The following is a 57,204-nucleotide window of genomic DNA, read 5'->3' as shown; positions in this document are numbered from 1 at the left end:
CTGTTTGAAAAACTCTGCCTGGAAAGTTTTCAGTCCGGACTGAGCTGGCGCACTATTCTGGCCAAGCGGGATAACTTTCGCGCAGCCTTTGCCGGTTTCGATTTCAACAAAGTCGCGCTGTTTGATGAGTCTGACGTTAAGCGCTTATTAGCGGATGAAGGTATTGTCCGTCATCGTGGAAAAATCGAAGCTGTTATTAATAATGCTGCCAAAGCCCGTGACATCGTTGCTGAATACGGTTCACTTGCTGCGTATTTCTGGCGTTTCGAACCCGATAAAAACAGCCTGCCAGAACCTCAGACGGTCTCGGCTTCTGAGGCTTCTGCTGCGCTTTCCAAAGCACTGAAACAACAGGGTTGGAAGTTTGTAGGCCCGACAACGGTGTATGCATTTATGCAGGCCATGGGGCTTGTTAATGACCATTCCGGCGGCTGCATAATCCGGAAGAAAGTGGAGCAGGCACGCAAGGGCTTTAAACGTCCCTGACCTGCAGATATCAGACGGTGAGTCTGCCGCCATCCGCTCAGCAGACTCAGCCGGTTATTCAGACGCCGGCTTCTGCTTCGGCACGTTGTGCCGCCGGAGAGCGGGCGATATAAGCCAGTGCCTGGGCGGTATCGCCTTCGGTAATCGGGTGAAAACGCGGTGACAGCCAGCGTAGCGTGGCTTTCAGCAGAAAGCTGAAGCTCGGTACGTGGTCGGTGTTGCGGCCACAGCGCTCCATTTTCCGGGTCATTTTCAGCCAGCCCCAGCGGCCGATTTTCCGCACTTCTGCATCTTTATCCTGTGCTGCCAAAAAGCGCGTACCGGTAAAGACAAAATAAATAAACAACGGAAAGACAAAGGCCATCAGCAACTGACGGCTGAGGTAAAAACCGATGCGGGTTTTGCACAGATGACGGTGCAGGTCGTAGGCCACGGTGCGGTGTTCAACCTCTTCGGCCAGATGCCATTTAAACAGGTCGGCCATTACCGGGTCGGCTTTATTCCAGCTGGTGTTATCCATCGCCCACTGGCCAAGAATTCCGGTGAAGTGCTCTACCGCACCGATAATGCCCACGCGGGTTATCAGCCAGGAGCGCTCGAACATGTTCAGCTGCAGAAACTTCTGTCCCAGCGGCTCATCACCCAGCAGGGTTTTAAACAGAAAGCGCACCCGCTCAAGAAAAGGTTCGCAGTCTATCTCGTGCCGGTTCAGATATTTTTGCGCGGCGCTGTGTACGCGCGAATGCACCGCTTCCTGGCGAATAAAACCTTCAACATCGGCACGCAGTTCAGCGTCATTTACCAATGGCAGTGCCTTGTTATACACGCGGCAGAACCACAGCTCACCTTCCGGCAACAGCAGATGAATGGCGTTGGTCATATAGGAAGCCAGGGCGTCACCCGGAATCCAGTGCAGCGGGGTCTGTTCCAGATCAAAGCGCACCTTGCGCGCTTTCAGTTCGTGGCGCCCGGTTTGTTGTGTGGTTGCGGTGTTCATTGCAGGCTCCTTTTCTGATTCCTTGTTTTCTGTGCCCATTTTTTTTCTTCCGGAATATCAGGCCCGTTCCGGTTTATGAGCAGACGTCAGCGGCCTGGCCGAGGCTGGCGATACCCGCACGGCGCGCAGTGCGCTGTCTTCCTGATTGCTGTCGATGGTGTGGGCAAAATCAGCAATCCATTGCGCCACCTGTGGCGCATGGGTAAGCAGCACCCAATGGGTGGCGTCGATATCGCGGCGGTATAAATGTTCAACCCAGTCGGTTAATTCGCTGAACAACTGAGTACCGACGTAGTTATCACCGGTTGGCACAATCAGCTGCACTGGGCAGTGCGCAAAGCGCTGTTCGGGACGGAACATTTTGTTCATAAAGTTGGCGCGGTACAGGCGCACACCAATGGCACCATCGTCACGCTGGGTTGGATTGGCTTCCGGTTCGCTCACGCCTTCGCGCAGGCGCAGATACACCGGCCAGGCCTTGGCCAGTCCGGCCTTCCACATCAATGGCGCCAGCAGCGGCAGCTGGAAAAATACGATATACCAGCTGCTGAACAGCTGACGGACGGCCTTGCTGATGTTGCTGAATGACGTGGAGAACAGGTGCTTACGCATCCAGAACCCCATATGGTCGAGACAGGGCCCCGACACGCTGGAAAATGAAGCAATCCGCCCTTTTAAGGCATCGGTGGTTACCGATTCCCAGCTCTGAATCGAGCCCCAGTCGTGCGCCGCCAGATGAAACCTGCGGCCGGGAATCAGCGTATCCACCACCGCCTGAAGATCCTGTGCCAGCAACGGCATACGGTAATCGGCGGTTGTTGCCGGTTTATCTGACTGACCGGCGCCGCGCACGTCGTAGGCAATCACATAAAACTGCTGCGCCAGACGTTCAGCCACCGCATCCCATACGCTGTGGTTATCGGGGTAACCATGCACCAGCACCAGCGCCGGATTTTCCGCTTCGCCACGGGTCAGGGCGTGCAGGCGCACAGGGCCCGACTGAATAATGTGTGTGCTTGCTGTCATACCAGCTCCTGTATTTTTATTGTATCGGGGCGGCCCCGCTCAGCAGGCCGGTAAAAGTAGCAAAGAACCGGAACCCGGATGCAGGTTCGCCGGCGCCAACTTTGTCCGCCAGAATCAGGCACACTCCTCTCCGGATCTGATCGCGGTGCCAATCAGCAGCAATACGCTTTTGCATAAAAGCTTCACAATCGCCCGGCATACTGCGCAGCACTTTACGGAAGGCTGAAAATCTGCAGAAATCCGCTGTTTAGCGCTAAGGCATCAACGCTGTGTTTATGAGCCACCGCTCAATAAAGTTGCGTTATATCAGCACCGATTCAGCTACAATTGGCATACTTTTCAATTCCCTTCCCGATCAGGAGATTCCCCATGGCTTTCAGCGATGCTCAACGCTTTTTCCCGGAAACCCGTCTGCGCCGTAACCGTCGTGACAACTTTTCCCGCCGCCTGATGCGTGAAACTCAGCTGACTGTCGACAGCCTGATCTACCCGATGTTTGTGCTGGAAGGTCATCAGGAGCGCGAAGCCATTGCCTCAATGCCGGGGATTGATCGCCTGTCCATCGACCTGATGGTGGCCGAAGTTAAGCACCTGTATAAGCTCGGTATTCCGGCTGTTGCCCTGTTTCCGGTAACACCGGCCAGCGCCAAATCCGAATTTGCTGAAGAAGCCTTTAACCCTAACGGTCTGGCGCAGCGTGCGGTGCGTGCCATTAAAGATGCGGTACCGGAAATGGGCGTGATTACCGACGTTGCCCTCGACCCGTTCACCACCCATGGTCAGGACGGCATCATTGATCAGGACGGTTATGTGCTGAATGACCGCACGGTAGAAACCCTGGTACAGCAGGCCCTGTCGCATGCTGAAGCGGGTGCCGATATCGTTGCCCCGTCTGACATGATGGACGGCCGCATCGGTGATATCCGTCAGGCACTGGAAGAAGAAAGCTTTGTAAACACCCGCATCATGGCGTACTCGGCCAAATACGCATCCGCTTATTACGGCCCGTTCCGTGATGCCGTAGGCTCAGCCGCCAATCTTGGCAAAGCCGATAAAAAGACCTACCAGATGGACCCGGCCAACAGTAACGAAGCCCTGCACGAAGTGGCGATGGATCTGGCCGAAGGCGCCGACATGGTGATGATTAAACCGGGTATGCCGTATCTGGATATCGTACGCCGGGTAAAAGATGAATTTCAGGTACCAACCTTTGTTTATCAGGTGAGTGGTGAGTACGCCATGCACAAAGCTGCTGCACAGAATGGCTGGCTGGATGATAACGCCGTCATGGCCGAATCCCTGATGTGTATGAAGCGCGCCGGTGTCGACGGCATTCTCACCTATTTTGCCAAGCAATATGCAGAATGGATTAATAAATAAGGACCGAACATGAGTGACGCAGCCGCAGAAAAAAACATCGATTTAAGCAGCAGCGAATATTATATAAACCGCGAATTAAGCCATTTGCAGTTTAATATTCGCGTACTGGAACAGGCACTGGATGACAGCTATCCATTACTGGAACGACTGTTTTTTCTGTGTATTTTCAGCAAAAATCTCGATGAGTTTTATGAGGTTCGCGTCGCCAACCTGACCCAGCAATTAACCTTTGCGCGTGAGCAGACCGGTGCCGATGGTATGCACCCGCAACAGGTATTAAGCAGCATTCATGCATTATGCAGCGCGACCGTTGAGCGCCAGTATGAAATTCTGAATGACACTTTGCTGCCGGCACTGGAAAAAGAAAATATACATTTTCTGCGCCGTGCCGACTGGAGTGAAGACCAGCGCAGCTGGGTTCGGGCCTATTTTGAAGACAGCATTCAACCGTTAATCAGCCCGATTGGGCTTGATCCTTCACATCCGTTTCCACGACTGGTTAATAAAAGTCTGAATTTTATTGTCGCCCTCGAAGGCAAAGACGCCTTTGGCCGTGAAACCGGTCTGGCGCTGATTCCGGCACCGCGTTCACTGCCACGCATTATCCGCGTACCGGACGAGCTCACCAAAGGCGGTGACAATTTTATTTTCCTGTCGTCAATGATTCATGAATATGCCGACGAACTGTTCCCCGGCATGACGGTAAAAGGCTGTTACCAGTTCCGTGTAACCCGTAACGCCGACCTTGAAATTGATCATGATGACACCGCCGACCTGGCATCGGCACTGGAAGACGAATTGCATTCGCGTAACTTTGGCGAAGAAATGCGTCTGGAAGTCGCCGACAATTGCCCGGAAGAACTGGCGAACTTTCTGCTGAAACAATTCAACCTGGATACCACCGACCTGTACCGCGTAAACGGGCCGGTTAACCTGGGTCGTCTGATTGAAGTGATCGGCCAGATTTCACGACCAGATCTGCAATACACTCCGTTTACTCCGGGGCTGCCGAAAAATATTAACTTCAACAAAAGTATTTTCGAGAGTATCCGCGACAAGGATACGCTGTTGCTGCACCCGTTCGAGTCTTTTACGCCTGTGGTCGATCTGCTGCGTGAAGCAGCCAAAGACCCTAACGTACGTGCGATTAAACAAACCCTGTATCGTACCGGGGCAAAATCAGAAATTGTGAACGCTCTGGTGGATGCTGCCCGTAACGGCAAAGAAGTGACCGTGGTTATTGAACTGCGTGCGCGCTTTGACGAAGAAGAAAACCTCTACCTGGCTAACCGCTTGCAGGAAGCCGGTGCGGTGGTGGTCTATGGTGTGGTGGGCTATAAAACCCACGCCAAGATGATGCTGATTGTGCGCAAAGAAGGCGATAAATATAAACGCTATGTGCATCTGGGTACCGGTAATTATCATGCCGGTAACGCCCGTGCTTATACCGATTACAGCTTCCTGACCGGCGATGATTCCATCGGTGAAGACGTACACAAGGTTTTCCAGCAGTTAACCGGTATGGGCGAAGCACTGCGCATTAAAAAATTATTCCATGCGCCTTTTACCCTGCACAAAAAACTGATTGAACTGGTTGACCGTGAGCGTTCCCATGCCGAAGCCGGCAAACCCGCGCTGATCCGCATGAAGGCCAACGGTCTGACCGAGCCAAAATTAATTCGCGCACTGTATAAAGCTTCACAGGCCGGGGTAAAAATCGATCTGATTATCCGTGGTATGTGCTGTTTACGTCCGGGCGTGGAAGGGGTATCGGAGAATATCCGTGTACGCTCTATTATTGGCCGTTTCCTTGAGCATTCGCGTGTTTACTATTTTCTGAATAACGGCAAAGATGAAATCTACGCCGCCAGTGCCGATCTGATGGAACGTAACCTGTTACGCCGGGTAGAAACCGCTTTCCCGATTGAAACCAGCAAACTGAAAGAACGTATGAAAAGCGAACTGGAAGTGTACATGCTGGATAACTGTCAGGCCTGGGACTTACAGTCCGATGGCAGTTATATTCGCGCGCAGCCTGCTGAAGGTGAAGACATGGTGAAAGCGCAGGCGATTCTGCTGGAAACACTGGCGGCAAGTTCGTCGTAAATAATTCCGCTTGGCATTGATAAAAAAAGAGCTTCAACAGAAGCTCTTTTTTTATGCCCTGGTTTACAGAAGAAGCTACAGAGGAGGTTACAGCGCAAAATCCCGCCTTAAAGTCAGCATCAAACGATCCTGATTATCAAACTGACCAAACTGCGTATCGTCTTTACCATCAAAGGCAACAGCCGCGAAGCCGACTTTCCACTGCGGTAAAAATTCATAGTTTACGGTTGCGCGCCATAACTGGCTGCTGTCGTCGACCCAGTTAACCAGCCATAACAGTCCGGTGGTTAAGCGGTATCGGCTCCAGTTTTTTTCCACCGACACTGACGATTCCCAAACATCATCATGATTGCTTTCTTCGTCGTACCAGTGGGTAGTCGCCAGCTGCAGATTCCAGGTCCATTCATTTTCCACCCGGTCAAATCCGAGCAGTGCCAAGGTACGGCTGCTGTCTTCAATACCTGCCGCGGTCTGCCGTCCTTCACGCAGGTAATGCGCAATATCGCTGCGCAATACCCAGTCACCCATGGGGCGTGCCAGCGATGTGCCAACCATGTCGCGCTCTGGCTGTTCGCGTACCAGCTGCGCATTTTCAAAGGTCAGCATTTCATCGGCATGATAGCCATGAAAGGCGTACAGTTCGATATCGTTGCCACCCCAGAATATTTTTCCGCGCCAGCCGATATCCACCCCACTGCCTTCTTCGTTGACTGCGGGTAAAGTCGCGGGCATACCGTTGGCCGCAAAGTCACTGCCAGCCGGTGCCAGGCGGGTCGTTTTACGCTGCACAGCAATAATTAATTGCTGCTCCCAGGTGTCACCGAAGTAATCGGTAATCAACATTCCCCGCGGTTGCCGGCCGAGTGAATAATTATCGAAATAAGGTAAAAGAAATTCGCGCAGGTCGAGCGGATTCCACACATCAACGATGCGGAAGTAATCCGCGCGGCCCCATGCCTGCTGTTGTTTCCCTGCGCGAATTTCAAAACGGTCGGCCGACCAGGTAAGGTAGAGCTCGCGCAACTCAGCATCGCTGCGCATTTCATCCCTTACCTCACCTTCGGCGTCGTCATACTGGCTGCGGTAACGGCCCAGTAAAATAGCGTTGGTTTTAAGCCGGCCGGTATTCATTTGCCCTTCCAGCAAACCTTCATAACGCTGACCGGGATCTTCACCAGAGTTTTTTCCTGCCCTTTCCTGCTGGCGTATTTCTGCATGCCCTTTGCCACTGAACGAAGGTGCGGCAAGCGCCACACCAGTCGCCAGTAACAGCGTAAATACAAGTGCAATCCGGATCATTACTGAATCCCGCTGCGCAGCGTACGCTCATTAAACAGACGGTCGGCAATGCCAACGTTGTAGGTTGTTTCTTTGCGCAGTAAGCGGGTAAAACCACCTTCGACATGGTTGGTCATTACCGCTTCGGTTACTGTCCAGTAGCCGTCAATTTCTTTCAGGCCGGTAACCTCAAAGGTTTTGATATGGCGGCCTTCGCGGTAAAACTCATCACGCATAATCAGCTGACGTTCGGCATCAACATAAATTACGCGCTGGCTGTAACCGGTGCGTGGATTTTCCAGACCATTGGCGGTATGTGCGGCAATTTTCTGCAGCGTGCGGCCGTTTATTTCTGCCGTACCCTGATCTTCGTAGAGGTAATCATTGACGCGCAGACGTTCGATATCGGCGAAGGAAAAATCGGTCCCCAGAAATGGGCCTTCTTTCGAGTTTGTAGCAATACGGCGCGACTGACGCAGTGCCGGTAAATACAGCCACTGGTCATCATCTTTGCCGCTGGCTTCTTCGTAGCTGAACATCAGAATACCGGTGCCGGCGGTATCGGCCGGGGCGGTGAAATACAGCACGGCTTTACGCTCGGCGCCGAACTTTTTTTCCAGCATTAACAGCTCACGTTCACGCACAAAACCATCACTCATGGTCTGTTCCAGAATCATGCGCGAACGGCGGTCATCACCATCGTCACGGTCACGCACCTGTTCCAGCAGGGCTTCCGGTTTAATGCTTTTTTCGCTGACCGCAAAAGCAGGCAGCATGGTCAGACCCAGCAGCGTAAGTGCGGCACTTTTCAGCAGTAATTTCATTATTCAGTCTCCGACGTCACCAATGCCCGGGCGCGGCAATCCAGCACGCGGTAATCACGTGCAGACGCCTGCCAGATACTGGTATGGGTAAGTTGATATTGAGCAAGAGGAGGGGCGCTCAGTGGTGCTTTATGGCCCAGTACCACCAGCTGTAACTGGCGGAAATCCGGGCGAGCCAGTGCCTGCAGGTCACGGCTGCGCAGGCTCTCGGCCATCATGTACATCTGCGCCAGAGCAGCATTGCTTTGCGGCAGGCCATTGGCATCGAGCAGTTCGCCACCCAAAATGCCGCCCAGATACGACAACAGATTCAGCGCCGAATAATTACGTCCGTGCTGGCTGTCCGGCGCACCCGGTGCGTTTTGCAATTGCTGCTGTGCCGTTGCCAGAGCCTGCAACGCGGCCACACCATCAGCACGCTGAGGCGTATCGTATTGCCACTGGGTCATATATAAACCGGCCAGCGGCCCCTGGTTTTCCGGCACGCTGACACATTGCGTACCGGCAGCGTTCAGGCTGGCGGCCAGATGCTCACTCAGTTGCTGCAAGCCTTCTGCGGTGGCCGGTTTTTTCAGCCGCAGCCACAGATGCGTGGCCTGAGCATCAGCCGATACCAGCCGCCGCTGCACCAGCGGATGCTCTTCCACCAGCGCCTGCAGACGCTGCATACCGGCGGCGTTCAGTTCGCCTTTTTCGATAATACGGCGGAAGCGCACTTCATCCTGCTGGGCGACGATCACATTCATGCTGGCCAGGCTGTCGATAGTGCGCAGCAAGGGCTCACCGGCGCTGTCCTGCACCTGCCACAGCCCTTCAACAGCAGCCACCAGTTGCGGCAACAGCTCCGCCTGATACACGCCGTGCGGCGGGTACAGGCTGATCACCTGCCATTCGTTATCCTGTATGGCCGGCTCTGCCTGCGCCGCCTGCACCGCTGCAAAAGGCAGCGAGCAGGCAAACGAACAAGCCAGCAACAGACGCTGCAGCTTAGGCATTGGCAGGCTCCGCCAGACCATCGTCGGCACGTTCAGCAACACTGGCCTGTGGTGCATCCGGACGATGGAAGGCCGGTAGCACCAGCAACGCAAACAGCGCGCTGAACAGCATGGTGAGCGAGATAAAGTAGCCCAGATTCACCAGTGCCTGATAACCCGACAGCGTCAGCACCAGGAAGCCAAAACCCAGCGCCAGGGTGTTGATCAGAATCGGCTTACCGCAGTATTGCAGCGCATTGGCCACCAGCTCGGCCTGATCCTGACCTTTGCTGAGACGCAGCGCGGCGATGGTGTGAATGGCGTAGTCGATGCCGATACCGAACGAAATTGCCGCAATAATGGATGTGCCGATATCCAGCGCAGTGCCGGTTAGTGCCATCAGGGTGAATACACCCACCAGCGTGAACAGCAGTGGCAGCAGCGCCAGCAGACCCAGACGCAGCGAACGCAGAATAGCGACCACCAGCAGCGCAATCAGCACCACCGCCAGCAGCAGACTCTGGATCTGACCACCGACCACAGCATCGGTGGTGGACACCAGAATTTCACCATAACCGGCGGCGCGGATACTGACCCCGGCCGGCAGCACAGTGCGGGCTTCGTTCATCACGCGTTCAATCACGGCACCCACTTCGGATGAGCGGTCACTGTGCAGTACGGTAAGAATGCGTCCATTGGAGAAGCGGCGGTCAACCACATCAAACAGATCCTGACCGTTGGCGTTTTCGTACAGCAGGTAGTACTGCGCCAGCATCGGCTGGGTCAGGTCTGACGGCAGACGGTAATCTGCAGCACTGCCGCTGGTCTCACCTTCACCAGCACTCAGCACCTGATGCATGCGCTCGATAAAGTTCACCGGCGAAATGGTAAAGCCCACCAGCGGATCGTTATTCAGCTGCTGCTGCAGTTTTTCCACCGCCAGCATCACCTGCGGCTGCTTGAAGGCATCCACTTCTTTGCTTTCCAGCAGGAAGCTGACCACGGTGGAGCCACCGAAGTTGGCGTTGATCGCGGCGTCATCCTGACGGATACGGCTGTCCGGCTCGAAGTAACCAATCACCTGGTTGTCCACCGTCAGGTTCTGCTGGGTGTACACCAGCCCCACCACCATCAGTGCCAGCACCGCCAGCACCACGGTTTTACCATGGCCAGCGACGCGACCGAGCAGGCCCATAAAGCGGCTGATCAGATCGCTGACCAGTAAGCCAAAACGTGGCCGCGGGGCTTTCCACAGGATCACCAGCGCCGGTAAGAACAGCATGGTGACGATCCAGGCGAACATAACACCCAGACCGACGAAGATGCCGAACTCACGGATAAAGATCACCTCGGTCCAGCTCAGGGCGAAGAAACCGGCCATGGTCGTCACGCTGGTTACCAGCATCGGCCAGAACAGCTTGCGCAAAGCATCCGAGGCCGCCTGAGTACGGGCCGCACGGTCCGGGTTATCCGGCAGCAGACGGTAATAGGTGGAGAGGAAGTGGATCGCGTCGCAGACGGCGATGGCGATGATAAACACCGGCAGCATAGAGGTAACGATGTTCTGTTTTACGCCGAAAGCCGCCATGGCGCCCAGCGTCCAGAACAGCGAAATCACGGCAATCAGCAGCGGCGCAACCACACCTTGCAGACGGCCAAAGCTGAGCAGCAGCACGATAATAATCACCAGCAACACACCCGGCAGCAGGGTCTGATTATCCTGCTCCATACTGGTGGCGGTCTGCGCGGCGATCATTGGCGGGCCACTCAGGTACACGCGGTCGCTGAAGCCTTCACGCGCGGAGATATCGCTAATAATGCGGCTGATTTCACCGTAGGCCAGCAGCATCGCCGGAGAGTCGTCTTCGGCGATATTGAACTCCACCTGAATAGTGGTGGCGTTACCTTTGGGCGATATCAGGCCGTTAATAAACATCGGGTTGGCCAGTACGGCTTCACGCAGCGCCTGACGCTCGGCATCGGTCTGCGGCAGGGTTTTCATCAGCGGACGGACATCCAGACCGCCGGTAAAGGCTTCGATATGTTCCATGCGCGCCAGGCTGCGCACACGTTTAACCGGACGCAGACGCACCGCCAGATTTTCCAGCCAGGCCTTATCCGGCACGCTCAGACCTTCCTGCTGCGCCAGACGCTGCAGTACAGGAATATCCTGCGGCGTAAGGCCATCCTGCAGCAGGGCATTGACCTGCGGCATGGTCAGCACCTCTGCCGCCGCCAGTGCATTCAGGCGCTGGCTATCGGCATCGCTGATCAGCAACATACGCTCAAAGGCACGGCTCAGTTCCAGCACGGTCGCCAGACTCTGGGCGTTGAAGACATTGCCTTCAGGGTTATCGATAGCGACAAAGGCCTGCTCACCGGAGTTGGAGAACAGACGCTTGGTGTCGTGGTCGGCCACCCGGCTGGGGTGGCTGTTATCGATCATGTAGGGCGTGCTGTTAATCTGCAGCTGGCCGGCAGCGCCGAGGGCGACAACGGTTACCAGCAACAGACCCAGCATCATCAGCCAGGGATGACGCTGCACCCCGGTAAACAATTGCATTACGGCGTTCATGCGATGGCCTCCTCAGCCGGTTTGCTGAAGGCGGTGGTGCCCTGATTCTGGTACACGCCAAGGTTCAGACCTTCGCGGGCCTGCTCACCACGGCGGAAACCTTCGACCAGATTGGTCCAGATCACATGGCGGTGAATTTCGATGGTGCCACCGGCAAAGAACACGCCGATGGAGTCACGCAGCAGACGCTCAAAATACTTGTCGCGGCGGTAGCCGGAATTACCGTGAATACGGATGGCGTTGATACAGGCTTCGTGCAGGCTTTCGGTAGCGATCATCTTCACCAGCGATGCCAGACTGGAACAGTCGATACCCTGCTCCATGCTGTCCATAGCCCGCAGCAGTACACTGCGCAGCACTTCAATCTGGCAGTACATTTCGACGATCTGGCCCTGAATATACTGGTTTTCACCAATCGGACGACCAAAGGCCAGACGCTCCTGGCTGTAGCGCAGGCAGTCTTCCATCAGCGGTTCCATACAGCCGGTAATCACCAGACCGGTCAGCACACGCTCGACCAGGAAAGCGAAATACAGCACGTTCAGGCCACCGCCAACGCCGCCAACTACGGCCGATTCCGGCAGCAGGACGTTATTAAAGTTAAAGGCACCGATCGGCGTGCCACGGTTGCCCAGCAGTTCAAAGGGTTCGCTGCGCTCCAGCCCCGGCACATCGGTGCCGGTAATAAAACAGGTAACGGATTTATCACCGGCACCTTCAACATGGGCAAAGGTCATCACCACATCGGCCTGCGGCGCGTTGGTGATGTTCCACTTCTGACCGTTAATGCGGAAACCATCCAGCTCCTGAGAAGCGGCCAGCTTCATCGCCCGTACATCCGAGCCACAGCCCTGTTCGGTGATGGCAAAGGAGCCCAGCAGCTCGCCACGGATCAGCCCCGGCAGCCAGCGCTGTTTCTGTTCTTCAGTGCCGTAGCTGAGCAGACCGGCCTGCACCAGACCGACCTGAGCAACAAAGGACACCAGCACGCCCATGTCCTGACAGCCACGGGCAAAACCTTCAAGCGCGGCGGCGAATTCGCGCAGGCCCAGACCACGGCCACCGAATTCTTCCGGCATATGCAGACCAAACAGACCGCTGGCGCCGAGGTCACGCCAGATCTGACGATCAAACGTCAGGGTCACATCACGCGAGGCGGCACTCGGGCGTACGCGCTTAAGGGCAACCTGTTCGTAAAAATCACGGATTTCCTGCTGTTGTTCATTCCATACCGATTTCATAACTGAGCCTCCAATTCCTTAGCTGCGTTACTGCGGCTTGCACTTAAGGCAGCCAGCAGTGCGTTGTCATCCAGATCGAGCAGAGCTTCTACTTCATCGGCACGCGCCTGATTAATGTCCGCCAGCAACAGCCAGAACGGACGCACATCGCGGCCAACATAACGGTGGTGATAGAGATGATCCGCCGGCAAACAGGATTCGCGCGCCGGCAGCAGTTGCGGGTTAAAACCGAAGAAAGTGAGGTTGCGCAGGGTGACGTTTTTCTCGCCGTCACCAACAAAGGCGCTGATGCCATAACGGCTATCAGAGACCACCCGACGATAAGCGGTCAGCAGCATGATACCGACACGGGCATTGCGTACCGGATCATCCAGCTCGGCTTTGGTTACCCGGCCAATTTCACGCACGGCTGCGGTTGGCAGGCCCTGCAGTTCACTGACAGCGGCATACAGATCGCGGCCAAACGCCTGCTCAACACCAAAGTGCGGACGCTCTGCGCTGGAAAACGGCAGGCTGTCAGACAACGGCGCTTTCAGCGTGGAATAACCCAGCAGCTGGCCATTGTCGGTATCGATCAGCACCAGATGCACATCCTGCGGATGCAGGTTGCTCAGCGGCTCGTGATGCAGCAGACGGCGCGCGGCCTGATCAGGGTTGATAAAACCAACACGGGCGTAATGCACAAAGGCAAAACGCAACAGTTGGCGTGCCAGCGGCCCGGCCAGTTGCTCATGGGGAATAGCAAAGGCCGAGATGCCGGCACGTTCGGTCAGCAGCTGATCGCGGTAGTTATGCAACTCCGGCATCAGCGGCAATTGGTAGTGACGCAGTGAGCGCTCAAGAAAGAACGGATCACTGTCGCCGCCCGGGCCGTTAGCCCAGGCACGCAGACCCGTGCGCAGTTCATTCAGCGCGGCTTCGTCGCGGGCCTGATCATCACTGACCCGGGGCTTGCGCATCAGGCTCCACAGGTCGACGTAGTTTTCGGTTTCAACCGCACGGTCGTTAATAATATCGAGCACCAGCGTCGAACCCAGCACACCAAATAAATTCGCCGCCAGACACAGCTGCGAGGTGTAATCTTTACCCTGCTGATGACGCGCCAGTTCGTCGAACATTTCCACCGGAATAAATTCATCCGGAATAAGACGTGCACAGGCCTGTAACGGGTCCAGCGTTGCCACTTCTTCGGCGTTCAGCAGTCCGGCCATTAATGGCAGTGTGCCATCGCGGTAATCAAACACCGGTACGTACTGCGCGGCAGCCATGTCGTAACCACAGATCACGGCTTTTTTATTGCGGTGCGCCACTTCGTGCAGCAGGAATTTCATTTCCAGCCCCGAGCGGCCGGTAACATCCACCGCATCAACAATGACATCCGCCCACTCAACCAGCGCATCGACGTTGTCGGGGGTAATGCCATTGCCGTAACCGTCGATTTGTACAAACGGATTTATCTGGCTCATGCGCTCGTGGAAAACATCCACTTTGGAGCGGCCGACATCGGTCAGTACCATATTCTGACGGTTAGCATTATTCAGTTCATAACTGCCGTTATCGGCCAGCACCAGATGCTCTGCACCGCTGCGCACCAGCACCTCAATAACACTGCCACCGGTCGAACCACAGCCGGCAATCAGGATGTGTGCATTGCGCAAACGCTGTTGTTCTTCATCGCTGATAAAACCCGCATTGCGCAGCGTAAATTCGTGATAAAAACTTTGGGCGTCTCCCGACCAGCCCGGATTTTGCTCTGCCATAATCCCCTCCTGACAAGCTGCCATTCCATCCTGAAAATTAATTCCACAGATCTGCCGGTATTGATGCGGACACGGAAAAACAAGGGTTTTTCGTTGCGTATGCCACACGACCGTTCTGCTCAGGTCTGCGGAGCCCGGATGCTAGGGAGGGCATTCATGACAGCACAACCACCGATTCCGGATTGCTGTCATGAAAAAAACTGCTGAGTTTTCTGATAATAAAAATTGTGTAAAAACTGCAATAAAAGTGACACGACCGTACAGTCAAAATAGGCGGCGGACAACGCAATAAGGTCGGTGAAATACAATACGGAAGTGGTTGATTTTTAAGCGCTGGTAAAATGAAGTTAAAAAAAACAGCGCTCATGGCGCTGTTTTTTTATGCTGTATTTTTTTCAGGCCGAAGCCGGTAATAAACGATGCAGATCGGGCGGCACCTGTGCCAGATCCCAAAGGAAACTGTCCAGTTTGAACGTTGCATTACGGATCTGATGATCAATCTGTGCCAGCTCCTGCTGTACCTGTAAAAAACGCTGCTGGCGACGCATAGCCGACAAAGCCAGTTTTACTTTTTCCGGATCGGAACCCACATACTGGCGTTTGCGCTTACCATTTTTCTGCGGCTCAATCAGATACAGATAACGCCCCTGATGCCAGAACGGAGTGGCATCAACCCTTGGCAATTGCCGCATATCATCCAGTTCGCTGAGTAAATGCGTGCGCAATACTTTCAGGCGTTCCAGCTGATCGTGAATACGTTCAACTTTATCGCCCAGTAATTGCTGATCTCCCATTCCCTGTAAATGAATCTGCTGCCGCGATAAATCGGTTACGGTCATCATGCAGCCACGGAAACTGCCATCACTGCTGGGAATTGCGGTAGCGGAAATCTGCACCCAGTGCATATCGCGGCTGCGGCTGATCAGACGGACGGTAAAACGGCTGCTGCCCTGCATGCTGAATAAACGCTGGCGTAATAATTCGGCGTCGTCGCGCGGCATCAGTTCAGTTAAGGGCCGCCCGGCCAGTTCTGCCGGAGCATAACCACAGAGACGAACCAGATACGGATTCATATAGGTGATATGTCCGCCGGCATTCACCACCAGCATGCCGTCTTCGGCAAGCTCTACCAGTGTTTCATAGCAGCGGCTGCGCTCATTGCTGGTACAGGTAGTGATTTTTGGCAGTGGCGTTTCATCCACTGCGCTGTGCGAAAAAGACACCGGTACTTCCATATCAGGATCGTACTGGCTCAGCAGGTGAATCAGATCTGCGGCACGCATTGGCCAATCCTCCGTGATACTGCGCCAAAAGACTCTGCGGCGGGAGTCACGATGCTGAATCATTTCACGCATCGTAATCCTGTCGCCAAAAGACAATAGTCACGATGCTGAATCAGCTCATGCATCGTAATCCTGTCGCCAAAAGACATTGCCCGCGATGATGAATGAGCCGGACAGGCGACGCAAGCTTCAGGCGATTTCGAGGCTGAAACCTGCACCTTTCTGCTGACTGACTTCCGCCGCCAGATCGCGGGCGGTCAGCGGATGCTCTGCCAGCCAGCCTTCCGGCAATACCAGTTGCAGACGATCGCCCTCGCTGCGCAACAGCGGACAGGGAACCGGATGCGCGCCACGACTGTGATTGAGCACCACCGCCAGACGCAGTAAGCGCGTGATCTGAATCATCGCCGTGCGGCTGGCCGGAGCGATTTCGGAAAAACACTCAGGCAGAAATTTACGCCGGTGGCTGCGAACCATGGCCGCCAGTTTGGCTTGCCCCTGACGGGTAAAACCGAGTAAATCCGCATGTTGCACTAAATAAGCGCCGTGTTTATGGAAGCCACTGTGCGCAATGCTCAGACCGATTTCATGTAACTGTGACGCCCAATCGAGCCAGTAACCCCAGCCGTTATCGAGCTTCCAGTCTTTCTGTACCTGAGCAAACAGGGCGCGCGCCATTTCTTTCACCCGCTGCGCCTGAGCAGTATCGACATAAAAGCGCTCGGCCATGGCCTGTACCGTACGTTCGCGGACATTCTCATGGGTAGAACGCCCGACCAGGTCCCACAATGCGCCTTCGCGCAGCGCTCCATCGGAATAAATCATGCGTTCCAGACCGAAGGTATCGAACACCGCCTGCAGAATCGCCAGTCCGCCGATAAATACCTGACGCCGTTCCGGTTTCACTCCCGGCAGACTGACATCATCTGTAGTGGCGTATTGCAGCATCTGTTTGCGCAGTTTTTTCAGCCCGGCAGGCGTGATGCCTTCCGCTTCCCAGCCGTTTTCCACCAGTGCCTGTTCCGCCGCACGGATAGTACCGGAGGAACCCACCGCGCTGTGCCAGCCCAGCTGTTTGTAATGGGTTTCGATGTTCAGCAGTTCCTGACGCGCCGCATCAACGGCGTCATCAAAACGCGCTTCGGTTATCACGCCATCCGGGAAAAACTGTTTCGTATAGGAAACGCAGCCCATATGCAGGCTTTCCAGCGCCTTGGGTTCAAAGCGTTCGCCAATAATAAATTCGGTACTGCCACCGCCGATATCCACCACCAGACGGCGACCGGCATCGTCAGCCAGCGTGTGCGCCACACCGAGATAAATAAGGCGTGCTTCTTCGCGCCCGGCAATGACTTCAATCGGGTAACCCAGAATCTCTTCAGCGCGTTCAATAAACTGCTGACGGTTGCGCGCCGCGCGCAGTGCATTGGTGGCCAGCACACTCACCCGGCGTGGTTCCATGCCCTGCATAAACTGCGCAAACTCGCGCAGGCACTCGAGTCCGCGCTGTTGCGCTTCTTCCGACAGAATGCCACGTTCATCCAGACCGGCAGCCAGCTGAACCTTCTGACCACGACGTTCAAGGGTACGTATTTCGCCCTGAAACTCCTGTGCGATGACCATATGAAAACTGTTGGAACCCAGGTCCACCGCTGCGATCAGATCGTTCATCGCGCCAGTGTTATCTGTCATAACTACTTTCCTGAATACTGGTAACCCTGCACCGCGAATACACCGGATGCGGGTTTATGCTCTGCCGGAACAGACTTTAAAAGTGCTGCCGCCGACCCCATTTAGCGAATAAGACTGAATATGCAGCCAGCGACATCCTACGTCCAGCGGAGAATCGGTAATTGATTCCAGACAAAGCCGGCGTACAATGCGGGGCTGCGAAACTTAAATTCCACAGGGGAAACACATGAGCGACAACATCCTGACCGTAACCGACGACTCCTTCGATGCCGATGTACTGGGCTCTGACGTACCTGTACTGGTTGATTTCTGGGCTGAGTGGTGTGGTCCGTGCAAAATGATTGCGCCGGTGCTGGAAGAGATTGCCGAAGAATATGACGGCAAACTGAAAATCGCCAAACTGAACATCGACCAGAACGAAGCCACTGCACCTAAGTTTGGCATCCGCTCTATCCCTACCCTGATCCTGTTCAAAAATGGTCAGGCAGAAGCCACCAAAATTGGTGCGATGAGCAAATCTGAACTGGCTGCTTTCATCGAGCAGGCTCTCTGATAAGCCATTGCCTACCTTGGTAGCAGCTTGTTTATAAAAAGGCGCCACAGGCGCCTTTTTCTGTAGACACCCAAAAACAATGTGTCTATAGTCTGTTGATGTTCGGGGTTCCCCCACGCATTCCTCTCTTGATGAATCATCAAAAATCCTTCAATAACTGCAATAAACACCAGCCCTTTATGAATCTTTCTGATCTGAAACTGAAGTCCGTTCCTCAGCTCCTGGAAATAGCCAAGGAGATGAATCTTGAGAACGTCAGCCGCACCCGCAAACAGGACATTATCTTTGCCATCCTGAAACACCACGCGAAAAGCGGTGAAGACATCTACGGTGATGGCGTACTGGAAATTCTTCAGGATGGTTTTGGCTTCCTGCGCAGTGCCAACAGCTCCTACCTTGCAGGCCCCGACGACATCTACGTGTCACCGAGTCAGATCCGTCGTTTTAACCTGCGCAAAGGTGATGAGGTTGCCGGTAAAATCCGCCCACCGAAAGAAGGCGAACGCTACTTCGCGTTACTGAAGGTTAACCAGATTAACGGCGATAAGCCGGAAAACACCAAATCCAAAGTCCTGTTCGAAAACCTTACCCCACTGTTCCCACAAGAGCGTTTTGTCCTCGAACAGGGTAACGGCTCTACCGAAGATTTATCCTCCCGTGTACTCGACCTGGTTGCGCCAATCGGTAAAGGCCAGCGTGGTCTGATCGTGGCACCGCCAAAAGCCGGTAAAACCATGCTGCTGCAGACCATTGCACAGTCAATTACCCGCAACAATCCGGAATGTGACCTGATCGTTCTGCTGATCGACGAACGTCCGGAAGAAGTAACCGAGATGAAACGCTCGGTACGCGGTGAAGTGGTTGCCTCGACGTTCGATGAGCCACCGGCACGTCACGTTCAGGTTGCTGAAATGGTGATCGAAAAAGCCAAGCGTCTGGTTGAACACAAACGCGACGTGGTGATTCTGCTCGACTCCATTACCCGTCTGGCCCGTGCTTACAACACCGTTGTACCAAGCTCAGGCAAGGTACTGACCGGTGGTGTGGATGCCAACGCGCTGGAAAAACCAAAGCGCTTCTTCGGTGCTGCCCGTAATGTTGAAGAAGGCGGCTCGCTGACCATTATCGCCACCACGCTGGTTGATACCGGTTCGAAGATGGACGAAGTGATCTACGAAGAATTCAAGGGTACCGGTAACCAGGAACTGCACCTCGACCGTAAAGTGGCCGAGAAGCGTATCTACCCGGCCATCAACATCCGTCGTTCCGGTACCCGCCGTGAAGATATGATGTTTGATGAAATGTCGCTGCAGCGTCTGTGGATTCTGCGTCGCCTGCTGACCGAGATGGAAGATGTTCAGGCCATCGAGTTCCTGCTCGATAAGCTGCGTCAGACCAAAACCAATGACGACTTCTTCGACTCTATGCGCGGTGGTTCAGGCAAATAAGCCTGACCTGCGCGACCAGAAAGGCCTCCCTTGCGGAGGCTTTTTTATGTCTGCAGGAAACGCGTGCATACAAACAGCGCGCATAAAAAAACCGCCCGCAGGCGGTTTTATAAGAGAGACGGTTTAATCATAAAACCGCATCGGCATCAGGCTGGCATTAATGCCCCACCCATGGCTTCTTTCAGTTTCTTCATCGCGTTCTTTTCCAGCTGACGGATACGCTCAGCAGATACCTGATAAACCGCCGCCAGATCGTGCAGAGTGGCTTTTTCTTCACTCAGCCAGCGCTGCTGCAGAATTGCACGGCTGCGCTCATCCAGCTGATCCAGCGCCATATGCAGACGGTCGTTGGAATCCTGCTCGAAGTTATCCGACTCAACCATCAGTGCCGGATCAGCACTGTGATCTTCCAGATAATGAGCCGGAGCCTGATAGGCGGTTTCGTCATCGTCATCGACGCCGGCATCAAAGGCCGCATCGTAAGCATTCAGACGACCTTCCATCTCGAATACGGTTTTGGTTTCCACACCGAGATCTTCGGCAATGGATTTGGCTTCTGCCTGGCTCAGCCAGCCCAGACGCTTCTTCTGGCTGCGCAGGTTAAAGAACAGCTTACGCTGGGCCTTGGTGGTGGCCACTTTAACGATGCGCCAGTTGCGCAGAATAAATTCGTGAATTTCGGCCTTGATCCAGTGCACAGCGAAGGACACCAGACGCACACCCACTTCCGGGTTAAAACGCTTAACAGCCTTCATCAGGCCAACGTTACCTTCCTGAATCAGGTCAGCCTGATTCAGACCATAGCCGGAGTAGCTGCGGGCAATATGGACAACAAAACGCATGTGCGCCATAACCAGACGGCGTGCGGCTTCGAGATCGGCGTGATAATGAAGTTGTTCCGCCAGATGCTTCTCTTCTTCCGGGGTGAGCACAGGAATCGCATTAACCGTGGCAATGTACGACTCCAAGTTTGCACCAGGGGACAAAGCGTTAACGGCTTGCATACCTTTGTTCATTGAACCTTCCTCTTAATGCCTCTGTGAGGTGCTTTTTGCAGCCTCTGCGAAGTATGTTGGCGACTGAGTTTAGCACTTGCAAAGTCTGACAGCCAATATGCCATTGAGTTCCTTTACGGAACAATACATTCAGTTTTGACCAGATCAGGGCTCTATATGATCTAAATGCCGACTGACCGACCACCAGGCGCCTAACCAGCCCAGCAACATCGCCGCCAGCAGCAACGCCATCGCGGCTCCTGCCGACAGCGGTTTCAGTTCAAAGCCCGAACCATAAAGCTCAGCCAGATCCGCCACCGGGCCGTTCAGCAACGCCCAGCACAGAATCAGCAATAACCAAGCCAGCAGGCCACCCACCATGCCATACCATAACCCGGTATACAGGAACGGGCGGCGCACATAAGCGTTGGTACCACCGACCAGCTTCACCACGCGGATTTCGTCCACCCGTGCGGCAATCGCCAGGCGGATGGTATTGCCGACCACCAGCAGAATCGCCAGCGCCAGCAACACACCCAGCACGCCAATTAAACGCTCGGCCAGTGCCAGCATCGCCTGCAGTCGTTCCACCCAGGCCATATCCAGCTGCACACTATCGACCAGCTGGTAGGATTTAAGTTGCTCAATCAGGCGTAACAACGCGGCCTGTTCGATGCCCAGCGGCGGCTCTACAAGAATGACGGCAGGCAACGGATTTTCCGGCAGAAAATCCAGTGCCGCCTGCAGGCCACTGTTATCGCGGAAATCATCCAGTGCGGTATCAGCATCGATAAATTCGGTATTGGCCACGCTGTCGAGGGCGGCAATGCGGTCACTCAGCTGCTGGCCCTGCTGCTCGGTCGCCTTTGGTGTCAGATACAGCGTGATCCGCCCCGATGCCTGAAAGCGGCCGCTGAGCTGCTCCATATTATCCAGCGCCATCCACAGCGCGCCCGGTAAGGTCAGGGCAATGGCAATCACCATCCAGGTCAGCAGGCTGCCCAGCGGGTTGCTCAGCAGACGCATCAGGGTTTCCACCGCCACCAGCTGATGGTTCGCCGCCCAGGCATTCAGCCGCTTGCGCATGCCGATTTCCTGCAGCGATGCACCGGCCTGGGTTTTTACGCTGTTTTTTGGCTCAGCCATAAATACCTCCGGCACCGGCGATCTGACCTTCGTGCAGATGACCGTGATCGAGGATCAGGCGGCGGTGTCCCATGTGTTCAATCAGGGCGATATCGTGGCTGGCAATAAGCACGGTGACACCCACCTGCTGGAAGCGCAGAAACAGATTCATAATCTCGGCCGACAATTCAGGGTCGAGGTTACCGGTTGGCTCATCCGCCAGCAGCAGTGCCGGCTTGTTCACCACCGCACGGGCAATACCAACGCGCTGTTGCTCACCGCCGGACAGTTCGATCGGGTTGCGTTTTTCCATGCCCAGCAAACCAACCGAATCAAGGGCCGCACGCACACGGCGTCCGGCTTCGGCCGGGGTATAACCGGCAATCTGCAGAGGGAGGGCGACGTTATCAAAGACGCTGCGGTCAAACAGCAGCTGGTGATTCTGGAACACCACGCCAACTTTGCGGCGCAGGTAAGGGATTTGCCCGGCGCGCAGGCGCCCGAGGTTCTGACCATCGACAAACACCTGACCACGGGAAGGACGCTCCATCAGCATCATCAGCTTCAGCAACGTACTTTTGCCGGCACCGCTGTGCCCGGTAAGAAATGCAAATTCGCCACGGGCCAGCTCAAAGCTGATGCCACTGAGGGCTTCTTTGCCTCCGGGGTAACGTTTACCGACCCGGTCAAACTGCACCATGGTCATATCCGGCTCCTGTTTTATGCTAGGGCCTGTTGACACTAATTAAACAGGCCTGTTATCGGATAAAAATTCCTCAGACAAGGCGCTGAGAGTGTGGCCTAACGGGTTAAGCGAGCGAACAGCAACGCAGGATGAGGGATTTTTAGCCATAACCCTTCGGGCTGAGGCCAGTTTTCCCCATTAACTTCGTCGCTCGTCATTCATTTAGCCCGCTAATATCACTCCTCTCTCCTTGTTCTGAGAAAAACTGGCTCTCAGCAGGCCCGATTCACTTAGTGTCAACAGGCCCTAATATCTCAGTCGACTGGACCTGTTCGCGCCATCAGCCGTTGTCGTTCTGCTCGCGCTGGAACAGTGCACGGGTAAATTCTTCAGCATTAAAAGGACGCAGGTCATCGATACCTTCGCCCACACCGATATAACGTACCGGCAGGCCAAAGTGGCGGGCCAGCGCAAAGATAATACCGCCCTTGGCGGTACCATCGAGCTTGGTCAGGGTCAGGCCGGTCACGCCGACCGCCTGCTGGAACTGACGCGCCTGGTTAATGGCGTTCTGGCCGGTTCCCGCATCCAGCACCAGCATCACTTCGTGTGGTGCGCTGTCGTCGAGTTTTTTCATGACCCGCACGACTTTTTCCAGTTCCTGCATCAGGTTGTCTTTGGTATGCAGACGACCGGCGGTATCGGCGATCAGGACATCGACTTTACGCGCTTTGGCCGCTTCCAGCGCATCGTACAGTACCGAAGCTGAATCGGCGCCGGTGTGCTGGGCAATCACCGGCACATTATTGCGTTCACCCCAGACCTGCAGCTGTTCAACCGCTGCGGCACGGAAGGTATCACCGGCCGCCAGCATGACGTTTTTGCCATCGCTCTGGAATTGTTTGGCCAGCTTACCGATGGTGGTGGTTTTCCCCACACCGTTAATACCAACCATCAGAATCACATAAGGCTTTTTGCTGCTGTCGATCACCAGCGGGGCCTGCACATCGCCCAGCGTGTCCTGCAGCTCGCCGATTAAGGCGTTATAGAGGGCATCGGAATCACTCAGTTCCTTGCGGCTGACGCGGGCGGTCAGGCGGCTCATGATGTCCTGCGTGGCTTCGACACCCACGTCGGCCATGATCAGCTGGGTTTCCAGTTCTTCCAGCAGGTCATCGTCGATTTCTTTTTTGCCCAGCAACAGGTTGGCCAGGCCATCGCTCAGGCCACTGCGGGTTTTGCTCAGGCCCTGACGGATACGGCTGAAAAAGCCCGGCTTTTTCGTGCCCTGATTATCCAGCGGTTTATCCTGAGTCTTCGGCTGGGCCGGAGCCGCTTCAGCACTGACAATATCTGCCGGCTTCTCTGCAGCCGGAACTTCAACCGCTTCATCTTCAGTAACAGTGCTTTCTGCGGCCACCACTTCAGCGGCTGGTGCTGCAGCTTCGGTTACGGTTTCCGTACTGTCAGCCTGCACCTGCTCAGGAGGCTGTTCAGCAGATTGTTCTGGGGATTCAGATTCCGCCGGGGTTTCTTTGGCGGCTTCCGGAGCATTTTTTTTGCGCTTAAAAAAATCAAACATCGGGGCACTCAGACATCAGGGACAATAATGGATGTTCGTTATGCGCCGGTTTTGCGGGGTGTTGTGGGGTTTTGCGAAACAGTGCAATCGGGCCAAAGCCCATCACGTTATTTCCGCACCCGGCGTCAGGGCGCTATCCTACCATCATTCCGCCGTATGTAATCGGCAGCGGATAAATTTCACCCCGCATTCAGGGCATGTTTGCACCTGAAACCGGCAACCACCATCAAACCGGGATAACCGCCCTATGCTGCACGGCTTCAGCCGCACCACTCTGAGCGCTCTGATTATCATCTGCCTGCTACTGATCAGCTGGATTAATCTCGGTTGGAAAGATGAAGAGCAGCAGCCATTACCGACGCTGCAGCAACCGCCGCTGGCCGCTGCTGGCTGGCAGTTCTGGCAGAGTCTGGAAGGTGTCGGTGTTTATCTGCGCAGTGCCGGCGATGTGAATGGTGGCTATCTGGCACTGCGCACCACCAGCGCGGTGTACACACTGCAACTGCCTGCCACAGACTGGGCCGAAAACCTGAAACAGCAACTGCCGGGTAACCTGAAAGGAGGTCCGGCGCTGCTGCTGATTGCCGGGCCATGGAATGAACTCAGCCAGAAAACCATGGCCGCTTACGTCATCCGCAGCCTGAATCTGCAGCCGCTGGAACCTCTCAACGGGTCTCTGCCGGCCTGTATCCAGGAGCATCTGGCGGGTGCCTTGTGGCTGACTCAGGCGCTGTTACCTGCGTCGGCGCTACAACCGGCACACGCCTGGGCAACCCTTTACAGCTTGCCGGACAGCCTTGATATGCTGATCAGTCCCGACACACAAGCCAAAACCGCAGAACCAACACGCAGCGCCTGGGCCGAATGGCGGCTTGAGCAGGCCCGGTTGCTGCGCCAAAGCTGGCAGGATGACCGTGATCAGATCGACATTCAGGCCGATCTTGCCTACTATCGCCTGCCGGAAGACCTCTACCGCCAGCTGTATCATCAGCTCGGCCAGAGCCAGAAAACCGCTCCCGCTGAATTGCTGCACTGTCTGTCAGCAACTCAGCCGCAGCGCGAACCCAGCCAGCACTGAAGAACTCATGAGCAAAATCCAATCCCAGCAACTGCGTATTATTGGTGGCCAGTGGCGCTCCCGCCGCCTGCGTTTTCCCGCCGTCGATGGCCTGCGTCCGACCATGGACCGGGTACGTGAAACCGTCTTTAACTGGCTGCAGTACGATGTCGAAGGCGCACGCGCACTGGATGCCTTTGCCGGTTCCGGCGCGCTGGGCTTCGAAGCACTGTCGCGCGGTGCGAAGGAAGTGATTTTTCTCGAGAAGCATCCCAATGCGGCCCTGCAGCTGCGCGAAAATCTGGAAATTCTGCAGGCGCGCAACGCTCAGGTCTGGGCCGGCGATGCCCTGCTGTGGCTGCAACAGAATCCGGAGCCTTTTGATCTGGTGTTTCTCGATCCGCCGTTTGGCAAAGACCTGCTGCAACCGGCCATCAATGCCCTGCGCCTGCTGCCCGGAGCACTGGTGTATATCGAGCATGAAGTTCGCCTGCAGCCACTGTTTCCGGCCAACTGGCAGGAAATCAAACATAAGGAAACCAAGGAGTTCTGTTTCCGCCTGTTTGAAGTAATGGCGGACCCGGAGCCCTGATTTTTATTGTTTTTTGATTGAGTTATCAAAAGGGCTGAAGAATTCCCGGGCAGGCGATGATAAAGTAGCGCCGCCTGCCATTTAGCGGCAGCTGAATTCTGCTCAATCAGCTATCAATAAGGACATTCCATGCTGAAAACCCTTTCTTTTCTTACCCTTTGCCTGTTAACCGCATTCCGCGCCCAGGCTATTGAAGTCGTTGACTACCCGGTATATCTCGGCGGCGCGCAGTCGCTGAAGGCCGTAATTCTGCCGCTGAAAAACGACGACAGCAAAGCGCTGGTACAGGTTTCCGGTGTTAACCACGCGGTCGACCGGGTGGTCTTTCTGGCAGAAATGCAGGACCGCGGTCAGGGCTCTGTTGCCTACCGCATCGCTTACGATGGCCAGCCAAGAACCCTGATTTTAAAAGGCATGAACTGGGGCAATGAGTACTTTCAGGTATTCCTGCCGGACACCGGCCGTGACGGTGTAAATGTTGGCACGGTTGAGCAAGGTGAAACCGACCCTACCCGTGAAGCGCTGGTTGAACGCTACGGTCTGCAAAACAGCGAAGGCATCCAGAAAAAGCTGGCTCAGTTTAACCGTGATAAACACGTTAAGAACACCGAAACCATGCTCAGCGAAAAAGACAGCGAAGCCAGCCAGGCCTGCGGCAGCACCATCAAGACCCGTATTGACTGGACCAGCGTGAATGACGGCCTGCTGAAAGATGTCAGCATTGGCGCTTACTGCTCACAGGTTGCCGGTGAAATGGCCCGTATCTGTCAGTATCACCCACAGTTCAAGGCCGATCTGGCGGCACTGCAGACGGTGCAATGCAAGTTTGGTGAGGTTCTGAAGCTGCGCCGTCAGGGCAACGAAATAACCTTTATGACGGCAAAAGACGCCGCCAACCAGTCTGATTTTGTTAACGCCTACCTGCGTAATTTCTGATTACCGCCATCGTACTTCCGGCCCGCTAACGGGCCGGAACCACGTTAACCGACGGTTTCTTCGTCGGCCTCCAGCCAGCTCGGACGCGGAATAAACTGCTGTTGCAGCTGATTCATCGCCTCGCGGTATTCGTCGGTCAGATAGGGCCGCTCCAGCGTAAACACCTGATAAATACCGCCGCGCAACAGCTCCGGCGAAATCGCATCAACGTCAGCATTGAGCAGATTGCAGCGCAGGAAAGAAAACCAGGACGTCACCACAATCCAGGTATTCAGCGCCAGACTGGCGATGTCAGCTTCGCTGATGCGGATAATGCCAGCCTCGGCCAGCCCACGGAAAATCTGCTGCACCCGTTGCAGACACAGGCGGAAAAACGCGCGGTAACGGGCATGCAGTTCAGCGTCTGCCAGTAACAGATGTTCCATATCGCGGTGCATAAAGCGGTAGTCCCACAAACCGGTAAAGATGTCCTGCAGATAACGCAGTTTATCCAGTGGTTGCAGCGCGCGTTCTTCCGGCACCTGCAGAATATCCAGCACCCGGCTTTCATAGCGCTCAAACAGGGCAAAGATAATCGCCTGCTTATTCTTGAAGTGGTAATACAGATTGCCCGGCGAAATCGCCAGATGGGCGGCAATATGGTTGGTTGTTACCTTGCGCTCACCCTGCTCATTAAAGAGCTGCAGGCTGGCGTCGAGAATTCGTTCTTTAGTACTCATGCCGTTTCCGCTGTCGCTGCCCGTATTACTGATAAAACGCCGGGCGTCATGTTGTCAGGCGCAGGCTCACACAGATTGGCCGCAAATGCCATGCGCAGAAGGTTGATCTTCGCCATCATTCTTTTACAGTGTTGACCTTTTAGAGTAATGACTCTAATAATACCAACCGACGAAAGCAAACCAATAATAACTATCCCGCAGGAGCCCAGTATGGTCGCGACGGTTACCAGTCTCCACTCTCCCAATGAAGAGCTCGAGCGCATGCACAGCCTGTTCAAACAACAGCAACAGGCGTTCCGTAACAACCCGATGCCGTCCGCCGACGAGCGCATTGCCGATCTGAAGCGTCTGAAGGCTGCCATCCTGAAGTATCAGGATGAACTGGCTGCTGCGGTGAACCAGGATTTCAGCTGCCGTTCAACCGACGAAACCATGATCGCCGAGATCATGACCAGTGTTGAAGGCATCAACTACGCCTGCAAACGTCTGCGCGGCTGGATGAAACCGTCCAAGCGCCACGTCAGCATGCTGTTTGCGCCGTCACACAACCATGTGATGTACCAGCCACTGGGCGTGATCGGCATTATGGTGCCATGGAACTACCCGATTCAGCTGGCACTGCTGCCGCTGATGACCGCACTGGCCGCCGGTAACCGCGCCATGATCAAGATGTCTGAGTTCACGCCGGTGACCAACAAGGTGCTGAAAAAACTGCTGGCTGAAGTATTCAACGAGAATCAGGTGGCCCTGATCGAAGGTGAAGTGGAAGTATCCTCCGCCTTTGCCGAAATTCCCTGGGATCATCTGGTGTTCACCGGCTCAACCGCCGTTGGCCGCATCGTCATGTCCGCCGCAGCGAAAAACCTGACGCCGGTTACCCTGGAGCTGGGCGGTAAATCACCGGCCATTATCGCACCGGGTGCCAGCATGAAGGATGCCGTCGAGCGTATCTGTTTCGGCAAATCCCTGAATGCCGGTCAGACCTGTATCGCCCCGGATTACGTGCTGCTGCCTGCCGGTAAAGAGCAGGAGTTTATCGACACCTATCAGGCCACCTTCGCCCGTATGTATCCGACCATCCGCGACAACAATGATTACACTGCGGTGGTGAACGAACGTCAGCACCAGCGCCTGCAGGCCTGGGTCGCCGATGCGAAAGAGAAAGGCGCCAAAATCACCGTGGTGAATCCGGCGAACGAAGACTTCAGCGGCACCCGCAAGATGCCACTGCATCTTATCGAAAACGGCACTGCCGAGATGAAAGTGCTGCAGGAAGAGCTGTTTGGCCCGGTGATGCCGGTGGTGCCATACCGCTCACTGGACGATGCCATCGACTACGTTAACGACCGCGACCGCCCGCTGGCGCTGTACTTCTTCAGCTACGACAAAACACAGCAGAAGAAAGTACTGGAGCGCACCCACGCCGGTGGTGTCACCATCAACGATACGCTGATGCACATCGCGCAGGATGATATGCCATTCGGTGGTGTCGGCCCGTCCGGAATGGGTCATTACCACGGTAAAGAAGGTTTTATCGCCCTGTCGAAAGCCAAAGCGGTACACCGCAAAGGCCGCTTTAACAGCGGACAGTTTATCTACCCACCGTACGGCGGCGCGATTCAGGGCCTGATCCGCAAGCTGTTTATCCGCTGAGGAGGCGTTTTATGTTCAACACCTCCCGTCGTGGATTTTTACAACTCAGTGCCAGCTCCGCTGCGGCACTGACCGTGGGCGCCTCGCTGGCCGGTCTGACCGGCTGCAGCAAGGTGCCTGCCGCCGAAGGCTACAAGCTGCTGCGCGCCGGCGATATTGAATTCCTCAGCGCGCTGGCGCCGGTCATTCTGAATAAAAGCTATCCCGGCACACTGGCCGCCGACGCTCCGGTGCGCCTGACCAAAGCGCTGGATACCCTGATCGGCACCCTCGAAGACTATTCCAGAAGCCAGCTGATACAGCTGCTGGACGTGATGCAGGTTGCTCCGATCCGTGCCGCCATGGGCGCGCAATGGGGCAGCTGGAGTGAGGCCAGCGCCGGGCAGATTGAAGCCTTTTTACAGGACTGGAAAACCAGCAGCATCCAGCTGAAGCGCATGGGCTATGGCTCGCTGTGTAAGCTTCTGACCATGTGCTGGTACTCTCAGCCAGAAACCTTTGTCAGCAGCGGCTACCCGGGCGCGCCAAAGAAAATCCCGGCCTGATAACACAGAATAAAAAGAGACAAGGCAATGCAGAATAATAATCAACGCCAGCCCGATATCCCGGTGGTTGCCGGTATTCCCGACCCCATTCTGGACGGTATCGCCAACGGCTGGAACGTACGTGAATCGACCGAAGTCGCCGACGGCAGCGTCATCGAAGCCGACGTCATCATTATCGGTACCGGCGCCGGTGGCGGCACCACCGCAGAGATTCTGGCCAAGGCCGGACTGAAAGTGCTGATGCTGGAAGAAGGCCCGCTGAAAAGCACCAACGATTTCCGCATGGACGAGCGTGAAGCCTACCGCGACCTGTATCAGGAAAGCGCCGGGCGCATGAGCAAAGACGGCGCGATGTCGATCCTGCAGGGTCGCTGCGTTGGCGGCACCACCGTGATCAACTGGACCTCCAGCTTTCGCACCCCGGAACCGACCCTCGACTACTGGCAGCAGGAGTTTGGCGTTGAAGGTTTCAGCCGCGCTGAAATGGACCCCTGGTTCGAGAAGATGGAACAGCGCCTGAACGTTGCTCCGTGGCAGGTACCGCCGAATGAAAACAACTCGGTACTGGCCCGCGGCGCCACTCAGCTGGGTATCGACTGGCATGTAATTCCGCGTAACGTATCCGGCTGCTGGAACCTCGGTTACTGCGGTACCGGCTGTCCGACCAACGCCAAGCAATCCATGCTGGTAACCACCATTCCGGCGGCGCTGGATAACCATTCTGAGCTGGTGTACAGCGCCCGTGCCGAACGCCTGATTATGGAAGGCCGCAAAGTACTGGGCGTGGAAGTCACCGCACTGGGCCGTGATTATCAGCCAAGCGGTAAAAGCTTCGTCGCCAAAGCGCCGCACGTGGTGATGGCCTGTGGTGCGATCAACGGCCCGGCGCTGTTGCTGCGCTCCAAAGCACCGGACCCGCACAAGCGTATCGGTAAGCGTACCTTCTTCCATCCGACCACCTTCTGCTTTGCCGAATTCGAACAGGTGATCGATCCTTACTATGGCGCGCCACAGTCGATTTACTCCGACCACTTCCAGTGGCTCGAAGTCAGCGGCAAAGTGGGCTACAAACTCGAAGTGCCACCACTGCAGCCGGGGCTGACCTCAGTACTTCTGCTCGGCCATGGTGCTCAGCACTTTGAGGACATCAGCAAGCTGCCGAACCTGCACGCCATGATTGCCCTGCTGCGCGACGGTTTCCACGCCGACAGCGAAGGCGGCAGCATTGAGCTGGCCTCCGATGGCACGCCGATCATCGACTACGAGATCAACGACTACCTGTGGGACGGGGTAATACGTTCCTGGCTGACCATGGCTGAAATTCAGTTTGCTGCGGGTGCCAAAGCGGTACGCGCCTCCCACGTTGATTCGCCGTGGTTCCGCAGCTGGGAAGAGGCCAAAGCCGGTATCAGTCAGCTGGAGTTCCGCTCCAATGCCTTTACCGCCGGTTCCGCTCACTGCATGGGTGGCCTGACCATGGGTGAAGATCAGAGCCGTTGTCTGGTCGACAGTCATGGTAAGTACCATCACCTCGATAACCTCTATGTGTTTGACGGTTCGGCCTTCCCGACCAGTATCGGCGCTAACCCACAGCTGTCGATCTATGGTCTGGCCTGCAAGCAGGCCAACAAACTGCTGGAAACCATCAAAACCAGCGCCTGACGATTCCTCTGTCAGCTGCCGTGGATCATTTGATCCACGGCAAACTTACCCTTGTTATCCGCCCCTGCACGTAACAGCCACCAGCGTTTTATTGTTTGCCGTGCGGCTTTTGTTTACTATGCGGCGCATTTCCAGCGCACGCAGAAGGCTCATTCATGAATATTGCTGTCTACCCTGGCACGTTCGATCCGATCACCAACGGTCATACCGATCTGGTCGAACGGGCGGCGCGTATGTTTGACCACATCATTCTTGCGGTGGCCGACAATCCGAAGAAAAAGCCGATGCTGGACCTCGAAACCCGTGTCGATCTGGCACGCAGCGTACTCGGCCATCTGGCCAACGTTGAAGTGGTTGGTTTCAGCAACCTGCTGGCTGATTTCGTTAAAGAGAAAAACGCCAACATCATCCTGCGCGGTCTGCGTGCGGTGTCTGATTTTGAATACGAATTCCAGCTCGCCAATATGAACCGTGTACTGGCGCCGAACGTGGAAAGTCTGTTCCTGACTCCGGCTGAGCACTTCTCTTACATTTCATCTACGCTGGTCAGAGAAATCGCCTCACTGGGCGGAGATGTCAGCAATTTTGTAAATCCTCAGGTAGCCAAAGCCCTGAAGAAATGTGTGAATTAACCCGCCCCTGACGGAGGTAAGTCATGGCCCTGATTATCACTGACGAATGCATCAACTGTGATGTATGCGAACCGGAATGTCCGAACGAAGCTATTTCTGCCGGCGAAGAAATTTACGAGATTGACCCGTCCAAGTGCACCGAATGTGTTGGCCACTACGACGAGCCACAGTGCCAGTTAGTCTGTCCGGTGGATTGTATTCCACAGGATGAAAACCGTATGGAAACCCAGGAAGAACTGGAAGCCAAATACGAAAAACTGACCGGCAAAAAAATCGCCTGATCAGCGCGGAAGCAGACGCGGAGCCTGCACCACGACGGTTGCACCGCTGCCTGACCTCCCACACACTAAGGCCTCCCACAAGGAGGCCTTTTTTATGCGCCCGATGTTACATACTGCGTCGCGTCCGCTGACCCTGATTCCACTGCTGTTTGCCCTGTTACTCAGCGCCTGCAGTACACCACAGAACACCGCCAGCCCTGAACGCAGCAACGTGCCCACCAGCGCAGCCAGCAGCCACAACAGCGCTCCCGGCCAGGCCGCGATTGCCAGTGCACACCCGCTGGCAACCGCCGCCGGTATGGCGATACTAGAGCAGGGTGGCAACGCCTTTGATGCCGCCATTGCCGTGGCCGCCAGTCTGGGCGTGGTTGAGCCTTACAGTGCCGGTATCGGTGGCGGCGGCTTCTGGCTGCTGTACGACGCCAAAGCAGCACAGTACCGCTTTATCGACGCCCGGGAGACCGCCCCGGCTGCCGCCCACCGCGACTACTATCTGAACGCCGACGGCAGCGTAAACCGCGACAAAGCGGTCAACGGTGCAACCGCTGCAGCCATTCCCGGCCAGGCCGCCGCCTTTGCCTATATCAGCGAACGCTATGGCGAGCTGTCGTTAAAGAAAACGCTGCGTGCAGCCATTCAACAGGCCCGCGACGGCTTCGCGGTGGACGAGCACTACCGCATGCTGATGGGCTACCGTCTGCAGGCGGTACGCCGCTATGAAGAAAGTGCACGCCTGTTTCTCGATAACAACGACATTCCGGCTGCGGGCTTTGAACTGCAGCAACCCGAGCTGGCACAGACACTGGAAGCGCTGGCCAATAATGGCTTCGATGGTTTTTATAAAGGCGCGGTTGCGCAGCGTCTGCTTTCAGCGGTGAACAGCAACGGCGGCGAGTGGACAGCCGCAGACCTGGCCAATTACCGCGTGGTCGAACGCGAGCCGGTACACGTGCGTTACGGTGCACTGGAAGTTATCAGCGCACCACCTCCATCCTCCGGCGGTATCGCCATTGTGCAGATGCTGAATATGCTCAGTCATTTCAGCTGGCAGACCATGACGCCTGTGGATCAGACCCACCTGTTAACCGAAGTGATGCGCCGCGCCTACCGTGACCGCGCCGAGTTTCTCGGCGACCCGGATTTTGTCGATGTACCGGTATCCGGATTGTTATCCGAAGCACGGGCACAAGCCTGGGCCGAAAGTATCGATCCGGTACAGGCCACTCCGAGCCTTGATCTGGCCGGGCCAAAAAACCTTAACGAAGGCTTCCACACCACCCATCTGTCGGTGCTGGATAAAGACGGCAATATGGTCTCGGCCACGCTGAGTATTAACCTGCCCTTCGGCTCGGCCTTTACCGCCGCCGGAACAGGAATTCTGCTGAATAACGAAATGGACGACTTCTCTGCCAAGCCAAGCGCACCCAACGCCTATGGTCTGACCGGTAACGAAGCCAACGCCATCGCCGCGGGTAAGCGGCCACTGTCGAGCATGACACCGACCATTATCAACAGCCCGCAGCAAACCGCGATTATCGGCACCCCCGGCGGCAGCCGTATTATCAGCATGGTGCTGCTGGGCACGCTGGAACATCTGCAGGGCAAAGCGGTGAGTGACTGGGTCAGCCGCCCGCGTTTTCATCATCAGTATCTGCCGGATGTGCTGCAACACGAACCCGGCGCTTTCAGCGCGCAGCAGGAGGTTGCCCTGACCCGTATGGGGCACCGCCTGCAGACCGCAGGACGCCAGTACGGCAATATGCAGGCGATTCTCTGGGATAAGCGCAAACAGCAGGTGACGGCGGCCTCTGACCCGCGTGGTATCGGCAGCGCTGTCGTGAATCCGGAAAATAAGCCATGAAGAAGGTTGCTCAAGCACAATGATCGCGTTCACCCTGAAGAAAATCGTCGGCATGCTGCTGATGCCCATTCCGCTGACGCTGATCGCACTGCTGGCCGGACTGTTACTGCTTAAGCACCGTCCGGCGTTGGGCAAAGGGCTGATCAGTGTCGCCGCGTTGTGGCTTGCCCTGACCAGCTGGCATCCGTTTGCAGATCGCTGGCTGGCACCTTTTGAAGATGACTTCCCCGCCTTCGATCTCAGGCAACCGGTCAGCATTGTAGTCGTACTGGGCGGATGTCACGCCAGTGATGACAGCATGCCGCCAGCCGCGCAGCTGTGTTCCAGCTCGCTGTTCCGCCTGAGCGAAGGCCTGCGCATCCTGGCTGCGAATCCGCAGGCGCAGCTGTTTGTCTCCGGTTATGCCGGCAGCGACAGCCGCCCCCATGCTGAGGTTATGCGTGACATCGCACTGAGCATGGGGATCGCTGCAGAGCGCATCCGCACATTCCCGCAAGCCAGAGATACCGAAGAAGAAGCACAGCTGATGACGTCCCTGCTGACCGGGCAGAGCTTTGCACTGGTCAGCGAGGCCTCGCACCTGCCGCGGGCGCTGGTGTTTTTTCAGCGTCAGGGACTGCAGCCAATACCTGCGCCAGCGGTACGTCTGAGTACCGATAACAGCGACTGGCGTATCGAGGCGCGAGCAGCACTGAAAAGCGAACGTGCCATGTACGAAGGCATTGGCCAGCTCTGGCAGTGGCTGAAAAGTATCTGAGCCCCACAAAAAGCAGAAACAAAAACGCCGGGCAATGCCCGGCGTTTTTTATCACAACCTGATTATCAGAACAGATAGCTGACGTTCAGATCCAGCGTATCGATACCGGCGTCATAGCCGTCGTCTTTGTTTTCCATCGAGTAGCTGGTGTAATCCAGACCCACACGCAGCTTGTCACCCAAGCCTGTATCCAGACCTACACCCCAGAGGAAATCGTTACCGGAGGTGTCGCCCTTCGAGCCAGTGTTCAGCTTGCGCTCGGCCGACCAGTGATGGGCACCCAATTTGAACATCAGATCCACATTGCCGAAGACTTCACGGCCAAAGCGGCTGACGATCTGATAAGAGGTTGCCGAATCTTTGAATGTACCGGTCGAAGCTTTGATCTCTGTTTCCGCCAGACGCTTAGCCCCCAGCATCACATCAAAACGGCTCTTATCGGTCAGCTCAAAATGAGTACCCAGATACAAGCCATAAGTGGCACCGTTACCGGTTTCTCCATCGGTATCCAGCTGCGCAGCACCACCGCTGAGCATAACGAAGTGACGGATACGTTTGCCGTCACCTTCGTTCAGGGAGCCCACTTCGTTTTCAATCTTGCCACAGCCCAGACAACGCACGAAAGCCGCCTGTAAAGGCGTTACTACCAGAGTTTCCGCCGCCTGATCAGCATTGCCGCCGAGCAGGGTAAATGGCAGTGTGGCGCCGTAAATCAATGCACCGGCCTGAGATAATACGAAATACAACGGACGCGCCAACACCGCATCGGCCACCATGGCACCAGCGCTTGGGGTTTCTTCAATCCGTTCAGCGCTGGCAAGAGAACTCATGCCAAGCAATGCGGTGGCCACAGCAATATTTACCGAAGTCCGTAAGGTCGCCATCAGTTGCATTGTTCTTCCTCTTTTGATGCAGATGCGAATAGGCCTGACTATATCAGCACCTGCGCGCCTCGTCACGGCTGGCGGTATGGGCTTTGCAGCAGGTTAACGCTGGCAGGCCGGGCAATAAACCGTCGCCCGCTGGCCCTGGCGGATTTCTTTCAGCACGCTGCTGCACACCTTGCATTGTTCACCGCCACGGCCGTAAACAAAAAGCTGCTGGGCAAAGTAACCCGGCTTACCATCGCCACCAACGAAATCACGCAGAGTCGTGCCGCCCTGTTCAATCGCCCGCGCCAGCACCTGTTTAATTTCGCTGACCAGACGCTCATAGCGCGCCAGGCTGATTTTCCCGGCTGCCGTCGCCGGACGAATACCGGCCAGAAACAGGCTCTCGTTGGCGTAAATATTACCGACGCCGACCACCACCTTACCGTCCATCACAAAGGTTTTGATCGCCTGACTTTTGCCACGGGAACGGCGGAACAGATACTCGGCGGTAAAGTCATCGGATAAGGGTTCTGGCCCGAGGTGGGTTAAATGATCGCTGTCGGTTCCGGGCTCAATCCACAGCAAAGCGCCAAAACGGCGCGGATCGTGGTAACGCAGCACTTTGCCATTACCCAGCTGCCAGTCGATATGATCGTGTTTACCAGCCGGCGCAGAGGGCTCGACCAGACGCAGCGAACCCGACATGCCCAGATGCCAGATCGCGGTGCCGATATCGGTCTCCACCAGAATGTACTTCGCCCGGCGACTCAGACCACGCACAGTCTGGCCTTCCAGCAGTTTTAATTCATCCACCACCGGCCAGCGCAGCTGTGGCTGGCGCACCACCACACGCTCAATACGCTGATTCAGCAGCCAGGGTTCAATACCGCGCTTGGTGGTTTCGACTTCAGGTAGTTCAGGCATAAGGATGTCAGACGTCTGAGTAAAAACGCGATTATGCCAGAAGAGAGAAAGATGAGGCGAAGCAAGCACAGTCCGCAGGATGGCCGCCTGGTTACTCGTGACGGATGCGGACATCAAAGCACAGCAGGAGCAGTGCTTAACGTGCGCAGCACGGCCCGCAGGGTGGCCGCCATGGATGGCGGCCATAAAAAAACCCGGCACAGGCCGGGTTCTTTTCAAGCGAAAGAAGCTTACTTAATTTTGGCTTCTTTATACATCACGTGCTGACGGATCACAGGATCAAATTTTTTGATCTCCATTTTCTCAGGCATGGTGCGCTTGTTTTTGTCAGTGGTGTAGAAGTGACCGGTACCGGCACTAGACACTAAACGGATCTTATCGCGTGGCATAACAGGTCTCCTTAGACTTTTTCGCCGCGTGCACGCAGTTCTGCCAGAACAGCATCGATACCTTTCTTATCGATGATGCGCATACCTTTGGTAGAAATACGCAGACGCACAAAACGGTTTTCGCTTTCTACCCAGAAACGGTGCTGTTGCAGGTTAGGCAGAAAACGGCGCTTGGTTTTAATGTTTGAGTGGGAAACGTTATTCCCGGTTACAGGACCTTTACCTGTAACTTGGCAAACCTTAGACATTGATCTCGCCCCGATTTTTAACTGTATCGAACAAATTGGAAATTCGTTACCAACCGTGGGCGTTCGTCATCAAAATCTTGATTCGCGACGGCCCTGGCTGAAAAGAGTTGCGCTTTATACCAAAACGCCCCGGCCGTCGCAAGCGAAAGCTTATTTTTTATACGAATGGCAGGCGCGCCCGCAGATTATATCCAGCCGCGTTCAGCAAAGGATACACAGTACCCGTCACCCACTACCAGATGATCCAGCACGCGGATATCCACCAGCCCCAGTGCCTGCTGTAAGCGGTCGGTCAGCGCCCGGTCTGCGTGACTGGGTTCGGCCACACCGGACGGATGATTGTGCGCCAGTATCACGGCGGCGGCGCCATGGCTCAGCGCCAGCTTAACCACTTCACGCGGATACACCGCCGCGCCGTCGATGGTGCCGCGGAACAGCTCGTGGTATTTCAGTACCCGGTGCTGATTATCCAGCAACAGACAGGCAAACACTTCATGATCACGGTCACGCAGCTGAGCCAGCAGATACTGCCGGGTCAGATCAGGACTGGTTAAGGCATCACCACGGGCCAGTTGCTCCGCCAGGTGTCGCCGCGCCATTTCCAGCACCGCCTGCAACTGGGCATATTTGGCACTGCCAAGGCCCAGCGGTTTACAGAATGCGGTTAAATCGGCGGTCAGCAGGGCGCGCAGACTGCCGAATTCCTGCAGCAGCTCACGCGCCAGATCGACGGCACTTTTGCCTTTTACCCCGGTACGCAGAAAAATTGCCAACAGCTCGGCATCCGACAAACTGCCGGCGCCCTGCGCCAACAGTTTTTCCCTTGGCCGCTCAGCGCTGGGCCAGTCACATATCGCCATCCCTACCTCCCTGCAGGTCTGTGATTTACTGAGTCATAAGTCTGACAACCGCACTCCGCTGCGTTGCAGACTTGTCATACGCTTCCTTATATACTCAGGCTCATTCTAGTCAGCGTGAAACCAGCCATGCAACAACTCTGTAATAAGCGTATTTTGCTCGGAATCACCGGTGGGATTGCCGCCTATAAAGCCGCCGAACTGGTGCGGATTCTGAAGAAAGCCGGAGCCGAAGTGCGGGTTGTTATGACCGCCGGCGCCATGGAATTCATTACTCCCCTGACCCTGCAGGCCTTATCCGGTAACCCGGTACATCACGCTCTGCTCGACCCGGAAGCCGAAGCCGGCATGGGCCATATCGAGCTGGCCAAGTGGGCAGACCTGCTGCTGGTAGCCCCGGCATCGGCCAACTTTATTGCCCGCCTGACCCAGGGTTCCGGCGATGACTTGCTGACCACCATCTGCCTGGCAACCGAGGCTCCAATAGCTCTGGCTCCGGCGATGAATCAGGCGATGTGGCGTGAACCTATTACTCAGGCCAATATCGCCCGCCTGACCGACCTTAAAGGTAGCAAACTGCATATGTTTGGCCCCGCCGAAGGCGTACAGGCCTGTGGCGATGTCGGCCCCGGCCGCATGCTGGAGCCGGAGCAGATTGCCGCCCACGCCGCAGATCTGTTTGAAACCGGTCTGCTGGCCGGGCTGGAAGTCGTTATCACTGCCGGTCCAACCCGCGAAGCCATCGACCCGGTGCGTTATATCTCCAATCACAGTTCCGGCAAGATGGGCTACGCCATTGCTGCTGCCGCCCGTGATGCCGGCGCCAGAGTAACGCTGATCAGCGGTCCGGTGGTGATTCCGGCACCGGAACGCGTCAACTGCGTACGTACCGAAAGCGCCCGCGATATGCTGGATGCTTCACTGGCCATGCTTGGTCGCTGCAATATTTTTATCGCCGCGGCAGCGGTCGCCGACTACCGGCCGATGACCGCCGCTCACCAGAAGATCAAAAAATCAGCTGACAGCATGGAACTGACGCTGGTGAAAAACCCCGACGTGGTCGCCACCGTGGCCGCCCACGAACTGCGTCCCTTTACCGTGGGCTTTGCGGCAGAAACTCAGGATGTGGATGTCTACGCCCGCGATAAGCTGGTGCGTAAGAATCTCGACATAATTGTCGCCAATGACGTTTCCCTGAGCGAAATCGGCTTTAACAGCGACCAGAATGCCGTCACTGTTTTCTGGGCAGAAAACCAGCAGAGCTTTGCCCAGATGAGCAAGCAGGCGCTGGCGCGCGAACTGGTCGAGCTGATTGCACACCGCTATCAGCAGACCCAGACACAAAAAATCTCTTAATGCGGACAGAATGACAATGCAAAAGTTACAGGTAAAAGTACTGGATGAACGTCTGGGCAACAGCATCCCACTGCCGGAATACGCAACCACCGGCTCCGCCGGACTGGATCTGCGCGCCTGTCTGGATGCGCCCCTGACCCTGCATCCGGGTGAAACTCAGCTTATCCGTACCGGTCTGGCAATCTATATTGAAGATCCGGGTCTGGCTGCCATGATTCTGCCGCGCTCCGGCCTCGGCCATAAACACGGCATCGTACTGGGCAATCTGGTTGGTCTGATCGACTCTGATTATCAGGGCGAGCTGATGGTCAGCTGCTGGAACCGTGGCAAAGACAGCTTCACCATCGATGTCGGCGAACGTCTGGCGCAGCTGGTGCTGGTGCCTGTTGTACAGGCAGAATTCGAGATTGTGGAGCAGTTTGAAACCACCGAGCGTGGCGCCGGCGGTTTTGGCCATTCCGGGCGCAGCTGAAGCGCCGCACAATCTGCTTGCCTCATACAACAATAAATCAGGGGTAGTGCACAGCCCCGGCCGAAAGGAAGCAACATGAGAACAAAAGCCCGCACGCCCAAACGTACCATCGTCTTTTACAGCCGCCTCACCATCTGGCTGGCGCTGCTGTTTATTGCCGGCGGGCTTTCTTTTCAGAGTATTCAGGTCAACCTGTTTACCCAGTCTGATGTTGACCGTGCCTTTGCCGATGCGATGGCCGAGCAGATGGCACACTCGCTCAGCACCCGTCTGCAGGACACCCGCCGCCTGCAGACAGCGGCCAGTCGCCACCCGCTGACCGTACGCGCACTGGAAGAAAACGATCCGGCCTGGAAGGCAACCCTGCGCCAGTTTTTATCCGGCGTATCCTCATTGCAGCTGATCCGCCGGGAAGATGCGATGGGCCTGCAGAGCAGCCACGGCTATGCCGTACAGGAACTGGTCAGCCGTACTCTCAGTGGTGCCGATATGCGCCTTGAGGCCGTACAGCGCAATGGCAGCCTGCATTTCTACTGGGCTTCACCTATCCGCAATGAACAAAACCAGATCGCCGGCGTGTTACTGGCCGAATATGGCTCAGGCTGGCTGTCGCAGTTTCAGTCCGGCACCAGCCAGACCATGGGACAGATTGTGGTTAACCAGTTTGTCGACAATGACCGCAGCCGTGGCCTGGAGATTTTCCGTATCGGCCAGGAAGTCAAACGCGCCGGCACTATTGTCACCAAGCCAATTAATGATTACTGGTATCTGACCTACATTCCTTCTGACGAGCGCCCGCAACTTGAGCTGGTGCCACTGGCTACGCCCTGGCTCATCGTGCTGGTCGCGACCTTTGTCGGCCTGTTTGTGCTGGTCGGCATGCAGAAGCGCGACATTCTGCGCAACCAGCTGAAGCTGCTGACCTATGTGCGTAACCTCAGCCGCAAAGGCATTGATGAGCAGCCGGTATTTACCCTGGCGCTGTTCCACGAACTGGCGGTCAGTATGCAACACCTGATCAATACCGTACGCCCTGATGTCACCGACAATGGCAAAGCGAATGGCAACAGCCGCGAGCGTCAGGAAATCGCCCTGGAACAGCCAAAGAAGATCACCACCGTCAGCAACGCCAAACGCCAGACACTGCCGGAACTGATGGTCGAAGAAGTTGAACACGAGCACCCGATCGAAGTGGCGCAGGGTATTTTCCGCGCTTACGACATCCGCGGCATCGTCGGTCAGGATCTGACCGGAGATACCTGCTACTGGATCGGCCGCGCGCTGGGGGCTGAAGTACAGGAACGCGGCTTCAGCAAAATCAGCCTTGCCTGGGATGGCCGGGAATCCAGCCCGCAGCTGGCAGCACAGCTGCAGCTCGGTCTGAATGACAGCGGCTGCCATGTGATCCGCCTTGGCGCACAGCCAACCGGCCTGCTCTATTTCGCCACCCATGAGCTGGATACGCCATGCGGCGTTGTCGTGACCGGCAGCCATAATCCATCGGAGTTTAACGGCCTGAAAATCGTTATCGACCAGCATACCCTGGCGCAGGATGAACTGATGGCGCTGTACCACCGCATCATGCGCCGCGACCTGCCACAAGGGTCTGGCCAGACCGAAGAGCGTGAGCTGGCGGACACCTATCTGCAGCGTATCGAGGGCGACGTGCAGCTCGCCCGCAGCATGAAGATTGTGATTGATGCCGGCAATGGTATCGCCGGCCCTCTGGCCGAAAAACTGATGGCCATGATCGGACTGGAGGCCGAATGCCTATTCTGCGACGTCGACGGCCGCTTCCCGAATCATCACCCGGACCCAAGCCAGCCAAAAAATCTTCAGGCGTTACAGGATGCGGTTAAAGCTCATAACGCCGATCTGGGCCTGGCGTTTGACGGTGATGGCGACCGTGTGGCACTGGTTGATAATAACGGCAAGATTATCTGGCCGGACCGCCTGCTGATGTTGCTGGTTGACGATATTCTGCCGCGTAATCCCGGCCGCGATGTTATCTATGACGTGAAGTCTTCGCGCCATCTGGCTTCACTGATCAGCCGCCATGGTGGCCGCCCGACCATGTGGAAAACCGGCCACTCGCTGATGAAGCGCAAGATGCAGGAGCTCAATGCCGTGGTCGGCGGTGAGTTCAGTGGCCACTTCTATATTCAGGACCGCTGGTACGGCTTTGACGATGGCCTCTACGCCGCCGTCCGTTTGCTGGAGATTATCAGTCAGAGAAATCTGCCGGTGGATCAGCTGTTTGCCGCCCTGCCGGAAGATGTCAGTACGCCGGAGATCACCATCGACTGCGATGATGTGCGCAAATTCAGCCTGCTGCAGGAGCTCTCCGCCGACAGCGAACTGACTGCCGGCGCACGGGTATTCAGCACCGACGGTCTGCGCATCGAGTTTGCCGACGGCTGGGGGCTGATCCGGCCGTCCAATACCACGCCCAAGCTGACCCTGCGCTTTGCCGGTAACAATGCCGAAGCCATTGCCCGGATTCAGCAACGAATGAAGCAGGCACTTACCCGCCACGCGCCGGAACTCAAGGTTCCGTTCTGAGAAAGACGTCAATTCCCGTTGGCAGGGGCGCGCCGTATAACGTTATAATGCGGCGCGGTACATCAGGCTGCTGAGCGATGCCGCAGCCTGCCCGACCGTTTCTTATTTATCCGCTCATCAAGGAGCCAGACCATGCCATTGTCGCGTGACAGCGCCATGAATACCGCCAAAGTTCTCAGTGAAGCCCTGCCTTATCTGCAGCGTTTCGTCGGCAAAACCATCGTCGTTAAATACGGCGGCAACGCCATGATCGACGAAGACCTGAAGAACAGCTTTGCGCGCGATATGGTGATGCTGAAACTGATCGGTATTAACCCGATTGTGGTGCATGGCGGCGGCCCTCAGATCGGCGACCTGCTCAACAAACTGAATATCGAAAGTAAGTTTGTGAATGGTATGCGCGTCACCACCGGCGAAACCATGGACGTGGTGGAGATGGTACTCGGCGGTTTGGTGAACAAAGACATCGTCAACCTGATCAACCAGAACGGCGGCAAGGCCATTGGCCTGACCGGTAAAGACGGCCAGCTGCTGCACGCGAAAAAGCTGCACGTTACCAAGAGCTCCCCAGAGCTGGAAAAACCTGAAATCATCGATATCGGCCATGTCGGCGAAGTATCGCGCATCAACACCCAGGTGCTGGATATGCTGACCAACAGTGACTTTATTCCGGTGATTGCGCCAATCGGTGTTGGCGAAGACGGTGCTTCTTACAACATCAACGCCGATCTGGTAGCCGGTAAAGTGGCAGAAGTATTACGCGCCGAAAAACTGATCCTGCTGACCAATATTGCCGGCCTGATGGATAAAGAAGGCAAGGTACTGACCGGCCTGTCCACCAAACAGGTGGATGATCTGATCGCCGACGGCACCATCTATGGCGGCATGCTGCCGAAGATTCAGTGCGCCCTGGATGCCGTACACGCAGGTGTAACCAGCGCCCATATCATCGACGGCCGGGTTGCTCACTCAACCTTACTCGAACTGTTCACCGACGAAGGTGTTGGTACCCTGATCACCAACCGCCGCAGCTGAGGAAGGTTACATGACTGAGACCGCCGACAAGCTGTCACGACGCGATCAGATTCTGCAGGCGCTGGCGCATATGCTGGAAACCAATCCCGGCGCCCGTATCACCACCGCCAGCCTGGCAAAAGCCGTGGGCGTTTCGGAAGCGGCGCTGTATCGCCACTTCCCGTCCAAGGCAAAGATGTTCGAAGGCCTGATCAGCTTTATCGAAGAAGCGGTGTTCTCCCGGGTCAGCCGTATCCTGCAGGATTTTGAGCAGGCCGATCAGCGCTGCGAACGGACCCTGACACTGGTACTGACCTTCGCCGAGAAGAATCCGGGCATGTGCCGACTGTTATCCGGCGATGCACTGTCCGGTGAAACCGAACGTCTGCGCCAGCGCATTCAGCAGTTCTTTGAACGTATTGAAATGCAGTTCAAACAGATCCTGCGTGAAGCCGAAATGCGCGAAGGCAAAGTGCCGCTGCAGACCATCAGTGCGGCTGCCAATCTGCTCACCGCCGTACTGGAAGGCCGTATCCGCCAGTATGTACGCACCGAGTTTGACACCCGTCCGACCCAGTACTGGGACGAGCAGTGGCAGCTGCTGCAACCGCTGTTGCTGCGCGAAAAAAACCTTACCAGCCTGACGGTGTAAACCGCAGGCAAAAAAATCCCGGGACATGCCCGGGATTTTTTTAATCTTTTTTGCCTTCCAGCTCGCGGTCGACTTTATCCAGATCGACATCGTCATCCAGCGTACCGGCCGGGTAAACCTGCAGAATGCGCACACGCTCGTATTGCTCAGCAAAATCGCGGGTACTCTCTTTCATTTCCTGCTGACGCGCCTTGATGTTGCCTTCGCTGTCACGGATACCATTCTGCAACTGCACAATTTCAAGGCGCATATCGGCAGGAACCTCCTGACCACGGCGCTCAATATTGGCTGCCTGCGCCTGAGATTTTTCCAGTTTCTGTTCCAGATCAACAATGCGCCGGCGTTGCAGCTGAATGTAGGAGTCGATTTCATCGGCTTTGCGCTGCCGCGCACGCTCCACATCCGAAGGCTTGGCATACAGACGCAGCAGATCCAGATCCAGCTTGCGCTGGGCAGTAATAGCATCCTGACGGGCTTTTTTCGCAGCTTCTTCAGCGCGACGTTGCGCCAGCTCTTCTGCGGTCGGAGCCGGAGCAACGGTTTTCACCACCATGCCGCTGCTGTTCAGTACTTCGTAACCCAGATGACTGTACTCGGTGGGAATATGATCTTTAACCACCACACGGCCATCGACAGTGAAACGATACAGCTTGTTAGCAAAGCTTGGACCCGAGGCCAGTAAGCAAACAACGGCAAACAGCCCAACCAGTGGCTTCATTGTTACAACACTCCTTTTGGTGCGCTTTATACCCGCACTTTTTTACTCAACCCCGTAACGATCGCGGTAAGCACTGATAGCGGCGGCATACTGCGCCAGCTCTGGTTTTTCAGATACATAATCCAGCACCTGATTCAGACCCACGATGCTGATCACTTTCATGCCGAAGTCACGCTCAACTTCCTGAATGGCTGACAGCTCACCCTGACCTTTTTCCTGGCGGTCCAGGGCAATCAGGGCAGCGGCCGGCGTTGCACCTTCTGCGGCGTTAATCATAGCCATGACTTCACGGATAGCCGTACCGGCGGTAATAACATCGTCTACGATAAGTACACGGCCGGTCAGCGGTGCGCCGACAAGGTTACCGCCTTCGCCGTGGGTTTTGGCTTCTTTACGGTTAAAAACGTAAGGCATGTCTTTGTTGTAGTGGTCAGCCAGCGCCACCGACAGAGTCGCGGCCAGTGGAATACCCTTATAAGCCGGGCCAAAGACCACATCGTAGTCAACACCGGACGCTTCCAGTGCTGCCGCATAAAAACGTCCAAGCTTGGCCAGCGCGGCACCGCTGTTAAACAGGCCGGCATTAAAAAAATAAGGACTGACCCGGCCGGATTTCAGGGTAAATTCGCCAAATTTGAGTACACCCTGAGCGATGGCGAATTCGATAAATTCTTTCTGATACGTCTGCATACGAAACCTGAGATTCAACCGCCAGCACAGGCCGGCAAAATAGTTCGGACGGAAGGGAGAAATACCGGCAATGCGTGACCAGAAGCACAACATTCTCGCCCATATTTACCCGCTTTCCAAAGGATGCGGTATGATACACGCTTCACCAGTTGGGAACCATGTATGAGGATTATCAGTTTACACGTCAACGGCCTGAAACAAGCGGTCGAAAAAGGGCTGTATACCTGGCTGCAAACCGCGCAGGCTGATGTGGTTGCCATTCAGGGGTTACTGGCCAAGGAATACCAGCTGCCTGATTCCGTCGTGTATCCCGATGGTTACAACGCCTATTTCTTCGATGCCGAAGCCGATAACTATTCCGGTGTGGCCATCCTCACCCGTGAAGTGCCGAAAGCCATTATGACCGGCCTGGCATTCCCGCAGTGCGATATGCAGGGGCGCTTTATTCAGGCGGATTTCGACCATGTCAGCGTTGGCTCCATCCTGTTCCCGACGGTTGATGAACACAACACCCTGGAAGATAAACTGGCCTTCCAGAAATCCTTCCTGGAGCATCTGAACAAAACCCGGCGCAAACGCCGCGAGTTTATTTTCTGCGGCAACTTTGAAGCGGCGCATAAAACCGTTGATCTGGCCGACTGGCAGAGCAATCAGGACACACCGGGCTTCCTGCCGGAAGAACGCGCCTGGTTCGATCAGATGTTTGGCCCGGCCGGCTACGTCGATGCCTTCCGCGAAGCCAATTTCGGCGAGAACCAGTTTACCTGGTGGCCGGACGCCGAAAGCGCGCGCCGCAATCAGCACGGCTGGCGTAAGGATTATCAGATCTGCACTCCGGGCATCCGTCAGTTTGTGGTGGAAGCCAAGCTCGATACCAACCTGCGTTTTGGTGATCACGCCGCGGTCATGGTGGAATACGAGTTCGACGAAGACTGACAACCCGCACAACTGACAGACAATAAAAAAGGCGCCACCGGCGCCTTTTTTAGTGCTGCAGACTGATCACTGCAACGATCAGCCAGCCAGCGCTTCTTTCTGTTTCGCGCTCAGCTCACCGATGGCTTTCTGTGCCAGTGCCAGCATGGCGTTCAGCTCATCCGGTGTGAAGGCTTCACCTTCGGCGGTGCCCTGAATTTCCACGAAACCACCGTTCTCGGTCATGATCACGTTCAGATCGGTTTCCGCCGTGGAGTCTTCGGCGTAATCCAGATCCAGCACCGCTTCACCGTTGTAGATGCCCACAGAGACGGCCGCAATCATCTGCTTCAGCGGCTCACCTTTTACTTTGCCTTTGGCTTTCAGCCAGTTAATGGCATCGACCAGCGCCACACAGGCACCGGTAATAGAGGCGGTACGGGTGCCGCCGTCGGCCTGAATCACATCACAGTCGATGGTGATGGTGTTTTCGCCCAGCGCCGTCAGATCAATAGCGGCACGCAGGCTGCGGCCGATCAGGCGGGAAATTTCCACGGTACGGCCCTGTTGTTTGCCTTTGGCCGCTTCACGGATCATGCGCGAGCCGGTCGAACGCGGCAGCATGCCGTATTCCGCCGTCACCCAGCCCTGACCTTTTCCGCGCAGAAACGGCGGCACGCTGGTTTCAACCGACGCGGTACAAATCACTTTGGTGTCGCCGAATTCCACCAGTACAGAACCTTCGGCATGTTTGGTGAAATTGCGGGTAATGCGCACATCACGCAGCTGATCGGTTGTACGGCCACTGGGTCTCATAAGCGGAATCCTTGAATCTGATATTGAGTAAAGGCCGGCATTATAGCGGCAAAAAGCCCCAGCCCTTACAATGCAGGGGAATTTATTAACGCGAGAGACTTATGGTTTTCAGTATGACGGCCTTTGCCCGTGCCGGCAGCGAATGCCCGCAGGGACGTTTTACCTGGGAAATCCGCTCGGTGAACAGCCGCTACCTGGAACTGCACTTCCGCCTGCCGGATGCTTTCCGCGATCTGGAACCGGCCCTGCGCGAGCGCCTGAAAAAATCCCTCAGCCGCGGCAAAGTCGAATGCGCACTGCGCTTTCAGCCGTTACAGGGCGAAAACAAACTCAGCGTTAACCACGAACTGGTACACGAGCTGAACCGTGCCGCCGATGAGGTGCATGCCATCATCGGCCCCGGCAACGCCATGAATGTGCTTGAAGTGCTGGCCTGGCCCGGCGTAATCAGCAGTGCGGAAACCGACGGCAAAGCACTGCAACAGGCGGCACTGCAGGCGTTCGACGATTGCCTGCGCAGCAGTTGCGATGCCCGGGCACGGGAAGGTGAAGAACTGGCCGCACTGATCCGCCAGCGACTGGAAAAAATGCAGCAGATTGTTGCCAGCGTTGCTGCAGCGATGCCCCAGGCACTGGCCGCCCAGCGCCAGCAGCTGGAAGATAAAATCGCCGAACTGAATATCACCCTCGACAGCAGCCGGCTGGAAACCGAAATGGTTTTACTGGCACAAAAAGCCGATGTCGCCGAAGAACTCGACCGCCTGAACACCCATATTCAGGAAGTCGGCCGCATTCTCAGCCAGGACGAACCCATCGGCCGCCGCCTCGATTTTATGATGCAGGAGCTGAATCGCGAGGCGAATACGCTATCCTCTAAATCACTGACTACCAGCATTACCCAGGCCGCCGTCGACCTGAAAGTGCTGATCGAACAAATGCGTGAGCAGGTACAGAACATTGAATAACCCAACCCCAACGTCCGGCCAGAACAGCGAGCTTCCTATGATTGGTACCCTGTTTATCTTCTCAGCTCCGTCCGGTGCCGGTAAAACCAGTCTGGTGAAAGCCCTGCTGCAATCCACCGGCTATATCGGCATGTCCGTATCCCACACCACCCGCGCGCCGCGTCCGGGCGAAGTGGATGGCAAAGATTATCACTTCGTATCCGTGGCCGAGTTTCAGGACATGGTCAGCCGTGGCGCCTTTCTTGAGCACGCGCAGGTATTCGATAACTTCTACGGCACCTCACAGGAATGGGTCGAATCCGAGCTTTCCGCCGGTCGTGATGTGATTCTGGAAATCGACTGGCAGGGCGCGCAACAGGTCCGTCACCTGATGCCGGATGCCGTCAGCGTATTTATTGCACCGCCGTCTATTGCGGCGTTGCGTGAGCGCCTGCAGAAGCGCGGTCAGGACAGCGAAGACATTATCGAACGCCGCATGCGCGATGCGCGTAACGAGATGAGCCACTACGGTGAATACAACTATCTGATTATTAACGATAATTTTGAAAATACCGTCGAAGAGCTGCGTGCCATCGTGATTGCCCGCCGCCATCGTCTGAGCGCCCAGCAGGTGCGCCACGAAGATGTGCTGCAGGAATTACTGAACGGCTGATCACGCCCGGAGCCCGCTGGCCTCTTCCCTTGCCGGCGGATTCCGCTACAATACCCGGTTCCACCGAATTCATCTGATTCCACAGGATATCCCATGGCACGCGTTACCGTAGAAGATTGCTTAACCAACGTTGATAACCGCTTTGAACTGGTCATGCTGGCCACCAAACGTGCCCGCCAGATCGCGGTACAGGGTGCCGAGCCACTGGTTGCGGAAGAAAACGACAAGCCAACCGTACTGGCTCTGCGTGAAATCGCTGAAAACCTGGTAACGCCAACCACCATGGCCGCCCAGGAAGAAGCCGCACGAGCGGAACAGTACTAAGCAGACCCAGCCTGAGGTTCTGCTTAAGTGCCCACCATTGATGCCTTATCGGAGCGGCTTTCCCACTATCTGAGCAACCCTCAGATTCAGCAGGTCAGCCGCGCCTATTACTACGCCGAACAAGCCCACGATGGTCAGCGCCGTCGCAGCGGCGAGCCTTATATCATCCATCCGTTAGCGGTCGCCAACATCCTGGCCGACATGCATCTCGACCATCAGAGCCTGATGGCCGCCATGCTGCACGATGTGATTGAAGACACCGGCGTACCCAAAACCGCTCTGGCAAAACAGTTCGGCGATATCGTCACCGATCTGGTTGATGGTGTGTCCAAGCTCACCAATATTCACTTCGAAAGCAAAGAACACCAGCAGGCCGAAAACTTCCAGAAGATGGCCATGGCCATGGCCAAAGACATCCGCGTCATTCTGGTAAAACTCGCCGACCGCCTGCACAACCTGCGCACTCTGGGCTCGCTGAAGCCCGAAAAGCGCCGCCGTATCGCCAAAGAAACCCTCGATATCTACGCCCCTATCGCCAATCGCCTGGGTCTGAACAGTATCCGCGTGGAGATGGAAGAGCTGTGTTTCGAAGCCATGTATCCGATGCGCTCAGAGATGATCCGCAAAGCGGTAAAGGCAGCGCGCGGTCACCGTTCTGAGATTGTGAATAACATCGCCACCGCAGTGCGCAACCGCCTCACCGAGGTGGGTATCAGCGCCCGGGTGGTTGGCCGTGAAAAGCATCTGTTCAGCATTTACAGCAAGATGCGTGATCAGCGTAAATCGCTGACCGATATTATGGATGTCTACGGTTTCCGCATCATCGCCGACTCCGTCGATTCCTGTTACCGCATCCTCGGCGCCATGCACAGTCTGTATAAGCCGATTCCGGGGCGCTTCAAAGACTATATCGCCATTCCCAAAACCAACGGTTACCAGTCGCTGCACACCACGCTGATCGGTATCGGTGGTGTGCCGATTGAAATTCAGATCCGCACCGAAGAAATGGAAGCCATGGCCAACCATGGTATTGCTGCCCACTGGTTGTATAAGTCGGAAAGCGATCAGGCCAGCGGCACCCAGCGTGCACGGCAGTGGGTGCAGAACCTGCTCGAGCTGCAGAAAAACGCCGGCAGCCCGCTGGAGTTTGTTGAGCACGTTAAAGTCGATCTTTTCCCGGATGAGATTTACGTGTTCACGCCAAAAGGCAAAATTCTCGAATTACCGTCCGGCTCCACCGCCATCGATTTTGCTTACGCGGTGCATACCGATGTGGGCAACCACTGCATCGCCTGCCGTATTAACCGCCAGCTGGCACCACTGAGTGCACGTCTGCAGAACGGTCAGACCGTGCAGATTGTGACCGCACCGGGCGGCCAGCCGAATCCGGCCTGGCTCAACTTTGTGGTCACCGGCAAGGCGCGCTCCAATATCCGTAATTACCTCAAGAGCCAGCGCCGCTCCGAATCGGTGGCACTGGGTGAGCGTCTGCTGAATAAAGCGCTGAATGCGCTGGGTAAAACGCTGGAAGATATCGACCAGCAGCATATTGATCTGGTGCTGCGTGAAACCGGCCTCGATGAACTCGGCGACCTGCTTGAAGATATTGGTGCCGGTAACCGTATGGCGCCACTGCTGGCACGTCGCCTGCTGGTTGCCAATAAAGAATCCGACATCGATCTGGAATCGGTTGAACAATCACCGCTGGCGATTAAAGGCACCGAAGGCCTGGTGGTGAATTTTGCCAAATGCTGCAGCCCGATTCCCGGCGACCCGATTATTGGTTACGTCAGTTCCGGCCGTGGTCTGGTGATTCATACCGAAAGCTGTAAAAACGTCGAAGAATTCCGCGATAACCCGGAAAAATGCGTCATTCTCAGCTGGGACAAAGACATCGACAGCGAATTTACCGTCGACCTTAAAGTCTATCTGGAAAACCGCCGTGGCATCGTCGCCGAACTGGCCAGCGCCATTACCCAGGCCGAAGCCAATATCGAAAAAATCAGTGTGGAAGAACGCGATGCCCGCCTCAGCGTTACCCATCTGAGTCTCAGCGTGCATGGCCGTAAACATCTGGCCCGCGCGATCCGCCGCCTGCGCAATATCCGCGGCGTAAATAAAATTGTCCGCAGTAAAAATTAAGGATTGTTATGAGCCGCGAAATCATCGCTACAGAAAAAGCCCCGGCCGCTATCGGCACCTATTCCCAGGCTGTTAAAGTCGGAAAAACCGTTTACCTGTCCGGGCAGATTCCGCTGGTACCGGAAACCATGGAAATGGTTGAAGGCGATATCGAAGCACGCATTCATCAGGTATTTAAAAACCTGAGCGCAGTATGTGAAGCCGCCGGCGGTTCTCTGCAGCAGATTGCCAAGCTGAATATTTTCCTGACCGATCTGGGCAACTTCGCCACCGTTAATAAAGTGATGGCGGAATACTTTGAGCAGCCATACCCGGCCCGCGCTGCGGTCGGGGTGGCACAGCTACCACGCGATGCCGGTGTGGAAATGGACGGCGTACTGGAACTCGACTGAGTTTCTTTGCTGCATAAAAAAAGCGCTCACTGAGCGCTTTTTTTATGGCCGTTAACCGCAGACTAGATCAGCCCCATCTCGGTCAGCAGCTGGTCATAGCCTTCGCGATAATTGCTGAATTTAAAATCGTAACCCAGCTCACGCAGACGCTTATTTGAACAGCGACGGTTAGCACGGCGTGAGGCTTCCGGCACATCGTGATCCGGTTCCACATCACCGATACGGTCTTTCATCCACTCCAGCACATCAAACAGTGTGGCCGGTTCATCGTCGGTGGCCAGATAAATATCATCCAGCGGTTTATCCGTCAGTGCCCGTTCAATCAACAACTGCAATACACCCAGACAATCATCACGGTGAATACGGTTAGTCCACACCGGTGGTTCCGGATCACAGTGGCTGCCCTGCCGTGCCTGCTCAATCATGCGGGTGCGGCCGGGACCATAAATGCCGGTAAAGCGCACAACGGTGCCAGGCAGTTTATCGTTCAGCAGCGCCTGCTCAGCGGCCAGCATTTCTTTACCGGCGAAGCTGCCGGGTTTGGTTTCACTGGTTTCATCGACCCATTCGGCGTTCATCTGGTGATAAACACTGGAACTGGAAACAAAGAACGCACGTTTCAGCTTCTGGCCTTTCAGCGCCCGCAGCACATTACGCAATCCTTTGTAGTAATAATCGTGGTAGCCCTCTTTCGAAAACACCGGAGAAGCCACGCTGTAAACCAGGATATCCAGATCCTCAGGTAACGCCTGCAGCGTTTCTGAGTCCGCCACATCGGCCTGAATCAGGCCAATACCGTCACCGATTGGTTTATCGGAGCGGCGGACACCCCATACCTGATGCCCGTCAGCATGCAGCCGCTGAGCCAGATTACCGCCAATATCTCCTGCCCCCACAATCAGAATCCGAGCCATGTAATTCTCCTCTTGCGCTCAGTCTGGTGCAGCCCTCTGGGCCGCGCATTCATTGTTATTTTAGCCAAGTGACAGCATTCAGCCCCCACGGGCTTTATTCACCCGGATTTAATAGGTAAGCTAAATCAATTTTCCGGCACCCATACAAGGTAACAATTAAGGAACCCTTATGACGCTGACCGAACTCAAGTACATCGTGACTCTTGCCCAGGAACGTCATTTTGGCCGGGCGGCGGAAAAGTGCTTTGTCAGCCAGCCGACGCTGAGCGTAGCGATAAAAAAACTGGAAAGCGAGTTAGACATTGCGATATTTGAACGCAGCAAAAGCTCGGTCACCGTTACGCCGCTTGGTGAGCGCATCGTTACCCAGGCGCAAAGGGTGCTGGAAGAAGCCCGCACCATCCGCGAACTGGCCAGTGCCGGCAAGGATCAGCTCAGTACACCGCTGAAGCTTGGCGCTATTTTCACCATCGGGCCTTACCTGTTTCCCCATTTGGTGCCGCAGATTCACCAGCAGGCGCCAACCATGCCACTGTATCTGGAAGAGAACTACACCGGCGTACTGCGCCGCCAGCTGCGTGACGGTGAACTGGATGCCATCATCGTCGCCCTGCCCTTTACCGAAGCCGATGTGCTGACCCGGCCGCTGTACGACGAAAACTTCGTCGTGGTGCTGCCGAAAAACCACCCCTGGTGCAAACAGAAAAGCATTGAAGCCGAACAACTGGCCGATGAAGATCTGCTGATGCTGGGCGAAGGCCACTGCTTCCGTGATCAGGTATTCGAACACTGCCCGGCGCTGGCGCGTAAGCATCACACCCGCCTCGGCAGCGTGCTCGAAGGCAGCTCGCTGGAAACCCTGAAGCATATGGTTGCCACCGGGCTCGGCATTACCGTGCTGCCGGAGTCGGCGGTCAGCAATCTCGACCAGAATCTGGTGACCACGCGTCCGTTCAAAGCTCCGGCCCCCTTCCGTACCGTGGCACTGGCCTGGCGTGCCAGCTTCCCGCGCGGTCAGGCCATCGACCTGTTGCTGAGCACCGCCCGTCAGTGCCGTCTGGAACCCTGAGGGCAGGTAACGCGTGGCAAAACTCAGCCAGATCACCGAGCTGAAAGGCGTCGGCCCGAAACTGGCCGAACAGCTGCATAAACTACAGATCCGCAGTCTGGCGGATCTGTTTTTCCACCTGCCTTTCCGCTACGAAGACCGCAGCCAGATCACCCCGATCGGCGCCCTGCAACCGATGCGCCCGGCGGTGATTCAGGGCGAAGTGCGCGGCGCCACCGTGTTGTTTGGCAAACGCCGCAGCCTGCTGGTGAAACTGCAGGACCACAGCGGTGTCATCAGCCTGCGCTTCTATCATTTCAGCGCCGCGCAGAAAAATCAGTTCAGCACCGGCACCACGATCCGCTGCTACGGCGAACCGCGCCGTGGCGCCAGCGGGCTGGAGCTGTATCACCCGGAATACACCCGGCTGGAAGAAGGCCTCGATTTACCGCTGGAGCCGAGCCTGACGCCGGTTTACCCAGCCACCGATGGCATCAGCCAGCAGCGCCTGCGCTTGCTGCATGAGCAGGCGCTGGAGCTGCTGAAAGCCGATCAGGTCGATCTGACCGATCTGCTGCCCGCCGCCTGGCTGCAGCAGTGGCGCCTGCCAACGCTGAAGGACGCCCTGCTGTTTCTGCATACGCCACCACGGGAAACCAATCTGGCATTGCTCGAAAGCGGCCAGCACCCGGCGCAGAAACGCCTGATACTGGAAGAACTCCTCGCCCACCAGCTGTCTTTGCATAAATTACGCGCACAGGTTCAGGCCGACGAAGCTCCGGCCATCCACAGCGATAAAACCCTGCAGCGGGCGTTACTGCAGCAGCTGCCCTTTACCCCGACCGGCGCCCAGCAACGGGTGGTGAGCGAAATCGAACAGGATCTGACCCAGCCTTACCCTATGCTGCGTCTGGTGCAGGGCGATGTCGGCTCCGGCAAAACCCTGGTTGCCGCCCTCGCAGCCTGCGATCTGCTGCAGGCCGGTTTTCAGGTGGCGCTGATGGCGCCGACCGAAATTCTCGCCGAACAGCACCTCAACAACCTCTCCGGCTGGTTTGAACCTCTGGGCATCAGGCTTGGCTGGCTGGCCGGCAAGGTCAAAGGCAAAGCGCGCGAGCGCTCGCTGGCGGAGATTGCCAGCGGTGAAGCGCAACTGGTGGTCGGCACTCACGCGCTGTTTCAGGACGATGTGCATTTCGCCCGGCTGGGGCTGATTATCATCGACGAGCAGCACCGCTTTGGCGTGCATCAGCGCCTGTCGTTGCGGGAAAAAGGGGTGGCGCAGAAGTTATCGCCACACCAGCTGATCATGACCGCCACACCGATTCCGCGCACACTGGCGATGAGTGCTTACGCCGATCTGGACACCTCGGTGATCGACGAGTTGCCTCCCGGCCGCAGCCCGATTACCACCGTCGCGATCGGCGAGCAGCGCCGCCCGGAAGTGATTGAGCGGGTCAATGGCGCCTGTGCGGAAGGTGCACAGGCTTACTGGGTCTGCACCCTGATTGAAGAAAGCGAAGCTTTGCAGTGTCAGGCAGCGGAGAACACCGCACAGGAGCTGGCCGAAGCCTTACCGCACCTGCGTATCGGCCTGGTACACGGGCGCATGAAAGCCGCCGAGAAAGCCGACATCATGGCGCGCTTTAAAGCCCATGAGCTGGATCTGCTGGTTGCCACCACGGTGATCGAGGTTGGCGTCGATGTACCCAACGCCAGCCTGATGATTATCGAAAACCCCGAACGCCTGGGTCTGGCACAGCTGCACCAGTTGCGCGGCCGGGTCGGGCGGGGCAGTGCCAAGAGTCACTGCGTACTGCTGTATAAAGCACCGCTGTCGTTCACCAGCAAACAGCGTCTGCAGGTGATGCGTGACAGCCAGGATGGTTTCTATATTGCCGAACAGGATCTGCAGATCCGCGGCCCCGGCGAGCTGCTGGGCACGCGCCAGACCGGCTTGCAGATGCTGCGCGTCGCCGATCTGCAGCGCGATGGCGATCTGCTGCCACAGGTACGCGATATGGCCCAGCAACTGTGGACGCTGCACCCGCACACGGTCGAACCCCTGATTCAGCGCTGGCTGGGCGACGCCGAACGTTTCGCCAACGTCTGATTTCTCGGCTTTTACCACTGGTCGGAATCATGACCTCAATCACGCTCTCTGCCGCAGCAGATGCAGAAGGCTGGTCTATAGTTATCTCCACCCCTAAACGATCAGCAAACGGATTTCACCATGGCCATCCCTGCCACCGTAATGAAAGTACTGGACGACTGGCACATTGATTACAGCCTGACCGACGACGAGGAGCTGTTCCACCTTATGCAAAGCAATCCACCGGCCTCCTACTCTGCCAAAGTTGCCAATGTCGTTTTCCTTAAGGACGATCTGGGCAAGGTGCAGGTTGTGATCCCCGGCAACCGCATGCTCGACCTGAATCAGCTGGCACATCAACTCGGCCGGCAATTTACTGCGCTGTCCGCCACCGAGCTGGAACGCCTGAAAAAACAGCACGGTCTGGATGAGTTTCCGGCCCTGCCACAGGTCACCAAGCTGGAGAGTCTGGTCGATGATTCCCTGTTACTGCAGAACGAGCTGTTTATCGTCTCAGGAGCCGGTCACGAGTGGCTGAAGGTGCCGATGGAGCAATTCCGCAACCTCACCACCAGCTCGCGCATCGGCAGCTATACCGCACCGCTGATGACCGACATTCACTACAACGATCCGCAGCAGGATCTGGAAGATGTGCATGCCGCCATCCGCCAGTTCACTCCACTGCGTATCAAACAACGTCTGGCCGAAACCCTCGACCTGCCGCCGCTGCCGGAAACCGCACGGCGCATTATCGAATTGCGTGTCGACCCCAATGCCGATACCACTTCACTGGCGCAGGCCGTTGAGCTTGATCCGGGCATGTCGGCACAGGTGGTAAGCTGGGCCCGTTCGCCTTACTACGGCGTGCGCGGCGAGATCAAAACCGTGGAAGAAGCGGTGATCCGCGTGCTGGGCTTCGATCTGGTCATCAATCTGGCGCTGGGTCTGGCACTGGGCCGCACCCTGTCAGTCCCGAAAGAAGGCCCGCATGGCTATGCTCCTTTCTGGCAACAGGCGGTGGTAACTGCGGCACTGTGCGGCGAGCTGGCCAAGCTGATGCCCGCCCGTCATCGTCCCAGTCAGGGGCTGGCGTACCTGTGCGGCCTGCTGCATAACTTTGGTTTCCTGATTCTGGGCCATGTATTTCCGCCACAGTTTTCGCTGGTTAACCGCCATATCGAAGCTAACCCGCATATCAACCGCTTCTACGTTGAGCGCCATTTGCTGGGCCTGACCCGGGAACAGATTTCCGCCTGTCTGCTGCAGCAATGGCGTATGCCGGAAGAACTGGTGACCGCCATGCGTCAGCAGCACAACCCTTACTACGAAGGCGAGCATGCCGACTATGCCCGCCTGCTGTATGTTGCGACCCGCAGCCTGCGCCGCCACGGTTTTGGTGACGGCCCGTTCGAGCAGCCGGAAGACTTCCTGCTGGATACCTTATTCCTGCGCGCAGACAGCGTGGATGAAGTAACGGTGAATCTG

53 protein-coding genes (1 of these 53 cut by a window edge) are annotated in these 57,204 nt (G+C 56.1%); 29 read left to right on the top strand and 24 right to left on the bottom strand.

Going from position 1 to position 57,204, the window contains the following annotated elements:
- A protein-coding gene (locus tag LGT44_RS05995; RefSeq protein ID WP_230331055.1) for a DNA-3-methyladenine glycosylase I crosses the window boundary here: on the top strand, positions 1-486 show its 3' portion. It extends 120 nt beyond the left edge of the window; 486 of the gene's 606 nt are visible here — the last part of the coding sequence; its start codon lies off the left edge, out of view; its stop codon occupies positions 484-486.
- Between the two features lie 58 nt (positions 487-544).
- On the opposite strand, the gene LGT44_RS05990 is transcribed toward LGT44_RS05995, so the two are convergent.
- Positions 545-1,483, bottom strand: coding sequence for a metal-dependent hydrolase (locus LGT44_RS05990; protein ID WP_145467641.1), 939 nt, complete (start codon positions 1,481-1,483; stop codon positions 545-547).
- 57 nt (positions 1,484-1,540) lie between these two features.
- Complete coding sequence (locus LGT44_RS05985; RefSeq protein ID WP_230331007.1) at positions 1,541-2,509, bottom strand: alpha/beta fold hydrolase; 969 nt, start codon at positions 2,507-2,509, stop codon at positions 1,541-1,543.
- Positions 2,510-2,878: 369 nt separating this feature from the next.
- Between LGT44_RS05985 and hemB the strand changes: the two genes are divergently transcribed.
- Together hemB and ppk1 are read left to right on the top strand one after the other, a co-directional pair.
- A complete protein-coding gene (gene hemB, locus LGT44_RS05980) occupies positions 2,879-3,889 on the top strand; it encodes a porphobilinogen synthase (protein WP_230331006.1) in 1,011 nt (336 codons plus the stop codon).
- A 9-nt stretch (positions 3,890-3,898) separates the two neighbouring features.
- Positions 3,899-5,995, top strand: coding sequence for a polyphosphate kinase 1 (gene ppk1, locus LGT44_RS05975; RefSeq protein WP_225691180.1), 2,097 nt, complete (start codon positions 3,899-3,901; stop codon positions 5,993-5,995).
- A gap of 87 nt (positions 5,996-6,082) precedes the next feature.
- On the opposite strand, the gene LGT44_RS05970 is transcribed toward ppk1, so the two are convergent.
- The 8 genes from LGT44_RS05970 to ppx all read right to left on the bottom strand — a co-directional run bounded on the left by LGT44_RS05970 (position 6,083) and on the right by ppx (position 17,622).
- On the bottom strand, positions 6,083-7,294 hold the full coding sequence (locus LGT44_RS05970) for a DUF1302 family protein (RefSeq protein WP_230331005.1): 1,212 nt from the start codon (positions 7,292-7,294) through the stop codon (positions 6,083-6,085).
- Positions 7,294-8,097, bottom strand: a complete 804-nt coding sequence (locus LGT44_RS05965) for an outer membrane lipoprotein-sorting protein (RefSeq protein WP_230331004.1) — start codon at positions 8,095-8,097, stop codon at positions 7,294-7,296. Before LGT44_RS05965 ends, LGT44_RS05970 begins: the two co-directional genes overlap by 1 nt.
- Entirely contained in the window at positions 8,097-9,092 is a 996-nt protein-coding gene (locus LGT44_RS05960) for a hypothetical protein (protein WP_230331003.1), read from the bottom strand. The genes LGT44_RS05965 and LGT44_RS05960 overlap by 1 nt, the downstream gene beginning before the upstream one ends.
- Positions 9,085-11,646 carry an efflux RND transporter permease subunit gene (locus LGT44_RS05955; protein ID WP_230331002.1) on the bottom strand — a complete coding sequence of 854 codons (2,562 nt, stop codon included), beginning with the start codon at positions 11,644-11,646 and terminating at the stop codon, positions 9,085-9,087. The genes LGT44_RS05960 and LGT44_RS05955 overlap by 8 nt, the downstream gene beginning before the upstream one ends.
- On the bottom strand, positions 11,643-12,887 hold the full coding sequence (locus LGT44_RS05950) for an acyl-CoA dehydrogenase family protein (protein ID WP_225691185.1): 1,245 nt from the start codon (positions 12,885-12,887) through the stop codon (positions 11,643-11,645). Before LGT44_RS05950 ends, LGT44_RS05955 begins: the two co-directional genes overlap by 4 nt.
- A complete protein-coding gene (locus LGT44_RS05945; RefSeq protein WP_186435831.1) occupies positions 12,884-14,647 on the bottom strand; it encodes a HesA/MoeB/ThiF family protein in 1,764 nt (587 codons plus the stop codon). Before LGT44_RS05945 ends, LGT44_RS05950 begins: the two co-directional genes overlap by 4 nt.
- A 395-nt stretch (positions 14,648-15,042) precedes the next feature.
- Positions 15,043-15,930 (bottom strand): PAS domain S-box protein, encoded by an 888-nt coding sequence (locus tag LGT44_RS05940; protein ID WP_225691187.1) that lies wholly within the window; start codon positions 15,928-15,930, stop codon positions 15,043-15,045.
- Between the two features lie 189 nt (positions 15,931-16,119).
- A complete protein-coding gene (ppx, locus tag LGT44_RS05935) occupies positions 16,120-17,622 on the bottom strand; it encodes an exopolyphosphatase (protein WP_225691188.1) in 1,503 nt (500 codons plus the stop codon).
- 226 nt (positions 17,623-17,848) lie between these two features.
- Here ppx and trxA point away from each other — a divergent pair, with 226 nt between their 5' ends.
- Together trxA and rho are read left to right on the top strand one after the other, a co-directional pair.
- Entirely contained in the window at positions 17,849-18,175 is a 327-nt protein-coding gene (trxA, locus tag LGT44_RS05930) for a thioredoxin TrxA (RefSeq protein WP_145467618.1), read from the top strand.
- 179 nt (positions 18,176-18,354) lie between these two features.
- Complete coding sequence (gene rho, locus LGT44_RS05925) at positions 18,355-19,623, top strand: transcription termination factor Rho (protein WP_145467616.1); 1,269 nt, start codon at positions 18,355-18,357, stop codon at positions 19,621-19,623.
- Positions 19,624-19,769: 146 nt separating this feature from the next.
- Here rho and rpoH read toward each other — a convergent pair whose 3' ends face one another.
- From rpoH to ftsY, 4 genes are all read right to left on the bottom strand, one after another.
- Positions 19,770-20,639: an RNA polymerase sigma factor RpoH gene (rpoH, locus tag LGT44_RS05920; protein WP_230331001.1), complete on the bottom strand. Its 870-nt coding sequence runs from the start codon at positions 20,637-20,639 to the stop codon at positions 19,770-19,772.
- Between the two features lie 144 nt (positions 20,640-20,783).
- On the bottom strand, positions 20,784-21,764 hold the full coding sequence (ftsX, locus tag LGT44_RS05915) for a permease-like cell division protein FtsX (protein WP_230331000.1): 981 nt from the start codon (positions 21,762-21,764) through the stop codon (positions 20,784-20,786).
- Positions 21,757-22,443, bottom strand: coding sequence for a cell division ATP-binding protein FtsE (gene ftsE / locus LGT44_RS05910; RefSeq protein WP_230331054.1), 687 nt, complete (start codon positions 22,441-22,443; stop codon positions 21,757-21,759). Before ftsE ends, ftsX begins: the two co-directional genes overlap by 8 nt.
- A gap of 325 nt (positions 22,444-22,768) precedes the next feature.
- Entirely contained in the window at positions 22,769-24,010 is a 1,242-nt protein-coding gene (ftsY, locus tag LGT44_RS05905) for a signal recognition particle-docking protein FtsY (protein ID WP_230332171.1), read from the bottom strand.
- Between the two features lie 247 nt (positions 24,011-24,257).
- Here ftsY and LGT44_RS05900 point away from each other — a divergent pair, with 247 nt between their 5' ends.
- The 3 genes from LGT44_RS05900 (at position 24,258) to LGT44_RS05890 (ending at position 26,595) form a co-directional block, all read left to right on the top strand.
- Positions 24,258-25,088: a hypothetical protein gene (locus tag LGT44_RS05900; RefSeq protein WP_230332172.1), complete on the top strand. Its 831-nt coding sequence runs from the start codon at positions 24,258-24,260 to the stop codon at positions 25,086-25,088.
- Positions 25,089-25,095: 7 nt separating this feature from the next.
- The gene (gene rsmD / locus LGT44_RS05895) at positions 25,096-25,659 is read left to right on the top strand and encodes a 16S rRNA (guanine(966)-N(2))-methyltransferase RsmD (protein ID WP_230332173.1); all 564 of its coding nucleotides are present in this window, start codon (positions 25,096-25,098) and stop codon (positions 25,657-25,659) included.
- 129 nt (positions 25,660-25,788) lie between these two features.
- On the top strand, positions 25,789-26,595 hold the full coding sequence (locus LGT44_RS05890; protein ID WP_230332174.1) for a hypothetical protein: 807 nt from the start codon (positions 25,789-25,791) through the stop codon (positions 26,593-26,595).
- A 44-nt stretch (positions 26,596-26,639) separates the two neighbouring features.
- Here LGT44_RS05890 and LGT44_RS05885 read toward each other — a convergent pair whose 3' ends face one another.
- Complete coding sequence (locus tag LGT44_RS05885; protein ID WP_145467606.1) at positions 26,640-27,314, bottom strand: TetR/AcrR family transcriptional regulator; 675 nt, start codon at positions 27,312-27,314, stop codon at positions 26,640-26,642.
- A gap of 210 nt (positions 27,315-27,524) precedes the next feature.
- Here LGT44_RS05885 and LGT44_RS05880 point away from each other — a divergent pair, with 210 nt between their 5' ends.
- The 7 genes from LGT44_RS05880 (at position 27,525) to elyC (ending at position 34,705) form a co-directional block, all read left to right on the top strand.
- Positions 27,525-28,967 (top strand): coniferyl aldehyde dehydrogenase, encoded by a 1,443-nt coding sequence (locus LGT44_RS05880; RefSeq protein ID WP_145467605.1) that lies wholly within the window; start codon positions 27,525-27,527, stop codon positions 28,965-28,967.
- A gap of 11 nt (positions 28,968-28,978) precedes the next feature.
- A complete protein-coding gene (locus tag LGT44_RS05875) occupies positions 28,979-29,512 on the top strand; it encodes a twin-arginine translocation signal domain-containing protein (protein WP_145467603.1) in 534 nt (177 codons plus the stop codon).
- A 27-nt stretch (positions 29,513-29,539) separates the two neighbouring features.
- Positions 29,540-31,174 carry a GMC family oxidoreductase gene (locus LGT44_RS05870; RefSeq protein WP_230332175.1) on the top strand — a complete coding sequence of 545 codons (1,635 nt, stop codon included), beginning with the start codon at positions 29,540-29,542 and terminating at the stop codon, positions 31,172-31,174.
- Positions 31,175-31,329: 155 nt separating this feature from the next.
- A complete protein-coding gene (gene coaD / locus LGT44_RS05865) occupies positions 31,330-31,806 on the top strand; it encodes a pantetheine-phosphate adenylyltransferase (protein WP_145467599.1) in 477 nt (158 codons plus the stop codon).
- Between the two features lie 23 nt (positions 31,807-31,829).
- Positions 31,830-32,087 (top strand): YfhL family 4Fe-4S dicluster ferredoxin, encoded by a 258-nt coding sequence (locus LGT44_RS05860; protein ID WP_145467597.1) that lies wholly within the window; start codon positions 31,830-31,832, stop codon positions 32,085-32,087.
- A 94-nt stretch (positions 32,088-32,181) separates the two neighbouring features.
- On the top strand, positions 32,182-33,948 hold the full coding sequence (ggt, locus tag LGT44_RS05855) for a gamma-glutamyltransferase (RefSeq protein WP_230332176.1): 1,767 nt from the start codon (positions 32,182-32,184) through the stop codon (positions 33,946-33,948).
- A gap of 19 nt (positions 33,949-33,967) precedes the next feature.
- Entirely contained in the window at positions 33,968-34,705 is a 738-nt protein-coding gene (elyC, locus tag LGT44_RS05850; protein WP_230332177.1) for an envelope biogenesis factor ElyC, read from the top strand.
- Positions 34,706-34,770: 65 nt separating this feature from the next.
- On the opposite strand, the gene LGT44_RS05845 is transcribed toward elyC, so the two are convergent.
- From LGT44_RS05845 to radC, 5 genes are all read right to left on the bottom strand, one after another.
- Positions 34,771-35,598, bottom strand: a complete 828-nt coding sequence (locus LGT44_RS05845; RefSeq protein ID WP_230332178.1) for an outer membrane beta-barrel protein — start codon at positions 35,596-35,598, stop codon at positions 34,771-34,773.
- 93 nt (positions 35,599-35,691) lie between these two features.
- Entirely contained in the window at positions 35,692-36,501 is an 810-nt protein-coding gene (gene mutM / locus LGT44_RS05840; RefSeq protein WP_230332179.1) for a bifunctional DNA-formamidopyrimidine glycosylase/DNA-(apurinic or apyrimidinic site) lyase, read from the bottom strand.
- A 230-nt stretch (positions 36,502-36,731) separates the two neighbouring features.
- Positions 36,732-36,890, bottom strand: a complete 159-nt coding sequence (rpmG, locus tag LGT44_RS05835) for a 50S ribosomal protein L33 (protein ID WP_145467589.1) — start codon at positions 36,888-36,890, stop codon at positions 36,732-36,734.
- Positions 36,891-36,901: 11 nt separating this feature from the next.
- Positions 36,902-37,138: a 50S ribosomal protein L28 gene (gene rpmB, locus LGT44_RS05830; RefSeq protein ID WP_145467587.1), complete on the bottom strand. Its 237-nt coding sequence runs from the start codon at positions 37,136-37,138 to the stop codon at positions 36,902-36,904.
- A gap of 185 nt (positions 37,139-37,323) precedes the next feature.
- Positions 37,324-37,998 (bottom strand): RadC family protein, encoded by a 675-nt coding sequence (radC, locus tag LGT44_RS05825; RefSeq protein ID WP_230332180.1) that lies wholly within the window; start codon positions 37,996-37,998, stop codon positions 37,324-37,326.
- A gap of 126 nt (positions 37,999-38,124) precedes the next feature.
- On the opposite strand from radC, the gene coaBC reads away from it, so the two are divergent.
- From coaBC to slmA, 5 genes are all read left to right on the top strand, one after another.
- A complete protein-coding gene (coaBC, locus tag LGT44_RS05820) occupies positions 38,125-39,351 on the top strand; it encodes a bifunctional phosphopantothenoylcysteine decarboxylase/phosphopantothenate--cysteine ligase CoaBC (protein WP_230332181.1) in 1,227 nt (408 codons plus the stop codon).
- Positions 39,352-39,367: 16 nt separating this feature from the next.
- A complete protein-coding gene (gene dut, locus LGT44_RS05815; RefSeq protein WP_222428499.1) occupies positions 39,368-39,823 on the top strand; it encodes a dUTP diphosphatase in 456 nt (151 codons plus the stop codon).
- Between the two features lie 75 nt (positions 39,824-39,898).
- Positions 39,899-42,385, top strand: coding sequence for a phosphomannomutase/phosphoglucomutase (locus tag LGT44_RS20110; RefSeq protein ID WP_328296336.1), 2,487 nt, complete (start codon positions 39,899-39,901; stop codon positions 42,383-42,385).
- Positions 42,386-42,517: 132 nt separating this feature from the next.
- Positions 42,518-43,420: an acetylglutamate kinase gene (gene argB, locus LGT44_RS05805; RefSeq protein WP_145467576.1), complete on the top strand. Its 903-nt coding sequence runs from the start codon at positions 42,518-42,520 to the stop codon at positions 43,418-43,420.
- Between the two features lie 10 nt (positions 43,421-43,430).
- Positions 43,431-44,051, top strand: a complete 621-nt coding sequence (gene slmA / locus LGT44_RS05800) for a nucleoid occlusion factor SlmA (protein ID WP_145467573.1) — start codon at positions 43,431-43,433, stop codon at positions 44,049-44,051.
- A gap of 40 nt (positions 44,052-44,091) precedes the next feature.
- On the opposite strand, the gene LGT44_RS05795 is transcribed toward slmA, so the two are convergent.
- The gene (locus LGT44_RS05795; protein WP_230332182.1) at positions 44,092-44,769 is read right to left on the bottom strand and encodes a hypothetical protein; all 678 of its coding nucleotides are present in this window, start codon (positions 44,767-44,769) and stop codon (positions 44,092-44,094) included.
- A 42-nt stretch (positions 44,770-44,811) separates the two neighbouring features.
- Positions 44,812-45,459: an orotate phosphoribosyltransferase gene (gene pyrE, locus LGT44_RS05790; RefSeq protein WP_145467570.1), complete on the bottom strand. Its 648-nt coding sequence runs from the start codon at positions 45,457-45,459 to the stop codon at positions 44,812-44,814.
- A 162-nt stretch (positions 45,460-45,621) separates the two neighbouring features.
- Between pyrE and LGT44_RS05785 the strand changes: the two genes are divergently transcribed.
- Positions 45,622-46,395, top strand: coding sequence for an exodeoxyribonuclease III (locus tag LGT44_RS05785; RefSeq protein WP_145467568.1), 774 nt, complete (start codon positions 45,622-45,624; stop codon positions 46,393-46,395).
- A 78-nt stretch (positions 46,396-46,473) separates the two neighbouring features.
- On the opposite strand, the gene rph is transcribed toward LGT44_RS05785, so the two are convergent.
- Positions 46,474-47,190: a ribonuclease PH gene (rph, locus tag LGT44_RS05780; RefSeq protein WP_145467566.1), complete on the bottom strand. Its 717-nt coding sequence runs from the start codon at positions 47,188-47,190 to the stop codon at positions 46,474-46,476.
- A gap of 113 nt (positions 47,191-47,303) precedes the next feature.
- Here rph and LGT44_RS05775 point away from each other — a divergent pair, with 113 nt between their 5' ends.
- The 5 genes from LGT44_RS05775 (at position 47,304) to LGT44_RS05755 (ending at position 51,665) form a co-directional block, all read left to right on the top strand.
- Entirely contained in the window at positions 47,304-48,155 is an 852-nt protein-coding gene (locus tag LGT44_RS05775) for a YicC/YloC family endoribonuclease (protein ID WP_230332183.1), read from the top strand.
- Positions 48,156-48,192: 37 nt separating this feature from the next.
- Positions 48,193-48,807, top strand: a complete 615-nt coding sequence (gene gmk / locus LGT44_RS05770; RefSeq protein WP_230332213.1) for a guanylate kinase — start codon at positions 48,193-48,195, stop codon at positions 48,805-48,807.
- Between the two features lie 93 nt (positions 48,808-48,900).
- Positions 48,901-49,131 (top strand): DNA-directed RNA polymerase subunit omega, encoded by a 231-nt coding sequence (gene rpoZ, locus LGT44_RS05765; RefSeq protein ID WP_145467562.1) that lies wholly within the window; start codon positions 48,901-48,903, stop codon positions 49,129-49,131.
- A gap of 27 nt (positions 49,132-49,158) precedes the next feature.
- On the top strand, positions 49,159-51,273 hold the full coding sequence (spoT, locus tag LGT44_RS05760) for a bifunctional GTP diphosphokinase/guanosine-3',5'-bis pyrophosphate 3'-pyrophosphohydrolase (protein WP_230332184.1): 2,115 nt from the start codon (positions 49,159-49,161) through the stop codon (positions 51,271-51,273).
- An 8-nt stretch (positions 51,274-51,281) separates the two neighbouring features.
- Positions 51,282-51,665, top strand: a complete 384-nt coding sequence (locus tag LGT44_RS05755) for a RidA family protein (RefSeq protein ID WP_145467558.1) — start codon at positions 51,282-51,284, stop codon at positions 51,663-51,665.
- A 62-nt stretch (positions 51,666-51,727) separates the two neighbouring features.
- On the opposite strand, the gene LGT44_RS05750 is transcribed toward LGT44_RS05755, so the two are convergent.
- Positions 51,728-52,579 carry an SDR family oxidoreductase gene (locus tag LGT44_RS05750; RefSeq protein ID WP_230332185.1) on the bottom strand — a complete coding sequence of 284 codons (852 nt, stop codon included), beginning with the start codon at positions 52,577-52,579 and terminating at the stop codon, positions 51,728-51,730.
- A gap of 169 nt (positions 52,580-52,748) precedes the next feature.
- Between LGT44_RS05750 and LGT44_RS05745 the strand changes: the two genes are divergently transcribed.
- The 3 genes from LGT44_RS05745 to LGT44_RS05735 all read left to right on the top strand — a co-directional run.
- Entirely contained in the window at positions 52,749-53,648 is a 900-nt protein-coding gene (locus LGT44_RS05745; protein ID WP_145467553.1) for a hydrogen peroxide-inducible genes activator, read from the top strand.
- A 13-nt stretch (positions 53,649-53,661) separates the two neighbouring features.
- Complete coding sequence (gene recG / locus LGT44_RS05740) at positions 53,662-55,740, top strand: ATP-dependent DNA helicase RecG (RefSeq protein WP_225691204.1); 2,079 nt, start codon at positions 53,662-53,664, stop codon at positions 55,738-55,740.
- A gap of 120 nt (positions 55,741-55,860) precedes the next feature.
- Positions 55,861-57,204, top strand: a 1,344-nt coding sequence (locus tag LGT44_RS05735; RefSeq protein ID WP_230333536.1) for an HDOD domain-containing protein, incomplete at its 3' end; no start/stop codon positions are given.

It is taken from the genome of Thalassolituus alkanivorans, from assembly GCF_020447205.1.
Taxonomy (GTDB): Bacteria; Pseudomonadota; Gammaproteobacteria; order Pseudomonadales; family Oceanobacteraceae; genus Venatoribacter; species Venatoribacter alkanivorans.
Note: the sequence above shows the minus strand (reverse complement) of the source record. Positions and strands in the feature narration are given on the sequence as shown.

What these genes read in the sequence shown, in the direction of transcription:
- LGT44_RS05990 (WP_145467641.1), bottom strand. Translation starts at nt 1,483, where the DNA reads ATGAACACCGCAACCACACAACAAACCGGGCGCCACGAACTGAAAGCG.
- LGT44_RS05985 (WP_230331007.1), bottom strand. Translation starts at nt 2,509, where the DNA reads ATGACAGCAAGCACACACATTATTCAGTCGGGCCCTGTGCGCCTGCAC.
- hemB (WP_230331006.1), top strand. Translation starts at nt 2,879, where the DNA reads ATGGCTTTCAGCGATGCTCAACGCTTTTTCCCGGAAACCCGTCTGCGC.
- ppk1 (WP_225691180.1), top strand. Translation starts at nt 3,899, where the DNA reads ATGAGTGACGCAGCCGCAGAAAAAAACATCGATTTAAGCAGCAGCGAA.
- LGT44_RS05970 (WP_230331005.1), bottom strand. Translation starts at nt 7,294, where the DNA reads ATGATCCGGATTGCACTTGTATTTACGCTGTTACTGGCGACTGGTGTG.
- LGT44_RS05965 (WP_230331004.1), bottom strand. Translation starts at nt 8,097, where the DNA reads ATGAAATTACTGCTGAAAAGTGCCGCACTTACGCTGCTGGGTCTGACC.
- LGT44_RS05960 (WP_230331003.1), bottom strand. Translation starts at nt 9,092, where the DNA reads ATGCCTAAGCTGCAGCGTCTGTTGCTGGCTTGTTCGTTTGCCTGCTCG.
- LGT44_RS05955 (WP_230331002.1), bottom strand. Translation starts at nt 11,646, where the DNA reads ATGAACGCCGTAATGCAATTGTTTACCGGGGTGCAGCGTCATCCCTGG.
- LGT44_RS05950 (WP_225691185.1), bottom strand. Translation starts at nt 12,887, where the DNA reads ATGAAATCGGTATGGAATGAACAACAGCAGGAAATCCGTGATTTTTAC.
- LGT44_RS05945 (WP_186435831.1), bottom strand. Translation starts at nt 14,647, where the DNA reads ATGGCAGAGCAAAATCCGGGCTGGTCGGGAGACGCCCAAAGTTTTTAT.
- LGT44_RS05940 (WP_225691187.1), bottom strand. Translation starts at nt 15,930, where the DNA reads ATGCGTGCCGCAGATCTGATTCACCTGCTGAGCCAGTACGATCCTGAT.
- ppx (WP_225691188.1), bottom strand. Translation starts at nt 17,622, where the DNA reads ATGACAGATAACACTGGCGCGATGAACGATCTGATCGCAGCGGTGGAC.
- trxA (WP_145467618.1), top strand. Translation starts at nt 17,849, where the DNA reads ATGAGCGACAACATCCTGACCGTAACCGACGACTCCTTCGATGCCGAT.
- rho (WP_145467616.1), top strand. Translation starts at nt 18,355, where the DNA reads ATGAATCTTTCTGATCTGAAACTGAAGTCCGTTCCTCAGCTCCTGGAA.
- rpoH (WP_230331001.1), bottom strand. Translation starts at nt 20,639, where the DNA reads ATGAACAAAGGTATGCAAGCCGTTAACGCTTTGTCCCCTGGTGCAAAC.
- ftsX (WP_230331000.1), bottom strand. Translation starts at nt 21,764, where the DNA reads ATGGCTGAGCCAAAAAACAGCGTAAAAACCCAGGCCGGTGCATCGCTG.
- ftsE (WP_230331054.1), bottom strand. Translation starts at nt 22,443, where the DNA reads ATGGTGCAGTTTGACCGGGTCGGTAAACGTTACCCCGGAGGCAAAGAA.
- ftsY (WP_230332171.1), bottom strand. Translation starts at nt 24,010, where the DNA reads ATGTTTGATTTTTTTAAGCGCAAAAAAAATGCTCCGGAAGCCGCCAAA.
- LGT44_RS05900 (WP_230332172.1), top strand. Translation starts at nt 24,258, where the DNA reads ATGCTGCACGGCTTCAGCCGCACCACTCTGAGCGCTCTGATTATCATC.
- rsmD (WP_230332173.1), top strand. Translation starts at nt 25,096, where the DNA reads ATGAGCAAAATCCAATCCCAGCAACTGCGTATTATTGGTGGCCAGTGG.
- LGT44_RS05890 (WP_230332174.1), top strand. Translation starts at nt 25,789, where the DNA reads ATGCTGAAAACCCTTTCTTTTCTTACCCTTTGCCTGTTAACCGCATTC.
- LGT44_RS05885 (WP_145467606.1), bottom strand. Translation starts at nt 27,314, where the DNA reads ATGAGTACTAAAGAACGAATTCTCGACGCCAGCCTGCAGCTCTTTAAT.
- LGT44_RS05880 (WP_145467605.1), top strand. Translation starts at nt 27,525, where the DNA reads ATGGTCGCGACGGTTACCAGTCTCCACTCTCCCAATGAAGAGCTCGAG.
- LGT44_RS05875 (WP_145467603.1), top strand. Translation starts at nt 28,979, where the DNA reads ATGTTCAACACCTCCCGTCGTGGATTTTTACAACTCAGTGCCAGCTCC.
- LGT44_RS05870 (WP_230332175.1), top strand. Translation starts at nt 29,540, where the DNA reads ATGCAGAATAATAATCAACGCCAGCCCGATATCCCGGTGGTTGCCGGT.
- coaD (WP_145467599.1), top strand. Translation starts at nt 31,330, where the DNA reads ATGAATATTGCTGTCTACCCTGGCACGTTCGATCCGATCACCAACGGT.
- LGT44_RS05860 (WP_145467597.1), top strand. Translation starts at nt 31,830, where the DNA reads ATGGCCCTGATTATCACTGACGAATGCATCAACTGTGATGTATGCGAA.
- ggt (WP_230332176.1), top strand. Translation starts at nt 32,182, where the DNA reads ATGCGCCCGATGTTACATACTGCGTCGCGTCCGCTGACCCTGATTCCA.
- elyC (WP_230332177.1), top strand. Translation starts at nt 33,968, where the DNA reads ATGATCGCGTTCACCCTGAAGAAAATCGTCGGCATGCTGCTGATGCCC.
- LGT44_RS05845 (WP_230332178.1), bottom strand. Translation starts at nt 35,598, where the DNA reads ATGCAACTGATGGCGACCTTACGGACTTCGGTAAATATTGCTGTGGCC.
- mutM (WP_230332179.1), bottom strand. Translation starts at nt 36,501, where the DNA reads ATGCCTGAACTACCTGAAGTCGAAACCACCAAGCGCGGTATTGAACCC.
- rpmG (WP_145467589.1), bottom strand. Translation starts at nt 36,890, where the DNA reads ATGCCACGCGATAAGATCCGTTTAGTGTCTAGTGCCGGTACCGGTCAC.
- rpmB (WP_145467587.1), bottom strand. Translation starts at nt 37,138, where the DNA reads ATGTCTAAGGTTTGCCAAGTTACAGGTAAAGGTCCTGTAACCGGGAAT.
- radC (WP_230332180.1), bottom strand. Translation starts at nt 37,998, where the DNA reads ATGGCGATATGTGACTGGCCCAGCGCTGAGCGGCCAAGGGAAAAACTG.
- coaBC (WP_230332181.1), top strand. Translation starts at nt 38,125, where the DNA reads ATGCAACAACTCTGTAATAAGCGTATTTTGCTCGGAATCACCGGTGGG.
- dut (WP_222428499.1), top strand. Translation starts at nt 39,368, where the DNA reads ATGCAAAAGTTACAGGTAAAAGTACTGGATGAACGTCTGGGCAACAGC.
- LGT44_RS20110 (WP_328296336.1), top strand. Translation starts at nt 39,899, where the DNA reads ATGAGAACAAAAGCCCGCACGCCCAAACGTACCATCGTCTTTTACAGC.
- argB (WP_145467576.1), top strand. Translation starts at nt 42,518, where the DNA reads ATGCCATTGTCGCGTGACAGCGCCATGAATACCGCCAAAGTTCTCAGT.
- slmA (WP_145467573.1), top strand. Translation starts at nt 43,431, where the DNA reads ATGACTGAGACCGCCGACAAGCTGTCACGACGCGATCAGATTCTGCAG.
- LGT44_RS05795 (WP_230332182.1), bottom strand. Translation starts at nt 44,769, where the DNA reads ATGAAGCCACTGGTTGGGCTGTTTGCCGTTGTTTGCTTACTGGCCTCG.
- pyrE (WP_145467570.1), bottom strand. Translation starts at nt 45,459, where the DNA reads ATGCAGACGTATCAGAAAGAATTTATCGAATTCGCCATCGCTCAGGGT.
- LGT44_RS05785 (WP_145467568.1), top strand. Translation starts at nt 45,622, where the DNA reads ATGAGGATTATCAGTTTACACGTCAACGGCCTGAAACAAGCGGTCGAA.
- rph (WP_145467566.1), bottom strand. Translation starts at nt 47,190, where the DNA reads ATGAGACCCAGTGGCCGTACAACCGATCAGCTGCGTGATGTGCGCATT.
- LGT44_RS05775 (WP_230332183.1), top strand. Translation starts at nt 47,304, where the DNA reads ATGACGGCCTTTGCCCGTGCCGGCAGCGAATGCCCGCAGGGACGTTTT.
- gmk (WP_230332213.1), top strand. Translation starts at nt 48,193, where the DNA reads ATGATTGGTACCCTGTTTATCTTCTCAGCTCCGTCCGGTGCCGGTAAA.
- rpoZ (WP_145467562.1), top strand. Translation starts at nt 48,901, where the DNA reads ATGGCACGCGTTACCGTAGAAGATTGCTTAACCAACGTTGATAACCGC.
- LGT44_RS05755 (WP_145467558.1), top strand. Translation starts at nt 51,282, where the DNA reads ATGAGCCGCGAAATCATCGCTACAGAAAAAGCCCCGGCCGCTATCGGC.
- LGT44_RS05750 (WP_230332185.1), bottom strand. Translation starts at nt 52,579, where the DNA reads ATGGCTCGGATTCTGATTGTGGGGGCAGGAGATATTGGCGGTAATCTG.
- LGT44_RS05745 (WP_145467553.1), top strand. Translation starts at nt 52,749, where the DNA reads ATGACGCTGACCGAACTCAAGTACATCGTGACTCTTGCCCAGGAACGT.